This is a genomic window from Kitasatospora sp. NPDC058170 (genome assembly GCF_042883905.1).
Taxonomy (GTDB): domain Bacteria; phylum Actinomycetota; class Actinomycetes; order Streptomycetales; family Streptomycetaceae; genus Kitasatospora.
Genome location: NZ_JBHVUV010000026.1, coordinates 1 through 55182, shown reverse-complemented (window position 1 = coordinate 55182; position 55182 = coordinate 1). Strand labels below are relative to the sequence as shown.

Annotated in this window: 51 protein-coding genes (1 of these 51 only partly in view); 26 read left to right on the top strand and 25 right to left on the bottom strand. The window is 74.1% G+C overall.

The annotated features are described in order from the left end of the window. Positions 1 to 1238, top strand: the 3' portion of a protein-coding gene (locus ACFVVX_RS27380; protein WP_387949287.1) for an MFS transporter. The gene continues 250 nt to the left of window position 1, outside the view; the window shows 1238 of its 1488 coding nt (coding positions 251–1488); its start codon lies off the left edge, out of view; it ends in the stop codon at positions 1236 to 1238. 250 nt (positions 1239 to 1488) lie between these two features. Then, complete coding sequence (gene leuA, locus ACFVVX_RS27375) at positions 1489 to 3267, top strand: 2-isopropylmalate synthase (protein ID WP_387949286.1); 1779 nt, start codon at positions 1489 to 1491, stop codon at positions 3265 to 3267. Here leuA and ACFVVX_RS27370 read toward each other — a convergent pair. The 11 genes from ACFVVX_RS27370 to ACFVVX_RS27320 form a co-directional block, all read right to left on the bottom strand. After that, a complete protein-coding gene (locus tag ACFVVX_RS27370) occupies positions 3212 to 4882 on the bottom strand; it encodes an MFS transporter (RefSeq protein WP_387949285.1) in 1671 nt (556 codons plus the stop codon). The two genes, leuA and ACFVVX_RS27370, sit on opposite strands and share 56 nt — an antisense overlap. Positions 4883 to 4927: 45 nt before the next feature. Then, on the bottom strand, positions 4928 to 6214 hold the full coding sequence (locus tag ACFVVX_RS27365) for a VOC family protein (protein WP_387949284.1): 1287 nt from the start codon (positions 6212 to 6214) through the stop codon (positions 4928 to 4930). Between the two features lie 103 nt (positions 6215 to 6317). Beyond that, positions 6318 to 6626 carry a putative quinol monooxygenase gene (locus tag ACFVVX_RS27360; RefSeq protein ID WP_387949283.1) on the bottom strand — a complete coding sequence of 103 codons (309 nt, stop codon included), beginning with the start codon at positions 6624 to 6626 and terminating at the stop codon, positions 6318 to 6320. A 10-nt stretch (positions 6627 to 6636) separates the two neighbouring features. Next, positions 6637 to 7818, bottom strand: a complete 1182-nt coding sequence (locus ACFVVX_RS27355; protein ID WP_387949282.1) for a hypothetical protein — start codon at positions 7816 to 7818, stop codon at positions 6637 to 6639. Next, positions 7815 to 8303 (bottom strand): VOC family protein, encoded by a 489-nt coding sequence (locus ACFVVX_RS27350; protein WP_387949281.1) that lies wholly within the window; start codon positions 8301 to 8303, stop codon positions 7815 to 7817. The genes ACFVVX_RS27355 and ACFVVX_RS27350 overlap by 4 nt, the downstream gene beginning before the upstream one ends. Continuing rightward, positions 8303 to 9538, bottom strand: a complete 1236-nt coding sequence (locus ACFVVX_RS27345; RefSeq protein ID WP_387949280.1) for a hypothetical protein — start codon at positions 9536 to 9538, stop codon at positions 8303 to 8305. The genes ACFVVX_RS27350 and ACFVVX_RS27345 overlap by 1 nt, the downstream gene beginning before the upstream one ends. A gap of 5 nt (positions 9539 to 9543) precedes the next feature. Continuing rightward, positions 9544 to 10002, bottom strand: a complete 459-nt coding sequence (locus ACFVVX_RS27340; RefSeq protein WP_387949379.1) for a cupin domain-containing protein — start codon at positions 10000 to 10002, stop codon at positions 9544 to 9546. A 63-nt stretch (positions 10003 to 10065) separates the two neighbouring features. Beyond that, entirely contained in the window at positions 10066 to 10965 is a 900-nt protein-coding gene (gene dapA / locus ACFVVX_RS27335) for a 4-hydroxy-tetrahydrodipicolinate synthase (RefSeq protein ID WP_387949279.1), read from the bottom strand. Positions 10966 to 11020: 55 nt separating this feature from the next. Beyond that, the gene (locus ACFVVX_RS27330; protein WP_387949278.1) at positions 11021 to 12199 is read right to left on the bottom strand and encodes a pyridoxal-phosphate-dependent aminotransferase family protein; all 1179 of its coding nucleotides are present in this window, start codon (positions 12197 to 12199) and stop codon (positions 11021 to 11023) included. Positions 12200 to 12633: 434 nt separating this feature from the next. Then, complete coding sequence (locus tag ACFVVX_RS27325) at positions 12634 to 12945, bottom strand: AzlD domain-containing protein (protein WP_387949277.1); 312 nt, start codon at positions 12943 to 12945, stop codon at positions 12634 to 12636. Next, a complete protein-coding gene (locus ACFVVX_RS27320; RefSeq protein WP_387949276.1) occupies positions 12942 to 13778 on the bottom strand; it encodes an AzlC family ABC transporter permease in 837 nt (278 codons plus the stop codon). The genes ACFVVX_RS27325 and ACFVVX_RS27320 overlap by 4 nt, the downstream gene beginning before the upstream one ends. Before the next feature lie 112 nt (positions 13779 to 13890). Here ACFVVX_RS27320 and ACFVVX_RS27315 point away from each other — a divergent pair, with 112 nt between their 5' ends. From ACFVVX_RS27315 to ACFVVX_RS27295, 5 genes are all read left to right on the top strand, one after another. Then, positions 13891 to 14559 carry a class I SAM-dependent methyltransferase gene (locus ACFVVX_RS27315; protein ID WP_387949275.1) on the top strand — a complete coding sequence of 223 codons (669 nt, stop codon included), beginning with the start codon at positions 13891 to 13893 and terminating at the stop codon, positions 14557 to 14559. Positions 14560 to 14621: 62 nt separating this feature from the next. Continuing rightward, positions 14622 to 15659 (top strand): pyridoxal-phosphate dependent enzyme, encoded by a 1038-nt coding sequence (locus tag ACFVVX_RS27310; protein WP_387949274.1) that lies wholly within the window; start codon positions 14622 to 14624, stop codon positions 15657 to 15659. 56 nt (positions 15660 to 15715) lie between these two features. Next, a complete protein-coding gene (locus ACFVVX_RS27305; protein ID WP_387949273.1) occupies positions 15716 to 17467 on the top strand; it encodes a hypothetical protein in 1752 nt (583 codons plus the stop codon). Positions 17468 to 17519: 52 nt separating this feature from the next. Then, on the top strand, positions 17520 to 17990 hold the full coding sequence (locus ACFVVX_RS27300) for a DUF2000 domain-containing protein (RefSeq protein WP_387949272.1): 471 nt from the start codon (positions 17520 to 17522) through the stop codon (positions 17988 to 17990). Positions 17991 to 18122: 132 nt separating this feature from the next. Continuing rightward, positions 18123 to 19151 (top strand): NAD(P)-binding domain-containing protein, encoded by a 1029-nt coding sequence (locus tag ACFVVX_RS27295; protein WP_387949271.1) that lies wholly within the window; start codon positions 18123 to 18125, stop codon positions 19149 to 19151. 149 nt (positions 19152 to 19300) lie between these two features. Here ACFVVX_RS27295 and ACFVVX_RS27290 read toward each other — a convergent pair whose 3' ends face one another. Continuing rightward, a complete protein-coding gene (locus tag ACFVVX_RS27290) occupies positions 19301 to 20683 on the bottom strand; it encodes an MFS transporter (protein ID WP_387949270.1) in 1383 nt (460 codons plus the stop codon). A gap of 101 nt (positions 20684 to 20784) precedes the next feature. Here ACFVVX_RS27290 and ACFVVX_RS27285 point away from each other — a divergent pair, with 101 nt between their 5' ends. From ACFVVX_RS27285 to ACFVVX_RS27270, 4 genes are all read left to right on the top strand, one after another. After that, positions 20785 to 21882 (top strand): DUF5937 family protein, encoded by a 1098-nt coding sequence (locus tag ACFVVX_RS27285; protein ID WP_387949269.1) that lies wholly within the window; start codon positions 20785 to 20787, stop codon positions 21880 to 21882. Positions 21883 to 22030: 148 nt separating this feature from the next. Beyond that, positions 22031 to 22903, top strand: coding sequence for a PhzF family phenazine biosynthesis protein (locus ACFVVX_RS27280; protein ID WP_387949268.1), 873 nt, complete (start codon positions 22031 to 22033; stop codon positions 22901 to 22903). Between the two features lie 186 nt (positions 22904 to 23089). Further along, complete coding sequence (locus ACFVVX_RS27275) at positions 23090 to 24316, top strand: phosphotransferase (RefSeq protein WP_387949267.1); 1227 nt, start codon at positions 23090 to 23092, stop codon at positions 24314 to 24316. A gap of 241 nt (positions 24317 to 24557) precedes the next feature. Then, positions 24558 to 26165: an alpha/beta hydrolase gene (locus ACFVVX_RS27270; RefSeq protein WP_387949266.1), complete on the top strand. Its 1608-nt coding sequence runs from the start codon at positions 24558 to 24560 to the stop codon at positions 26163 to 26165. A 29-nt stretch (positions 26166 to 26194) separates the two neighbouring features. Here ACFVVX_RS27270 and ACFVVX_RS27265 read toward each other — a convergent pair whose 3' ends face one another. The 3 genes from ACFVVX_RS27265 to ACFVVX_RS27255 are packed head-to-tail and all read right to left on the bottom strand — an operon-like array spanning position 26195 to position 28230. Then, a complete protein-coding gene (locus ACFVVX_RS27265) occupies positions 26195 to 26677 on the bottom strand; it encodes a hypothetical protein (RefSeq protein WP_387949265.1) in 483 nt (160 codons plus the stop codon). Positions 26678 to 26719: 42 nt separating this feature from the next. Next, entirely contained in the window at positions 26720 to 27010 is a 291-nt protein-coding gene (locus tag ACFVVX_RS27260) for a ferredoxin (RefSeq protein WP_387949264.1), read from the bottom strand. Beyond that, positions 27007 to 28230: a cytochrome P450 gene (locus ACFVVX_RS27255; RefSeq protein ID WP_387949263.1), complete on the bottom strand. Its 1224-nt coding sequence runs from the start codon at positions 28228 to 28230 to the stop codon at positions 27007 to 27009. The genes ACFVVX_RS27260 and ACFVVX_RS27255 overlap by 4 nt, the downstream gene beginning before the upstream one ends. A 367-nt stretch (positions 28231 to 28597) precedes the next feature. Here ACFVVX_RS27255 and ACFVVX_RS27250 point away from each other — a divergent pair, with 367 nt between their 5' ends. The 4 genes from ACFVVX_RS27250 to ACFVVX_RS27235 all read left to right on the top strand — a co-directional run bounded on the left by ACFVVX_RS27250 (position 28598) and on the right by ACFVVX_RS27235 (position 31094). Further along, positions 28598 to 29683 carry an S-(hydroxymethyl)mycothiol dehydrogenase gene (locus ACFVVX_RS27250; RefSeq protein WP_387949262.1) on the top strand — a complete coding sequence of 362 codons (1086 nt, stop codon included), beginning with the start codon at positions 28598 to 28600 and terminating at the stop codon, positions 29681 to 29683. After that, complete coding sequence (locus ACFVVX_RS27245; RefSeq protein WP_387949261.1) at positions 29680 to 30312, top strand: MBL fold metallo-hydrolase; 633 nt, start codon at positions 29680 to 29682, stop codon at positions 30310 to 30312. Before ACFVVX_RS27250 ends, ACFVVX_RS27245 begins: the two co-directional genes overlap by 4 nt. Positions 30313 to 30375: 63 nt before the next feature. Then, positions 30376 to 30777: a TIGR03618 family F420-dependent PPOX class oxidoreductase gene (locus ACFVVX_RS27240; RefSeq protein WP_387949260.1), complete on the top strand. Its 402-nt coding sequence runs from the start codon at positions 30376 to 30378 to the stop codon at positions 30775 to 30777. Between the two features lie 119 nt (positions 30778 to 30896). After that, positions 30897 to 31094, top strand: coding sequence for a hypothetical protein (locus tag ACFVVX_RS27235; RefSeq protein WP_387949259.1), 198 nt, complete (start codon positions 30897 to 30899; stop codon positions 31092 to 31094). A gap of 126 nt (positions 31095 to 31220) precedes the next feature. Here the strand turns inward: ACFVVX_RS27235 and ACFVVX_RS27230 are convergent, their stop codons facing one another. From ACFVVX_RS27230 to rox, 6 genes are all read right to left on the bottom strand, one after another. Continuing rightward, positions 31221 to 32837 carry a M4 family metallopeptidase gene (locus ACFVVX_RS27230; protein WP_387949258.1) on the bottom strand — a complete coding sequence of 539 codons (1617 nt, stop codon included), beginning with the start codon at positions 32835 to 32837 and terminating at the stop codon, positions 31221 to 31223. Positions 32838 to 33256: 419 nt separating this feature from the next. Further along, the gene (locus tag ACFVVX_RS27225; protein ID WP_387949257.1) at positions 33257 to 34513 is read right to left on the bottom strand and encodes a DUF5685 family protein; all 1257 of its coding nucleotides are present in this window, start codon (positions 34511 to 34513) and stop codon (positions 33257 to 33259) included. 176 nt (positions 34514 to 34689) lie between these two features. Continuing rightward, positions 34690 to 35520, bottom strand: coding sequence for an SDR family oxidoreductase (locus ACFVVX_RS27220; RefSeq protein WP_387949256.1), 831 nt, complete (start codon positions 35518 to 35520; stop codon positions 34690 to 34692). A gap of 233 nt (positions 35521 to 35753) precedes the next feature. Further along, positions 35754 to 36104, bottom strand: coding sequence for a winged helix-turn-helix domain-containing protein (locus ACFVVX_RS27215; protein ID WP_387949255.1), 351 nt, complete (start codon positions 36102 to 36104; stop codon positions 35754 to 35756). Then, the gene (locus ACFVVX_RS27210; protein WP_387949254.1) at positions 36101 to 36841 is read right to left on the bottom strand and encodes a hypothetical protein; all 741 of its coding nucleotides are present in this window, start codon (positions 36839 to 36841) and stop codon (positions 36101 to 36103) included. The genes ACFVVX_RS27215 and ACFVVX_RS27210 overlap by 4 nt, the downstream gene beginning before the upstream one ends. 207 nt (positions 36842 to 37048) lie before the next feature. Continuing rightward, positions 37049 to 38476, bottom strand: a complete 1428-nt coding sequence (gene rox / locus ACFVVX_RS27205) for a rifampin monooxygenase (protein ID WP_387949377.1) — start codon at positions 38474 to 38476, stop codon at positions 37049 to 37051. A 457-nt stretch (positions 38477 to 38933) separates the two neighbouring features. On the opposite strand from rox, the gene ACFVVX_RS27200 reads away from it, so the two are divergent. From ACFVVX_RS27200 to ACFVVX_RS27190, 3 genes are all read left to right on the top strand, one after another. Continuing rightward, a complete protein-coding gene (locus ACFVVX_RS27200; protein WP_387949253.1) occupies positions 38934 to 39497 on the top strand; it encodes a helix-turn-helix domain-containing protein in 564 nt (187 codons plus the stop codon). Further along, a complete protein-coding gene (locus ACFVVX_RS27195) occupies positions 39494 to 41065 on the top strand; it encodes an MFS transporter (protein ID WP_387949252.1) in 1572 nt (523 codons plus the stop codon). Before ACFVVX_RS27200 ends, ACFVVX_RS27195 begins: the two co-directional genes overlap by 4 nt. An 80-nt stretch (positions 41066 to 41145) precedes the next feature. Continuing rightward, positions 41146 to 41847 (top strand): alpha/beta fold hydrolase, encoded by a 702-nt coding sequence (locus tag ACFVVX_RS27190; RefSeq protein ID WP_387949251.1) that lies wholly within the window; start codon positions 41146 to 41148, stop codon positions 41845 to 41847. Between the two features lie 25 nt (positions 41848 to 41872). On the opposite strand, the gene ACFVVX_RS27185 is transcribed toward ACFVVX_RS27190, so the two are convergent. Then, a complete protein-coding gene (locus ACFVVX_RS27185; protein ID WP_387949250.1) occupies positions 41873 to 43336 on the bottom strand; it encodes a DUF2252 domain-containing protein in 1464 nt (487 codons plus the stop codon). Between the two features lie 330 nt (positions 43337 to 43666). Between ACFVVX_RS27185 and ACFVVX_RS27180 the strand changes: the two genes are divergently transcribed. Then, a complete protein-coding gene (locus tag ACFVVX_RS27180; RefSeq protein WP_387949249.1) occupies positions 43667 to 44110 on the top strand; it encodes a DUF2809 domain-containing protein in 444 nt (147 codons plus the stop codon). 45 nt (positions 44111 to 44155) lie between these two features. Continuing rightward, on the top strand, positions 44156 to 44380 hold the full coding sequence (locus ACFVVX_RS27175) for a DUF6059 family protein (protein WP_387949248.1): 225 nt from the start codon (positions 44156 to 44158) through the stop codon (positions 44378 to 44380). A 72-nt stretch (positions 44381 to 44452) separates the two neighbouring features. On the opposite strand, the gene ACFVVX_RS27170 is transcribed toward ACFVVX_RS27175, so the two are convergent. Next, the gene (locus ACFVVX_RS27170) at positions 44453 to 45874 is read right to left on the bottom strand and encodes a cation:proton antiporter (protein ID WP_387949247.1); all 1422 of its coding nucleotides are present in this window, start codon (positions 45872 to 45874) and stop codon (positions 44453 to 44455) included. 84 nt (positions 45875 to 45958) lie between these two features. Next, entirely contained in the window at positions 45959 to 47200 is a 1242-nt protein-coding gene (locus tag ACFVVX_RS27165) for an FAD-dependent monooxygenase (protein WP_387949246.1), read from the bottom strand. 238 nt (positions 47201 to 47438) lie between these two features. Here ACFVVX_RS27165 and ACFVVX_RS27160 point away from each other — a divergent pair, with 238 nt between their 5' ends. From ACFVVX_RS27160 to asnB, 4 genes are all read left to right on the top strand, one after another. Next, positions 47439 to 48719, top strand: coding sequence for a beta-ketoacyl-[acyl-carrier-protein] synthase family protein (locus ACFVVX_RS27160; protein WP_387949245.1), 1281 nt, complete (start codon positions 47439 to 47441; stop codon positions 48717 to 48719). After that, positions 48716 to 49924: a ketosynthase chain-length factor gene (locus ACFVVX_RS27155; RefSeq protein ID WP_387949244.1), complete on the top strand. Its 1209-nt coding sequence runs from the start codon at positions 48716 to 48718 to the stop codon at positions 49922 to 49924. Before ACFVVX_RS27160 ends, ACFVVX_RS27155 begins: the two co-directional genes overlap by 4 nt. 120 nt (positions 49925 to 50044) lie before the next feature. Then, positions 50045 to 50299: an acyl carrier protein gene (locus tag ACFVVX_RS27150; RefSeq protein ID WP_387949243.1), complete on the top strand. Its 255-nt coding sequence runs from the start codon at positions 50045 to 50047 to the stop codon at positions 50297 to 50299. Between the two features lie 2 nt (positions 50300 to 50301). Then, complete coding sequence (gene asnB / locus ACFVVX_RS27145; protein ID WP_387949242.1) at positions 50302 to 52131, top strand: asparagine synthase (glutamine-hydrolyzing); 1830 nt, start codon at positions 50302 to 50304, stop codon at positions 52129 to 52131. Here the strand turns inward: asnB and ACFVVX_RS27140 are convergent. After that, on the bottom strand, positions 52115 to 52612 hold the full coding sequence (locus tag ACFVVX_RS27140; RefSeq protein WP_387949241.1) for a MarR family winged helix-turn-helix transcriptional regulator: 498 nt from the start codon (positions 52610 to 52612) through the stop codon (positions 52115 to 52117). The two genes, asnB and ACFVVX_RS27140, sit on opposite strands and share 17 nt — an antisense overlap. A 270-nt stretch (positions 52613 to 52882) precedes the next feature. Here ACFVVX_RS27140 and tcr3 point away from each other — a divergent pair, with 270 nt between their 5' ends. Together tcr3 and ACFVVX_RS27130 are read left to right on the top strand one after the other, a co-directional pair. Continuing rightward, complete coding sequence (gene tcr3, locus ACFVVX_RS27135; protein WP_387949240.1) at positions 52883 to 54418, top strand: tetracycline efflux MFS transporter Tcr3; 1536 nt, start codon at positions 52883 to 52885, stop codon at positions 54416 to 54418. 117 nt (positions 54419 to 54535) lie between these two features. After that, positions 54536 to 55105: a flavin reductase family protein gene (locus ACFVVX_RS27130; protein WP_387949239.1), complete on the top strand. Its 570-nt coding sequence runs from the start codon at positions 54536 to 54538 to the stop codon at positions 55103 to 55105. Positions 55106 to 55182: the final 77 nt, after the last annotated feature.

Genomic DNA, 55182 nt, shown 5'->3' with positions numbered 1-55182 from the left:
GCCGGGCCGCCGACATCTACGGCCGGCGCCGGCTGTTCCTCGGCGGCGTGGCGCTGTTCACCGCCGCCTCGGTGCTGGCCACGCTCGGCTGGAACCCCGGATCCTTCCTCGCCGCCCGCGCCCTGCAGGGGCTCGGCGCGGCCGTGGTGGTCCCGGTCGGGATGTCGCTGCTCACCACGATCTTCCCCGAGGGTCCCCGGCGCAACCGTGCGCTGGCCGTCAACGGCGCGCTGCTGTCGCTGGGCTACACCGTCGGCATGGTGCTCGGCGGCAGCATGACCGAGGGGCTCGGCTGGCGTTCGACGATGGGTCTGCTGGCCGTCGCCGGGGCCCTGGTGGCGATCGCGGCGATGCGGCTGATCACCGAGCCGGGGAGACCGGAGCGGACCGCCCGGCTGGACCTGCCCGGTGCGATGACCGTCACCGCCGGGCTGCTCGCGCTGATCTACGGCGCCTCCGCCGCCTCCGGGGAGCACCCGGACAAGGTGGTGGTGGCGGGTTCGCTGCTGGTCGGTGTGCTGCTGCTGGCCGCGTTCGTGCTGGTGGAGCGGCGGGCGCCGCAGCCGCTGGTCTCGCTGGCCATGCTGCGGCTGCGCGGGGTGGCGTTCGGCAACCTGGGCGGGCTGACCACCTTCGCGATGATGAGCTCGCTGATCTTCCTGCTCACCCTCTACCTCCAGCAGGTGCTCCACCTGTCGGCGCTCTCCACCGGGCTGTTCTTCGGCGCTCAGGGCATCGTCCTGGTGGCCACCGGGATGGGCGCCTCGCGGCTGATCGGCCGACTCGGGGCGAGGACGGTGCTGACCGGCGGCCTCGCGGTGCAGGCGGTCGGGACCTTCGCCCTGCTCGCACTGGTCCGGGCGGACGGTTCGGCCTGGGTGCCGCTGGCGGCGCTGCTGCTGGCCTCGGTGGGCCACATGTCGGCGGTGGTCTCGTACGGGGTGAACGCGACCGCCGGGCTGCCGGACGACATGCAGGGGCTGGCGGGCGGGCTGATCACCAGCGCGCAGCAGATCGGGATCACCATCGGTACGCCGGTGCTGAGCGCGGTCTCCTCCTACCGGCTGGCCCAACAGCAGGACGCCGGAAAGTCGTTCGAGCTGTCACTGCTGGACGGGGTGCGGCTGGGCACGCTGGTGGACGCGGGCGTGGTGCTGCTGATCGCGCTGCTGGTCGGGTTCGGGCTGGCGGGGCGGCGGGAGGGGCGGGGCGGAGGTCGGGCCGCGAAGCCGAGATGACGGCTTGTCAGCCTGACTGATCGTCAAACAACCGTTCGGTTTGTCCTCATGCTGGATGGCGCGCGCATGGCGGGATCATCGCCGGTATGGTGAGGCGCCATGCGCGATCCCGCCACGCGTCCCTCCACGCGTCCCGCCCTCCTCCTTAGCCGCCGCGACGAGCGCCCGTAACGGTCGGCCGGCTCGTCGCGGTGTGCAGAGGCCTGTGCGGCCGGCCGCAAGACGTGAACAGCCCAGGAGGACGAACCCGATGAACACCGACGCGCAGCAGTACGCCCGGCCCGACTTCCCGCTCCAGCTGCCCTCGGGCATGCCGTTCCAGCGCTACCGCCCGTTCCAGGTGATCGACCTGCCGGACCGCACCTGGCCCGGCAAGGCCATCACCCGGGCCCCGCAGTGGTGCGCGGTGGACCTGCGGGACGGCAACCAGGCGCTGATCGACCCGATGGGACCGGGCCGCAAGCTGCGGATGTTCGAACTGCTGGTCGCCATGGGGTACAAGGAGATCGAGGTGGGCTTCCCGTCCGCCAGCCAGACCGACTTCGACTTCTGCCGCCAGCTGATCGAGCAGGACCTGATCCCGGACGACGTGGCGATCCAGGTGCTCACGCCCTGCCGGACCGAGCTGATCGAGCGGACCTTCGAGGCCGTCCGCGGCGCCGGCCGGGCGATCGTGCACCTCTACAACTCCACCTCCACGCTCCAGCGCCGGGTGGTCTTCGGCATGGATCGCCCGCAGATCGCCGGCATCGCCCTGCACGGCGCCCGGGTCTGTGCGGACCTGGCCGAGCGGATGACCGACACCGGGGTGCGGCTGCAGTACTCGCCGGAGTCCTACAGCGGCACCGAGCTGGAGTTCGCGGTGGAGATCTGCAACGCCGTCAACGAGGTCTGGCAGCCGACCCCGGACCGCCGGACGATCGTCAACCTGCCGGCCACGGTGGAGATGGCCACGCCCAACGTGTACGCGGACTCCATCGAGTGGATGCACCGCAACCTGGCCTTCCGCGACGCGGTGGTGCTCTCCGTCCACCCGCACAACGACCGGGGCACGGCCGTCGCGGCCGCCGAACTCGGCTACCTGGCGGGCGCGGACCGGATCGAGGGCTGCCTGTTCGGCAACGGTGAGCGGACCGGCAACGTCTGCCTGGTGACGCTCGGGCTGAACCTGTTCAGCCAGGGCGTCGACCCGATGATCGACTTCTCGGACATCGACCGGATCCGCGACACCGTCGAGTTCTGCAACCAGCTGCCGGTCCACCAGCGCCACCCCTACGGCGGCTCGCTGGTCTACACCGCCTTCTCCGGCTCGCACCAGGACGCCATCAAGAAGGGCTTCCACCACCTCGGCCAGGATGCCGCCGCGGCCGGTGTCGAGGTCGACCGGGCGACCTGGGCGGTGCCGTACCTGCCGATCGACCCGAAGGACGTCGGCCGCTCCTACGAGGCGGTGATCCGGGTCAACTCGCAGTCCGGCAAGGGCGGCGTGGCCCATCTGATGCGCACCGAGCACCAGTTGGACCTGCCGCGCGGGCTGCAGATCGAGTTCTCCCGGGCGGTGCAGGCGCGCACCGACGAGTCCGGCGGCGAGGTCACCCCGGCGGAGCTCTGGGCGATCTTCGTCGAGGAGTACCTGCCGGCCGGCTCGCCGGAGGCGGGACCGCTGGCGGCCGGTGCCAAGGAGTGGGGCCGGATGGCGCTGCTCGCCCACCGGACCTCGGCCGTGGTGGACGAGAAGGACGCCCTCGTGGTGGACCTGCGGCTGGACGGCGCCGAGCGGCGGCTGGAGGCCGCCGGCAACGGCCCGATCGACGCCTTCGTCGCCGGGCTGGCCGACCTCGGCATCGACGTCCGGGTGCACGACTACGCGGAGCACGCGCTGTCCGCCGGCGGCGACGCGCGGGCGGCCGCCTATGTGGAGTGCGCGGTGGACGGCCGGGCGTTCTGGGGCGTCGGGATCGACTCCAGCATCGTCACCGCCTCGCTGAAGGCCCTGGTGTCGGCCGTGAACCGGGGCTTCCGGGACTGACCGGTCCGACCGCATGGTCCGGGTGCGTCCCCGCCTCCGATCCTGGACCCGACTCCGACTCCGACCCTGACCCCGGCCCCGCCGCCCCGCCCGCGCCCGCCGCGGGACCGGGGGGTCCGGGGTGTGCGGGCGGGGTCGGCCCGGGCCGTGCGGCCAGCGCCTCGTTGACGTCCTCCAGGGTCTGCCCGTTGACCCGCGGCCCGAGCAGGCCGATGTCCAGCGCGATCGCCACCAGGGTCGCGGCCACCACCGCGAACAGCACGTCGGCGCCGGAGCGCTCCAGCAGCGGCACCATCAGGAAGGGCATCGCGGCGGTGGCGATCCGGGAGAGCGAGTAGGTGGCGGCGACGGCCGCGACCCGGTGGGTGGTCGGGAAGATCTCCGCCTGGTAGACGTGGTACCCGTTGGAGAAGACGTTGCTCACGGCGGTGTAGCAGACCCCCGCCGCGATGATCGCCGGCGCGCCGGAGGCGTGGCCGAAGGCGAGGCCCGAAACGGCCATGCCGAGGGCGGCGCCGACGATCAGGAACTTGCGCTCGACGCGCTCGATCAGGGGGATGGAGATCAGCGAGCCGAGCGGGTAGCCGGCGAAGGTCAGCGCGCTGAAGAGCAGCGAACTGACGATCGAGTAGCCCTTGGTGGCGAGCACCAGCGGCGCGATGGTGCCGAAGCCGTAGCCGCCGAAGGCCTGGAGCAGGTGGAACACCGCCATCATCGCGACCCGCTTGCGGTGGACCGGCTCCAGGCGTCTGCGGGCCTCGGCCCGGACCGGCTCGCCGCTCGCCGGTGTGGCCTTCGCCGGTTCGCCGCCCTTCGCGGGAGCCGGGATGCGCGCGCCGGAGCCGGCGGCACCGGCCTCGCTCTTCGGCCGGTCCGGCACCTCGGCGGCGGTACCGGCCCCGGTGACGCCCGCCTCGGCCTCCAGACGGCGCAGCACCTCGTCCGCCTCGGCGGTGCGGCCGACCGAGGCGAGCCAGCGCGGGGACTCCACCAGATGGCGGCGCAGGGCCAGCACGATCAGCCCGCCGGCCGAGCCGATCAGGAACAGCCAGCGCCAGCCGTCCACCCCGAGCGGCTTCAGCGGCACCAGCCAGCGGGCGGTGAGGCCGACGGCGGGCACGCCGAAGAAGGCGACGGTGTACGCCCAGGCCGTCCAGCGGCCGCGGGCCCGGGCCGGGAGCAGGTCGCTCAGGTAGGCGTCCGCCAGTGGCAGCACCGGCCCGATGCCCAGGCCCGCCAGCAGTCGGGCGGCGATCAGTTGGGGCACCCCGTCGGTGAGCGCCCCCACGGCGGAGAACACCGTGTAGACGCAGACCCCCAGCAGCAGCGCCCGCCGCCGTCCGAGCCGGTCGGAGAGCCGGCCGACGGCCAGCACACCGATGAACATGCCGACGAACACGGAGGCCAGCACCGCCGAGACCTCGGTGCGGTCCAGGTGGTACCGCTCCCTCATCACGGCGCCGAGCACGCCGGACATGAAGATCTCGTACATGTCGAAGAACATGGCGAGGCCCACGGTCAGGACCAGCCGGCGGTGCGTACGGGTCAGCGGCAGGCGGTTCATCCGCGCCGCGATCAGGGCGGGCCCGTTCACGGCGGGCGCGTTGACGGCCATGGCTCGATCCTCCGGGGGTGTGGGGCGCGGTCGGGCGGGGGAGGGTCAGCTCTCCTCGGGCTCGGTCCACTTGATCGAGCAGCCGATCGAGGCGCGGTGCGGCTCGGGGACGGCGCGGCCGGCCAGGACGGCGGTGACGGCGGCGCGCATCCGGGCGCCGTCCACGGGTTCGCCGTTGCCGGGGCGGGAGTCGTCGACGGCCCCGCGGTAGGCGAGCCGGAGTTCGGCGTCGTAGAGGAAGAAGTCCGGGGTGCAGGCCGCCCCGTAGGCCCGGGCGACGTCCTGGCCGGCGTCGATCAGGTAGGGGAACGTCCAGCCGGTGCGGCCGAGTTGGGCCTTCAGGCCGATGGCGTCGTCGTCCGGGGCGATGCCGGTGTCGTTGCTGCACACGGCGACCACGGCGATTTGCGGGAACTCCTCGGCGAGCGCGGTGAGCGCGGGCTCGATGTGCCGGACGAACGGGCAGTGGTTGGACAGGAAGGCGACCAGCAGGGCGTCGGCGGGTACCAGGTCGTCGCGCCGGACGGTGCCGCCGGTGACCGAGGGCAGGGCGAAGTCGGGCGCGGGCGTGCCGATGGGCACCATCTGGGAGGAGACGGGCATCGCGGGGCCTCTCGTGCTGAACGGGCGAGGGAGGGACGGGCGAGGGGAGGGGACGGGCGGGCGCGCCCGGGGGAAGCGCGCCCGCCCGAGTCGTGGCGGGGGGGGGCCCGGCCCCGGCCCGGACCCCCCCCCCCGGCGCACACCGCCCCCGCCCCCCCAGGGGGTGGCGCGGGGGGGGGGGGGGGGGGGGGGGGGGGGGCGCCCCGGGGGCCCGCGCGCCCGCCCGTGTCGGGGGGGCGGCTGCCCGGCCGCGGCCGGCCAGCCGCCGTCGGTCAGCAGCAGCGGCCGGCGCCAGTCGGTGTCGCGGGAGTCGTGCACCACCTCGACGTACATCCCGTCCGGGTCGCGGACGAAGAAGTAGTCGACCAGGGTGCGGCCCCGGGCGATCTCGGTGACCTCGCCGATGCCGGCCGCGACGACCGCGGCGCGGGTGGCGGCCAGGTCGTCCACGGTGAAGCCGAAGTGCTTGACCCCGGTCTCCGGCAGGTTGTTGCCGACGGTGAAGACCGGCGGCTCGGTGCCGTCGTCGTTGCGGTAGTGGAACAGCTCCAGCACCCAGCCCTCGTCGAGCTGGAGGTGGGTGATGGTCAGCGACTTGTCGTGCTTGACCCACTCGGCGATCAGCCGGAAGCCGAAGTAGCCGTAGAAGGCCTTGGAGGCCTCCAGGTCGCCGACGGTGATCGCGGTGTGGTGCGGCCGGAAGGTGCCGGCCGGGGCGGGATCGGTCATGGGTGTGCCTTCCGTTCAAGGGGGTTGACGGCCAGAGGGGGACGACGGGACGGCAGGACAGCAGCTCGGGCGAGGCGGCCGGACCGGCCGGACTGCCGCCGGCTCAGCGGGCGAGTCCGGCGGCGGAGTGCAGCACCTCCAGGAACTCGATCCGCGGCGGACCGGTCACGTACGGGACGTGCTCGGCGCCGAACCGCTTGGTCTCGACGTTCGCCCGGTGCTCCAGGAACGCCGCGTGGTCGCGGTAGATCTCGTAGAACACCCGGGCCTGCGGCTCGCCGTCGATCCGGTGGACGGCGTAGCCGACCAGGCCGGGCTCGTGGGCGGCCTCGCCGATCCGCCAGGCCGCCAGTGCGTCGAACCGCTCCTCGTGCCCGGGTCGGACGTCGAAGCGGGCCACCACCGCGTACACCGCCGCGCCCTCAGCCGGCCGTACCGGCGGAGGCCAGCTGAGGGAAGCCGCCCTCGTAGCGCACACCGCGCGCCAACTCGTCCTCGTTGCTGGCGATGCAGGCCTCCAGCGCCACCGTCCAGTCCTCCTTGAGGCCGTTGCGGCGGGCGGTGGCGAGGATCTGCCGCAGCGGGTTGATGTGCGCCTCGGACAGGCCGCGCAGGCTGCCGATCTGATCCGGAGTCACATCCTGCTGGAAGGCGGCGGGCAGCGGGCGGCCGGCCACCTTGAAGTTGAGGATGGTGCGGATGCACTTCTCGCAGCGGCCGCAGTTGGCGTCCTTGCGCTCGCCCTGCCAGCAGACCCGCAGATTGTCCGCGCCCTGCGGCCAGAGCCGCGACAGCCCGTCGACCTTGTCGCTGCGGTCCACGCCGGCCGCGTCGTGGTGGATCCGCAGCCGGCCGCTGGAGAGCATCCCGTCGGTCAGGGGGTTGGAGCCCCACGGCAGCACCAGCGAGCCGTACGGCTCCGAGCTGGCGATCAGCCCGTGCCGGTAGCGGCCGGCGAACAGGCTGAGCACCGAGACCATGCCGGTGCCGAAGGCGTCCTCCCAGTCGTTGAGGTCGCTGTGCCACAGGGAGCGGAAGTTGGTGGCGACCGGGATCAGGTCGACGCCGACCGAGGCCAGCAGCGGCACGCTGCGCCGGTGCAGCGACCAGTACGCCTCGCCGTCGGTGAGGGGGATGTCGAAGCCGTGCACCATCACGGCGGCGGTGAGGTCGAGCGAGGCGCGCCCGGCGCTCTTCTTGGTGTGGCGCACGGTGGTGAAGGCGCTGTCCACCCCGCCGGAGAAGGTCTGGATCGCCGAGCGGTCGTCCGGGGTGTCCGGGTCGGCGACCTCCTGGTCGGCGGAGAGTGCGATCGGGGTGTACCGGTCGGGGCGCCACTGGGCCCAGGCGGCCTGGAACTCCTCCAGGTTCTCCAGCAGGCTTGCCGAGACCGGGCCTTCGGAGTGCAGGCTCTCGCCCCGGCGGATCGACGCGAACAGGGCCGCGAGCAGGAAGGTGTCCGCGGTGTCGGCCAGCCGGTCGGCGAACTCCTCGGGGATGCGGTACCAGAGCCGGTCCGCGGCGCCGCCGTCCGCGCCGGTCACCTGGACGGAGAGCTCCAGGAACCCGTCGGCGGTGGTGCGTTCGATCGGTCCGATCCTCATGCCTGGTCTCCTTCGGGGGTGGTGGCCGGTGCGGGCGGCTGGATGAGTTCGACGATGTTGCCGTCGGGGTCGCGCAGGTACAGGAAGCCGGTGCCGGCCGCGGCGGCGGGCCGGTCGACCACCACCGGGCCCTCGCCGACCACGGGCACCCCGCGGTCGGCCAACTCCTTGGCGGCGGCGGCCAGGTCGGGGACCCGGAAGGCGATGTGCCGCCAGCCGACGGCGTTGGCGGGCGCGCCGGGCGCGGCCGGGTGGACCGCCCGGTACTGGGTGAGCTCCAGCACGACCTCCGCGCCCGGCACCAGCAGGTGCACGGTGACCGCGGTGGCGCCGGGGACGCCGACCCCGGCGGCGAACCGCTCGGAGTCGAGGTCGAGCCGCTTGAGCGTCCGGGCGCCGAAGACGTCCTGGTAGAACGCCTCCAGCCGGTCCAACTGGTCGGTGACCAGGGAGACATGGAGCAAAGCCTGGGTCTGGATCGCCATCACGCCACCGCCCTGGCCAGGCCGCGCGGGCCCGGACCTGTCTCGAACGCCGGGTCCAGCGCGGGTAGTTGCCCGGCCATCCGGGCCCGGCGGCGCTGGTCGAGGAAGCCCAGGAACGCCCGGCCGGCGCCGGAGGGCAGGCCCAGCCGGAAGGAGTCGACCACCCACTCCTGGAGCACGTCCCCGCGGGCGGGCCGGACGCCCGGGGTGGCCGCGCCCGCCGGATCGGCGATCGCGGCGTGGATCAGTTCGGAGTTGCGCAGCACCTCGGCGAGGTCCGCCCGGGTGGTCGGCCGCGGGGCGGTGAGCGCGGTGTGCGCGTCCGAGATCATCGCCAGCATGTTGTCGTCCTCGGTGAACAGGCTCTTCGCCAGCACCGTGTCGCCCTTGCAGAGGAACACCCCGGCCTTGATGTCGGTGAGCTCCTCGCAGATCGGTGCGTAGGTGGCGTGCACGGAGAGCCGCTCGCGGCAGAGCAGGTCCAGGCTGCGGACGACGGTCGGGTGCTGGAGGTTGGAGTAGTGGATGAAGGCGGCGCCGCGTTCGGCCCGTCCGACGATCACGCCCTCGCCGAGCCGCAGCGGCCCGGCCCCGCCCACGGTGTCCTGGTCGAGGTCCTCGACGTGCTCGATCGCCCGGGGTGCGCCGATCAGGTCGGCGCCGATGTACAGCTGGTGCGGCAGCTCCACCTCGTAGACGGTCGGGGAGGAGGTGCCGGAGGCGCCGCGGCCGCGGTGGTTGTCGGCCCGGCGGTCCTTGGAGAAGTCGGTGACGCAGAGCACCGGGTCCAGGTCGTAGCGGTCGATCAGCTCGCGGACGGCCCGGTGCACCCGGGAGTGCAGGTAGTTGCGGACGAGCACGGTGTGCGAGTCGGCGAACACCTCGGCGACCTCGGCCCGCAGCTCGGGCGTGACCAGGAAGGGTTTCTCCAGCAGGAAGCGGCGGTATCCGGCGCGCCACCACCCGATCAGTGCGGGGGCCAGGCTGCGGCTGGGCAGGCAGAGGTCCACCACGGTGTGCTCCGGTGCGGGCAGCGCCGCGCCGGGCCGGTCGGTGGCGATCGGTGGGTTCAGGCCGTCCGCGCGCAGCAGCCGCTCCAGCTCGGCGCCGGGTCGGCCGGTGTGGTCGATGAAGTGGATCCGGCGCAGGTCGAGGCGGCCCGCGCGGGCCAGCCGGGAGTAGGCCCGGTAGTGCAGCGAACCGGCCTTGCCCGCACCGACGATGACGATGTCCACGGGCGCTACCGGGCCTTCGGGGCCGCGGCGTCGGCGGGCGCCCGGTCGGCCGAACCCGTGGCGGCCGCGGTGGTGGCGTCGGTGGTGGCGGCGGTGGCGGGGGCCTGGACGTGGGCGACCGGGCGGTCGTTGTCCGCCGCGCCGACGTGGAAGGCGAGGTAGCGCAGCCGCTCGGTGCCCACCGAGGCGATCCGGTGGGTGGAACCGCGCGGGATGCGGACGCAGTTGTCCGGGACGAGGTCGAACTGCTCACCGTTGAGGTGGAGTCGGGCCTCGCCCGCGATGATGAAGTAGATCTCGTCGGTCTCCGGGTGGTGGTGCAGCTGACCGCCCTTGCCGGGCTCGGCGCTGGCCATCGCGACCCGCACCACCCGGTTCTCGGGCTGCTCCGCCGCGGCGAACAGCAGCGAGCGCACCACGTCCCCGCCGTAGACGGCCTCGGTGATCGCGGCCACGTCGATCATCGGTTCCACAGGCTGATTCCTTTCCCTGGTGAATTGTTCGGGACCACCGGTCGGAGCGGCGGATCAGAGCAGCTCGCAGGCCTTCATGATCGACTCCAGTTCGGGAATCCGCTCGGCCGGCAGCGGGGTCAGCGGAATGCGCGGGTCGCCGACCTCGAAATGGGCGATCGAGAACGCCTTCTTGAGGGCGATCGGATTCGTCGCGAAATAGACGGCGCGGTAGAATTCGGCGAACTTCAGGTAGAGGTCGCGGGCGGTCAGGAAATCTCCGGCGAGCGCCGCCTCGACGATCGACCGGCTCTGCCGGGGCATGACGTTCGCGGCCACCGAGATGTGGCCGTGGCCGCCGAGCAGCAGGGTGGGCAGCGCGGTGAAGTCGTTGCCGGACAGGACGGCGAAGTCGGCGTCCCGGACGAGGTGCAGCACCCGGCGCAGCCGGACGAGGTCCTGGTTGCCCTCCTTGATGCCGGCGATGTTGGGGTGCCGGGCCAGCTCGCTGACCGATTCGGGGGCGATGTCGACGGTGGTCCGGCCGGGCAGGTTGTGCATCAGCAGCGGCACGGAGAGGGCGTCGGCGACGATCCGGTAGTAGGCGACCAGGCCGCGCTCGGTGGGCGGGTCGAGGTAGGGGGTGAAGGCCAGCACCGCGTCGGCGCCGATCCGTTCGGCCTCCTTGGACAGCTCCAGCGTGCGGGCCAGGTTCTCGGTGCCCATGTCGGGGACGACCAGGGCCCGGCCGGCGGCCTGTTCGACCACGATCTCGGTGATCCGGACCTTCTCGCGGTCGGTGAGCGCGGCGGCCTCGCCGGTCACGCCGTTCGGGGCGAGCCGGGTGACGCCGTTGTCGATCTGGAAGTCGACCAGCCTGCGCAGGGTCGGCTCGTCCAGCTCTCCGTCGGCCTTGAAGGGGGTCAGCAGGGTGGTGAACGCGCCGGTGAAACGGCGCGTGCTCTCGCTCAGCATGCGGCTGCTCCAGGGGTGAGGGGGTGAGGAGGTGACGGGCGGAGAGGGGCGGGGTTCAGCGGGCGCCGGCGGCGACCCGGCGGGCGGCGCCGGCGGGGGCCGTCCGCTGCCAGAGCTCGGCGGCCATCGCGGCCGCGGCGCGGCCGGGCTCGTCGGCGAGTCCGCGTTCCAGCAGCAGGAGTTCGAGGGCGGTGAGGACCGGCAGCAGGTCCAGCGGGGCGACGGCGCCGATGTGGCCGACCCGCAGGATGCGGCCCTTGAGCCCGCCCTGACCGGCCGCGATCCGCAGGCCGAACCGTTCCGGCAGCTGCTCGACCAGTCGCTCGGCCCGCCGGTCCTCGGGCAGCAGGGCCACCGAGAGCGCGGCCGCCTGCGGGGCCCGGGGGAAGGGTTCGAGGCCGAGCGCGGTGAGCCCGGCCCGGCAGACCGCGGCGCACCGGGCGTGCCGCTCCCAGACGTTCTCCAGGCCCTCGGCCTCGATCAGGTCGAGGCCGGCGGCGACCGCGAGCAGCGCCGCGACCGGCGGGGTGTTGGGCACCGTGCGGTCGAGCGCGCTCTCCCGCAGGTGCCGGAAGTTCCAGTACGAGTAGCCCAGGGTGGGCCGCACCCGGTGCCAGGCCTGCTTGCCGACCGAGACGAACGCCGCGCCGGGCGGGCTCATCAGGCCCTTGTGCGAGGCCGTCACCGCGAAGTCGACCCCCCAGGCGTCCTGGAGGAACGGCTCCACGCCGATCGTGGTCATCGAGTCCACCACGACCGTCGCCCCGGCCCGGCGGCCGAGTTCGGCGAGCCCGGCCACGTCGTGGGCGACACCGGTGGAGGTCTCGCAGTGGGTGAGGAAGAGGTGCCGCGGCCGGTGGGCGGCCAGTTCGCGGCGGACGGCCTCCGGGTCGAAGGTCGTGCCGTCGGGCACCTCGTGCAGCCGGACCTCGGCCTGGTGGGTCCGGCACAGCTCGGCCCAGCGGCGCCCGTACTTGCCGGCCGCCAGGACCAGCACCCGGTCGCCGGGGGTGACGGTGTTGACCACCACCGCCTCCAGCGCGCCGCTGCCCGAGGAGGGCAGCATCAGTACCTCGCCGGAGGTGCGGAAGAGGCCCCGCAGGCCCTCGTGGATGCGCCCGTAGAGTTCGCGGAACTCCGGCGAGCGGTGGTGCAGGACGGTGGAGACGGAGGCCAGGCGGACGCCGATCGGGATTCGCGCCGGCCCAGGGGTGAACATGTCGATTTCGCGCACGGCTGCTCCCGGTCGATTTCTTCCGGATGGTGCGGATCAGTGCGGACGAGCTCGGTTCGGCCCAGCCCGGTTCGATGGCTGGGGAAATACTCGCGCCGCCGTTTTCAGAATGTCTGCAGAACGGCCCCGGGCGCAAGGCCCTCCGGATATTCGGGGATTACCCGGAATCACGGGGTGCGGGCGTTTTCGGGCAGACCGGATCCCTGCGGCGGCGGCGGGTGGGAGGGTCGTGTTCCGGCCGTTCGGCCGGGTCGGTCGGCACTCCGGGGAGGCGTCGCACGGGGGGACCGGAGTCCCTTTCGCATCTTGCGTCGCCGGGTGCGGCGGGCGCCAGACCCCCTCGGTCGCGTCTCATATGGCGGACATCCAGGCATGATTGACATGGCGTCAGCACCTGACCCACGATGGAGCCGCCGGTGGGGCCCGGCACCAGGTCATCCGGCCAGGTCGAACCAGCGCAGGGCCGCCGTGGTGGCGGCCGCGGAGAGGACGACGACCAGGAAGGGGGCGCGCAGACGCAGGGCGACCCCGGCCGTCAGGAGTCCCGCGACCCGGGCGTCCAGGCCGACCCGGTGGCCGCTGACGAAGGTCTGCACCGCGATCAGCGCCGCCAGCAGGGCGATCGGCATCGCCTGCGAGACCCTGGCCACCGCCGGGTTCTCCAGGACACGGGCCGGCACGAGCAGGCCGGTGACTTTCAGGACCAGGCAGGCCCCGGCGGCGACGGCGATCCAGATCCAGCTCATCGGTGTTCTCCTCGGCCTTCGGGCACGGGGTCGGGCTTGCGGGCGGGGTCGTAGCCGGAGCCGGGGTCGTGGTCGGGGTCCGGGCCGGGGTTCGGGTCCGGTGAGGGTTGTGCTTCGGGTTCGGGTGCGGACGGAGGAGCAGTGCGGATGAGCAGGGCGCCGAGCGAGGTCAGGCCGGCCACCACGACGGGCAGACCGGAGCCCGCGACCAGCGAGGCGCCGACCGCGACCGCACCGGCCGTCAGGAACAGCGTGCGGTCCGCCCCGGTCCGCAGCCGCGGTGCGACCAGGGCCAGGAAGGCGGCCGAGGAGGCCGCGTCCAGGCCCAGCGTCTTCGGGTCGTCCAGCAGCGAGCCGGCCAGCGCGCCGATCAGGGTGGCGAGGTTCCAGCAGGCGAACACCGCGCCCCCGGTGGCCCAGTAGGCGAGCCGGGCCCGGCCGCGCTCGGGCTGGCCGGCCGCCATCGCCGCGCTCTCGTCGCTCAACAGGTGTGCCATCGGCAGCAGTTCGCTGCGGCTGGGGCGCAACTGCCGGGCCAGGCCAACCCCGTAGAACAGGTTCCGGACGCCCAGCAGCGCGGCGGTCGCGCTCGCCGAGGCGCCGGTGCCGCCCGAGGCGAGCACCCCGACCAGCGCCAGCTGGGAGGAGCCGCCGTACAGCAGCAGTGAGAGTGCCTGGGCCTGCCAGACCGTCAGGCCCGCCGCCACGGCGAGCGCTCCGTACGAGAGTCCGTACGCCCCGACCGCCAGCGCGATTCCGGCGGCGGCCCGCAGGATCGCCGGTCTGTCCCGGGCCGGACCGGTGTCGTTGTGCTGTTCGGTCTCCGTCGCCATGGCCGTACCCCGTTTCCGCGCTCGGCCGCTCCGGCTCAGATGTTGAGACGGAGGTTTACATGTCAAGTCGAGTGCATAAGATGCTACACAGATGTCAACTCAAGGAGTCAAGATGACAACTTCAGTGACCTACGGCGAGCTCCAGTACGGCTGGGAGAAGGCCTACCAGGAGCAGAGCGAAGGCCCCCTCTGGCAGGAGGATCCGATCCCGGTCATCCCGGCCGCGGTCGCCGCCCTCAAGGCACGCGAGGTCAAGACGGTCGTCGACCTCGGCTGCGGGGACGGTCGCAACCTCGCAGCCCTCGCCGACGCCGGCTTCACCGCCCTCGGCGTCGACATCGCCCCGACCGGCCTCGCCCACGCCCGGCGCGTCATCAAGCAGCGCTCCTTCCTGCTGCGCGCCGACGCCACCGGGCTCCCGCTGATCGACGGCTCCGTCGACGCCGTCACCTGCTTCGACGTCTTCGGCCAGGTCCAGGACCCGACCGACCTCGTCACCGAGGCCCGGCGCATCGTCACCCCCGGCGGACTCTTCGTCACCAACGCGTTCACCACCCAGGACGGCACCTACGGCGAGGGTGAGGAGATAGCCCGGCACACCTTCGCCTACAAGGACACCCTCTTCCGCTACTACGAGGAGGAGGACATCCGCGGCCTGTTCGAGAAGTGGGAGATCATCGACCTCGACCGGATCTCCTGGGACGACCCGCCGCACGGCGACTTCCGCCCGTACCCGCACACGCACGACAACTGGGTCGTCTACGCCACCCCGCGCGACTGACCGGCCCCCCGCGGACCTGCTGATGAAACGCGGAACCCGCTGATGGAACGCGGAACCTGCTGATGGAACGCGATGGGAGCACACCCGCCATGTTCTTCCGGCAACACCTCGAACGCTTCGAGACCCTGCTGGGCCTCACACCGATCCGGACGGTCACCATCGACGTCCTCGGCCGGCCCCGCAGGATCCACCTCAAGCTGGAGGGGCAGAACCTGACCGGCTCGGTCAAGGGGCGCACCGCGTACGGCCTGGTGCGCGGCCTCGCCGAGGACGGGCTGCTGCGCCCGGGGGTGGAGCTGCTGGAATCCACCTCCGGCAACCTCGGGGTGGCGCTCGCGAGCATGGCCCGGTACCTGGGCGTGGGGTTCTCGGCCGTGGTCGATCCGATGATCACGGCCGAGTGCCGCCAACGGCTCGCCGAGCTGGGCGCGACCGTCATCACGGTCGACCGGCCCGACCCGGCGGGCGGCTACCTGCTCTCCCGCCTCGCCACGGTCCGCGAACTGGTCGCCACCGACGACCGGTACGTGTGGGCCAACCAGTACGAGAACCCGCGCAACCCGGAGATCCACCGCACCATGACCGGCCCCGAGATCCTCGGCCAACTGCCCGAGCCGCCCGACGCGCTGTTCGCGGCGATCTCCACCGGCGGCACCTTCGCCGGGCTCGCGCAGTACTTCCGGGAGCACAGTCCGCGCACCCGCCTGGTGGCCGTGGACATCAACGGCTCGGTCGCGGTCGGTGGACCGCCCGGCACCCGGCACCTGTCCGGGATCGGCGCCAGCCGCCGGTCCTCGTTCCTGGAGCCGGACATGATCGACCAGGTCGCCTACGCGAGCATCGCCGAGGCCGCCTACTACTGCCGGCTCGTCCTGCAGGAGTCCGGCATCCACCTCGGCGGCTCGTCCGGAGCGGTGCTCGCCGCCTGCGTGCGTTACCTGGCGGCCCACCCGGACACGGTCGAGCCGCTGTGCGTCTGCGCGGACGGCGGGGAGAAGTACCAGAGCACCATCTACAACGACGAGTGGCTCGAATCCATCGGCGAACCGGCTGACCTGCCGGGCGTCCACCGGACACGAACGGCCGCCACCGTGCGGTAGACATGGTCTGCGGCCTCCCCGTGGAGGACACCGGACCAGCCGATGAGGAAGCACGAATGCACGAACTGCCCGATATCCAACGAGCGCTGGAGAGCTACGTCCACGGCGGACCGCGCCCGGACCCGGACGGACCGCGCCGCCTGACCGGCGCGCAGCTGCTCCAGTCCGGCGAACACGCCGTGGCGCGCACCCTGCTGCTGGCCGCCCTCTGCGCCCGGCTCGACGGCGGCACGTCGGACGCCGCCGGGCTGGTCGCGGTCGCCCGCAGCTACGAGGAGGGGTCGTTCCTGTACACCGGGCGGATCATCCCGAGGTTCACCGAGATGATCGCCCTGCTGGACCGCGCGGTGGACGAGCGCTGCCCCCGTACGCTCGTCGAGCTGGCGGACCACCTCAGCCAGGGGTGGCCCGCCTACCCCTCCTCGGTCTTCCCGGCCGCACTCGCCCGACTGGCGGCCGAGCTCGGTTTCACGGACGGCGCCGAGCCGTTCGCCACCACCTCCTTCACCCGCTGGAGACGGGGACTGGAGACGGCGGCGGACGGCCGGGCCGACCTCGCCGCGCCCCTGTTCGACGACTCGCTCGCCCGCTACCGCGCGTACCTCTACCACGCCGACGCGGCCTGGCTCTTCACCGACCTGGTCATCGTCCATCTGATGCAGGGTCAGGAGGGCGACGCAGCTGGGGTGTTCCAGGAACAGGGCCGGTACGTGGAGGAGGTGCTCGCCGACTACCCCGTCACCGGGGACGGCCCGCCGGTGTTCCAGCTCGGCGACGTCCAGAGCGGCGACTACAGCACCTTCGTCGAATCCGTCACCCTGCAGCCCACCGCCCTCACCGAGGCCGACCGGGCGATACTGCGCCGGTACGCCCGGGTCAGCGAACTGCTGCTCTCCGCCGCCCGCTACCGCTCCCAGCGGGACTTCGAGGCCGCCCTCGACCTCTTCTCCTTCGGCTGGACCAGCTTCCCCGACTCCCCGTACCCGCACATCTTCCAGCACCTCGCCGACCGGCTGGCCGGCGCGCCCGGCCGCTGGGGCGCCCAACTCACCGGCTACGCCCGCTGGCACCGGATGCTGCGCTCCGGCCGGGTGCGGCCCACCTCGCCCACCCTGATCGACACCGCCGTCGACCTGCACGACCGGCTCGCCCGGGCCGGCCTCACCAAGCAGGCCGACATCGTGCTGCTCGACGCGGCCATCATCCACGCCGAACTCCACGGCACCACCGCCACGGTGGAGTGGATCAGCCGCTACACCCGGGAGCTGCGACCGGAGATCCCCGAACTGCTGCGCACCGCCGTCACCTACCTCCAGCTCAACGGCGAGACCCCCGACACCAGCTCCGAGGGAGCCCAGCGACTGCTCGCCCACTACGCGGGCCTGCGGGAGCTGCACACCGTGCCGGCCCTGGTGGCCGAGCGGGCCGTCCGCCGCAGGGAGAACGCCGTTCAGGTGGAAGTCGCCCTCTACGGACGGCTGTTGTCCATCGAGGGGATCACCGTGTACGAGCAGACCCCGGAGCCGCTGGTCGATATCCTGCAGGTGCTCGGCGAGGAGTTCGCCGGGTCCGTCGCCGAGGGGCGGGAGGTGCCGTTGCTGTCCGCCGCAGAACTGTCCAGCCGCACCGGGCGGACCACCGCCGCGCTCGCCCAGAGCGTGCGTCGCTTCCGCGGCGCCGCACAGGAACGCTTCGGCGCGGCCACCGAGTTCACCCTCGATCCGGACACCGTCATCCAGGGGCGGCCCGGCTACCGCATCAACCCGGTGAGCGTGGAGAGCTTCCACCGCTTCCCGGCCGACCGCTGACCCCCTCCCGTCCCGACCGATTTATCGTCAACCCCCTGAGAAAGGTGCCACCATGACCGAGCTGCCGAGCGGTGTGGTCGAGCCCGACGCCGTCGCCACCGACCACAAGTTCGTCGTCGCCCTCAAGGCCAAGCTGCCGCCGGGCGTCGCCACCAACGCCGCCTCCCACCTGTGCCTCGGCCTGGTCGCCAAGGCCGCCGCCGAACGGCCCGAACTGGTCGCCGACATGTCCTTCCTGACCTTCACCGACGGGGACGGCGGACAGCACACGCCGATCTCCGGGCTCTCGCTGGTCGTCCTGGAGGGCCGGCCCGCCTGGCTGCGCCGACTGCGCGAGGAGGCGCACGCCGCCGGGCTGCTCTGCACCGACTTCACCGGCGAGATGACCGGCGGGGACTACGCCGAGCAGCTGGACCGGATGAAGTCCACCGCGGAGGAGGCCCTCGACTACTACGGCATCGCGCTGTTCGGCCCGCGCGAGCAGGTCGACCCGCTGACCAAGAAGTTCTCGCTGCTGCGCTGAGGACGTTCCTGCCACGGCCGGCGGCTGTTCACCGGTGCCGGCCCGTCGGCCTGCCGCCCGGCAGCCTGGTGCTGACCCGCTGCTCTCCCGCTGTTTTCCTGTTGCTTTCCTGCTGAGTTGAAGGAGCCCAACGTGACCGCCACGCCCGACCGCACGGCCTCCCCTTACCAGCTGACCGTGATACCCCAGGCCGTCGTGGCGGCCGCGCTCGACCGGCTGCTCCCGCAGTCCAAGGCCGTGGTCGAGCACGTCTACATCGAGGCCGCGGAGGGGCGGCTGGTCAACCCCGACAGCCTCTTCCTGCGGCCCGACCCCGACCCCGCCCACCGTGAGCGGATCATCGCCCTGCCCGCCTACGTGCCCGGCGAGAGCTCGGCCATGGGCATCAAGTGGATCTCCAGCTTCCCCGGGAACCTCGACCTCGGGCTGCCCCGGGCGTCGGCGCTGATCGTCCTGAACGACCTGCTCACCGGCTTTCCGACCGCCGTCATCGAGGGCGCCCTGATCAGTGCCCACCGGACGGCCCTCTCGGCTGCGGTCGGCGCCCAGGCGCTCTACGGCGGCGAGCGGCGGGTCGGCCGGCTCGCCGTGATCGGGACGGGCTTCATCGCCGAGACCACGGTCCGCACCATGGCCGCCGACGGCTGGGAGTTCGCCTCGGTCGCCGTCCACGACCTCGACCCGGCCAGGGCCGAGGGCTTCGCGGAGCGGATCGCCGGGCACACCGCCCGGGCCCTGACGGCCGACTCCACCCGCGAGGCGGTCGCCGACGCGGACCTGGTGCTGCTCGCCACCACGGCGGTGCTGCCGCACCTGGCGGACGCGTCCTGGTTCAAGCCGGGCGCGGTGGTGCTCCACATGTCGCTGCGCGACCTCACCGCCGACGCGATGGCCGGGGCCGTGCACGTGGTGGACGAGGTCGGGCACGCGCTGCGCGAGCGGACCTCGCTGGCGCTGGCAGTGGCCGGCGGCCTGGTGGGCAAGGAGGAGGTCCGCAACGTCGGCGACTACCTCCAGGGCCGGGTGAAGCCCGACCGGGAGCGGCTGGCGGTGTACTCGCCGTTCGGGCTCGGCTCGCTGGACATCGCGGTCGCGCGGCTGGTGCTGGACCAGTCGGTGGGGGCGGAGGGGGTCGTGGTGGTCCCCGGGTTCTCGGGCTGAGGCCGGTTGCGCGAGTTGGGGCGGGGCGGGTCCGGAGCGCGGGGCCACTGCCGGTGGCCACGGCCAGGGCCCGCCCCGACGGGCCGCCACGGAACCGGCGGCGCCGTGACGGGCGCGGCCGGGAGGCGGTGCCGTGCCGCCGGGCCGGGTCACCCCTTCGGCGCCATCCGGGTGACCGCTGCCGCGGCGAGCAGGGTGGTTGCGGCGAGCGCCGGCCACAGCACACCCGGCCCGGCGGCCAGCAGCACGGTGAGGGCGGCGGGCGCCAGTGCGCGGCCGACACCCGTCGACAGCTCCCAGCGGGCGATCGCCCGCCCGAGCAGGTGCGGGGGAGCGGTGGCGGCGACCAGGGCCGTGCCCGAACCGGCGTAGAGGATCTCGCCGAGGGTGTAGAGCACCGAGACCGCGGCCACCATGGCCGCTCCCGACGTGCCGCCGACCGCGCCCGCCGCCCAGAAGCCGAGGTAGGAGAGCGCGAGGACACCGCCGGCGGCGGCCAGCACGGTGCGCCGCGAGCGGTCGGCGAGCCGGAGGACGACGGCGAGCTGAAGGGCGATCACCAGCACGGTGTTGCCCACGAACACGCCCGACGACCAGGCCGGTGAGGCGTGCAGCCGGAGGACCAGGAGGGCGGGCAGGGCCACCTCCAGGACGTCGAAGCAGAAGGCGTAGGGGAGGGCGGCCACGCTCAGCAGCGTGATCCGGCGCAGGGGGGCGCCGGCGGCCGGGGCGGTAGTGGCGGCGCGGCCGGGGCCGGCGTCGGGCCTGGCGTCGGAGGAGGCCGGTCCGGGCCGGGCGGCCGTCGTCAGGGGTGCCGCGGTCCCGGACAGCGCGGTGAGGGGAGCCGTGACCCGGAGCGAGTGGACCAGCGCCGCCGCGAGCAGGCAGGCCGCGGCCGTCACCCCGGCGAGGGCCCGGAGCACGTCCTCGCCGCCGGCCACCGCGAAGGTGGCGAGCAGCGCACCCACACCCAGGCCCGCGTTGCGCAGCGTCCGGCCGGCGGCCAGCGCGGCGTCGCGCAGGCGGCCCGCGGTGAGGGTGCTGACCATGGCGGCGTGCGTGGTCGGCCAGCACTGGCCGCCGATGCCGAGCAGGACGGCGGCCGCGGTGAACCCGGCGGGGCCGTCGGCGGCCGGGAGGATCAGGGCGCCGGCCGCCCGCACCAGCAGGGTCGCCGCCGCGGGCAGGCTGCGCGCGCCCCGGTCGATCCAACGGCCGGTCAGGGGCACGGCCACCAGGCCGACGAGCATCCCGGCGGTCATCGCCAGGCCGGTCGTGCCCGGGTCCAGGTGCAGTACGGAGATGCCGTAGAGCAGCAGGAACGGGCGGAGCAGGCCGGTGCCGAGGGCGTCCACCAGCAGGGCGGTGGCGTAGCGGCGGCCGCCGGCGGCGGTGAGCAGTGCGAGCAGGCGGGCGGGGTGGTAGGCGGCCCGGCCGGCCCGGCGGGCGGGGTCGGCGGGGTCGGCGGGGGCGCATGGGCCGGCGGGGTCGGCGGGGTGGTCGTGGACGGGCTTCTGCTGGATCTGGCTCATGGCCGGTACCGTCCGCCCGCGGGCCGCCGCCGGGCACGTCGATTGACGAGTCCCGTCAACCCGGGTCCGGCTCCCGGCGGGCGACTGGCAGGATCGGCGCCGTGAGCCTGACCATCGACATCACCGCCCTGCCCGAGGAGCGTGTCCTCTTCACGCCCTCCCCACTGGCCGAGCTCAGCTCGATGCTGCACGTGCTGGCCGAGCCCGCGCACCACCCCGGCCTGTCCGGCTGGGCGGCGAGCACGGCCGCCTCGATCGCGCCCGAGCTGTCCGAGCGGCTGCTGGAGGCCGAGTTCCTCTGGCGCTCCTCGCGCGCCGACTTCCTCGTCCCCGGCCTGCCCGGGGCGGGCCTGACCGAGGAACTGGACGCCGTCGACCGGATCGACGACGAGCAGTACGTCCGGGCCGCGCTCGTCACGACCTGCGGTTCCTCCCGGCTCTCGCACCGGAGGGCCTCGCCGCTCACCGACCCGGTGGCGCAGGAGCGCGCCCGTGAGCTGGCCCTGGCCCGCGGCCCCCGGCAGGCGGCCTTCGCCGACCGGCTGCTCGCCGACCCGCCGGCCGTCCGGGCGCTGGTCCGGCGGATGCTGGAGGACTGCCGCGAGGCGTTCTTCGCGGACGCCTGGCGGCGGGTGCTGCCCGAGCTCGCGGCCGACGCCCGGCAGAAGAGCGACCTGCGGGTCCGGCACGGTCTGGGCGAGGCGCTGGCGGCGGTCTCGCCGTCGGTCACCCTGGAGGACAGCCCCCACGGACGGCGGTGGATCGTCGTGGACAAGCTGCAGGACAACGCCGCCGATGCGGCGGCCACCGGGGGAGTGACCTTCATCCCGACCGCGTTCGGCCGGCCGCACCTGCTGGTGGTGTCCAGCGCGGGGTGGCGGCCGACCGTGCAGTACCCGGTCGCGCAGGTCGGCGTGCCCGAGCCGGTGTCACTGGCCCTGGTGCAGCAGCGGCTGGAGGCGCTGGCCCACCCCGTCCGGCTGCGGCTCGCCCGGACGATGGCGCGCGGACCGCACACCACCGGCGAGCTGGCGGCCGCCTGGGAACTGAGCGCGCCCGAGGTGTCGCGGCACCTGGCGGTGCTGCGCCGGGCCGGGCTGCTGACCACCCATCGGCGGGGGAGGTACATGCTGTACCAGCTCGACCTGGCGGGCAGCGCCCGGCTCGGCTCGGACCTGCTGGAGGCGGTGCTGCGCTGAGCGGGCGCCCCTGGGGCCACCGCGGTCGACGGGGCCGAGGGGGCGTGTGGACAGTGCGGGGGGCGTGCGGCGGCCGGGGCGCGACGGCTGTGCGGGTCGAGGGCTCGTCTGAGGGAACAGCAGGTGGACGGGTGGTGTTCGACCGGGCATGACCAATGACGAGGTATCCGTGACCCCTTCCCCCGACATCCTGCGCTACGCCGCGTTCGCCACCGACCCCGGAGGTGGGAACCCGGCCGGCGTGGTGCTGGACGCCTCCGGACTGTCCGCCGAGCGGATGCTCGCCATCGCCGCCGAGCTCGGCTACTCGGAGACGGCCTTCCTGATACCGGAGGCTGCCGAGGGCGCCTACACGGTCCGGTACTTCAGCCCGCTGACGGAGGTGCCGTTCTGCGGCCACGCCACCGTGGCCTCCGCCGTCGCGCTCGCCGAGCGCTTCGGCCCCGGCCGGTTCCGCTTCGCCACCCTCGCGGGCGAGGTGCCGATCGAGGTGGACAAGGGCGCGGACGGCGTGCTGCGGGCCACCCTCACCAGTGTCGAGCCGCACGTCGAGGAGGTGGGCGAGGCGGACATCGCGGAGGTGCTGTCCCTGCTCGACTGGTCGCCGCAGGAGCTGGACGCCTCGCTGCCGCCGCGGATCGCCTATGCGGGCGCCCGCCACCTGGTCCTGGCCGCGGCCACCCGCGACCGGTTGGCCCGGCTCGACTACGACTTCGACGGCCTCGCCGCCTACATGACGGCGCGCGACCTGGTCACGCTCCAGCTGGTCTGGCGCGAGAGCGAGCACGTGTTCCATGTCCGGAACCCGTTCCCGGTCGGCGGAGTGGTGGAGGACCCGGCGACGGGGGCGGCGGCGGCCGCCTTCGGCGCGTACCTGCGTGAGCGGGGCGCCGTGGCCGCGCCGGCGGTGCTCACCCTGCACCAGGGGGACGACCTGGGCCGGCCCGGTCTGCTGCGGGTCGAGCTGCGGGAGGAGGACACCCGGGTGCGGGTGTCGGGTGCGGGGGTGGCCATTCCGTAGCCGACGAGGGCTTCGCCAGCCGGTGCAGGCCGGTGCAGGCCGGTGCAGGCCGGTGCGGGCCGGTGCTGGCCGACGTGCGGCGGGCGCCGCCGGGGTGGGGTGCCCCGACGGCGCCCGGCCTGCCCAGGCCGCTGTCCGTCGGAAAACCACTCGCGCAGGCGGGGCCGGATGGGCGACCCTGCCCGCATGCAACGAGCGAGCGAACGGACGGTCAGCGTCCACCTCACCCACGGCGATGACTACCTGGGGCCGCTCGGCCCCTTCGAGGTGGCCGGGGGCTGGTGGTCGTCCGCCGCGCCGGTGGTGGAACGGGTCTCGGCACTGGTCGGGGTCCCGGTGGTGGTGGTCCGGCTGGCCGAGGTGGCGGAGGGCGGCGGCGGCCACGGCGGGCACGTGGTCTACCACGCCGAGGCGTTGGAGCGGCCCGCCGCGCTGGAGCCGCGCCCGCCGCAGGCCGAGACCGCCGCCCTGCTCGGCCCCGCCGAGCGGCGGGCCGGCTGGGCCACGCCGTCCGGACTGCGCGAGGCGCTCGACTGGGCGGAGCAGGCACTGCGGCAGGCGGGCCGCCCGGCGGCCGGCCGGGCCGAGCAGGTCCGCACGTGGAACCTGTCCGGGCTGTTCCGCTTCACCACCCCGAGCGGCGACGCCTGGCTGAAGGCGATCAACCCCGCGTTCAACGCCCGCGAGTCCGAGGTCATCGCCCTGCTCGGCGCGGTCGACCCCACCCTCGTCCCGCCGGTCATCGCCGCCGACCCGGGCATCGGCCGACTGCTGCTCGACCACGTGCCCGGCGAGGACTGCTGGGGCCCGTCCGCCGAGACCGTCGCGGACGTGCTGCCCCGACTGGTCGCCGCCCAGGCGGCGCTCGCCGCCGACGGCCGGGCCGCGGCCGCCGGGCTTCCCGACCGGACCCCGGCCGCCCTGGTCGGCCGGGTGCGCGCCCTGCTCGACCGGCCGGAGACCGCCGCCGAGCTGACCGCCGAGGAGCTCGCCGCCGCCAGGGCCCTCGCCGACCGCCTGCCCGCGCTGGTCGAGGAGCTCGCCGCCTGCGGCCTGCCCGAGACCTTGGTGCACGGCGACTTCCACCCCGGCAACTGGCGCTCCGACGGCCGCAACGCGGTGGTCGTCGACTACGCCGACTCCTGCTTCGGCCACCCGGCCCTGGACGGGCTGCGCCCGCGCCAGTACGTCTCGGAGGAGCGCTGGTCGCAGGTCGCCGAGGTGTGGGTGGAGGCCTGGCGCACGCACGCGCCCGGCTCGGACCCGCAGCGCGCCCTGGAGCTGGTGGAGCCGCTCTACCACCTGTCCTACGCCGTGCGGTACCAGGAGTTCCTGGACCACGTCGAGACCAGCGAGCGCCCGTACCACGAGGGTGACCCGGCCGCCGAGATCCGCGCGGCACTGGCCCGGTGAACCCCCGGCCCGCGACCCGGCGGACCGCAGTCGGGGCCCGGCGGGGCCCGGCGGGGCCCGGGGGGCACAACTCCCGTCCAGGCCCCGGCGTTCGGGTGACCGAGCGTGTACGTCCCTGCTCAACTCGGCTGTCCCCTAGGTGATCTGACGATCAGTAAGACCGGTGGATGAGCCGGCGGGCCCCGACCGCACCCCCCAGGGAGGATGACTCTTCCTTTACCTTCTTCCTAGGGTCTGGTCCATGTTGAGCCGATCACTCAAAGCCCTCTGCGGGACGGTGGTGCTGGCCCTCACGGCCACCCTCGCCTCGGCTGCCCAGGCCCAGGCCGACCCGCCGCCTCCCGCGCCGACCTGGCGGGAATGCCCGCCCGATCCCTACGGAAGCCCCGTCGACCCGCGGCTGCGCTGCACGACGCTGCGCGTGCCGCTGGACTACCGGGCGCCGTCCGGCCGGACCATCGAGGTCGCCGTCTCCCGGCTGGCCACCGCCAAGCCCGCGGTGCGCCGCGGCATCCTGCTGCACAACGGCGGCGGCCCCGGCGGCTTCAGCCTCAACCTCCCGAGCTCCTGGGTTCACATGTACCCCCAGGACGTCCTGGACCGCTACGACCTGGTCAGCTTCGACCCGCGCGGCGTCGGCTACAGCACGCCCGTCACCTGCGGCCGCACCGCGGCCGGCCTCCCCAACGACCTCGTCCTGCCCTTCCCGGCCGCGGACGGGTCGATCGGCGCGAACGTCACCTTCGCCCGCGACCTGGCCCGGGACTGCCGGTCCCACGGCGGCGACGTGCTGCGCCACGTCACGACGGCCAACACCGCGCGGGACATGGACCGGATCCGGGCCGCGCTCGGTGAACGCAAGCTGTCCTACAACGCCGCCTCCTACGGCAGCTACCTGGGCGCCGTGTACACCGAGCTCTTCCCGGACCGCAGCGACCGGATCATCCTCGACTCCAACGTGGACCCGAACGCCGTCTGGCACGATCAGTTCGCGCTCTGGGACGAGGCGACCGAGCTGCGGTTCGGGGACTTCGCGAACTGGGCGGCCGGGCGGGAGCCCGAGCTGCACCTCGGCGCCACCCCCGCGGAGGTCCGGACGAACTTCCTCGCCCTGGCCGCCCGCCTCGACCGCACCCCCGTGACCCACCCGCAGGGGGGCCCGATCAACGGCAACCTGTTCCGCGCGGCCTACCACGGGTTGTCGTACCACACGCTCTACTTCCCCGAGATCGCCGCCTGGTGGCGCTACCTCGACCAGCGCGGCCCGGCCCCCGCGTGGCAGCCCAACCCGGTGGCACCCGGGATACCCGAGGACAACGGGACGGCCTCGCTGTTCGCGGTGACCTGCGGCGACGCCCGCGCGCCGCGCGACATCGGCCACTACCAGCGGGAGGTGACGGCGGACCGGGCCCGGTACCCGGTCCTGGCCGGGATGGGCACCGGCATCTGGCCCTGCGCCTTCTGGCCGGACCCGGTCGAACCGCCGGTGCGGGTCACCGACCGCGGGCCGCGCAACGTCCTGCTCCTGCAGACCGCCCGGGACCCGGCCACCCCGCTCGCGGGCGCCCTCGGCCTGCGCAGGTCGCTCGGCAAGCGGGCCCAGCTGGTCACCGTCGACACCGGCAACCACGGTGCCTACGACCCGTACACCCCGTCCTGTGCCGTCACCGCCGCCAACCGCTTCCTGGTCACCGGGGTGCTGCCCGCCCGCGACCTGACCTGCGAGCCCGACCCCGTCGATCCCCCGGCGGCCGTGCCGCAGCCGCAGCCGCAGCCGCCGGTGTTGGTGCCGGTGCCCGGCCGGGCACCGGCCGGCCCGGCCCTGCTCCGCCCGGCGCCGTTGTCCTGAGCGGCGGACCCCGCGCCGGACGACGGATCCTAGGGTCCGTCGTCCGGCGCGGTGAGGGTGGCCAGGAGGAGGGTGCGGGCCTGCTCCCGGAGGTGTTCGACGGGGAGCCCCTCGCAGACCAGCTCCAGGCCGAGGGCGGTCGCCCGGCTGACCGCGTAGTACGACTGGTAGGCGAGGTACGGGCGGTGGTCGTCGAGCGGGTCCAGGCCGACGGCGAGGGTGGCGAAGTGGGTCCGGCCGTTCTCCGTCCGGGCGAGCTGCCACTCCTGCTCGAAGGGTTCCGGTTCGCGCGGGAGTTCCAGCAGCGCCCGGGCGAACGCGCCGACCTGTTCGGTGTCCTCGAAGGGCAGGGTCTCGGACCGGCCGGGTGCCCCGGCCAGGAACTGCCAGCCGGAGCCGGACCCGCCCGGTGCCCGGCCGACGCCGAAGACCCACTCGCCGTCGGCGTCATCACGCCAGCGGCAGTGCAGCACCAGGTCCATCGCGTGCCCCCTCTCGGTTCGGCGGTCCATGGCCGGGCCCTTCCGCGTGGTGCGGAAGGGCCCGACCCGTCGTCAGGACGACGGCGCGGCCGGCCGGCCGTCACGGGCTCGGCCGTCGTGGGCGGAGTGGACGGCGAGCGCCTCGACCGGACAGAACTCGACGGCCTCGGACAGCTCGTCCGTCGGCTCCTCCCCGGCGTCGCCGCGGAGCGGGTGGGCGAGGCCGTCGGCGCCGAGCTCCAGGGAGCGGGGCGCGGTGAGCACACACATCCCGGAGCCGACGCAGCGGTCCCGGTCCACCCGGACCACCACCAGCGATCCGGACGCCGGGGCCCCCGCGGGCACCGCGTGCTCCGCCGTCACCAGGCGACCTGGAGGGTGTTCGGGCTGCGGGTGAGCAGGCCGCGCCGCCAGTCGATCCCCTCGGGCGGCTCGGTGAGCCGCAGCGAGGGCAGGCGGCGGGCCAGCCGGTGGAGGGCGAGTTCGAGCTCCATCCGGGCCAGCCAGGCGCCCAGGCAGTGGTGCGGCCCCGCCCCGAAGGTGTACATCGGCGCGGCGAGCGGCGAGAACAGTTCGGTGACCAGGTCGCCGGTGAACATCTCCGGGTCGTGGTTGGCGGCACCGGTGTCGGCGGCGACCACGCTGCCCGCCGGGATGACCACGCCGCCGATCTCCACGTCCTCGACGGTGCGCCGCAGCAGACCGGGGAGGACGTCGGAGTCCCCGAGGGGGACGGCGCGCAGCAGCTGCTCGGTGGCCGCGGCCGCGCTCTGCTCGTCCGCCGCGAGCCGGTGCCAGGCCTCGCGGCCGTCGCCGAGCAGGTAGACCAGGGCGTTGCCGAGGGTGGTCATGGTGGTCTCGTGGCCGGCCACCACCAGACCGATGACCAGCGAGACCAGCTGGTGCTCGGTGATGTCGCCGCTCTCCTCGGCGGCCGCGAGCAGGCTGCTGACGAGGTCCTCGCCGGGGGCGGCGCGGCGCTCGGCGATCACCTCGGCACCGAAGGCGGCGAACTCGCCCATCGCCGTGCGGATCGCCTCGGCGGAGTAGGCGGTGGCGGAGAGCGCGTGGTCGCTCCAGTGCGCGAGCCGCTTGCCGTCGAGCCCGTCCAGGCCCATCAGCCGGCTGATCACGGCGACCGGCAGCGGGCGGGTGTAGGCGGAGACGATGTCCACGGGGGAGCCGTGGTCGATCAGCTCGTCCAGCAGGCCCTCGACCACCGAGGCCACCCACGGGCGCCAGCGGGCGATCGCGCGCGGGGTGAACGCCCGCTGCACGGTGCGGCGCAGCCGCTGGTGGTCGGAGCCGTCGAGGTTCAGCAGGCTCTGCGGGTCGTCCATGATGTTGGGGGTGAGCGCGAGCGGCGGCGCGCCCGGGGCGTACAGCGGGGCGCGGCCCAGGCGCGGGTCGGTGAGCACCTGCCGGACGTCGCTGTGCCGGCTGACCAGCCAGACCGGGGTGCCGGTGGGCAGCGCGGCCAGACGCGGCGGGCCGGGTTCGAGGTGGCGCAGGCAGTGCAGCGGGATCAGGGGCGCGTCGGTGGTGCCAGGGCCGGCACCGGTGGCACTGTTCTCGGCGGACATCCGTACTCCAGACTCCAGGCGGTGGGCCGCTCGGGGCGGCCCGGCGGGGGGTGGATCCGGGGAGGTGCGCGGGCGTGGATGCTCGGGGACGGGTCGGGGCCCGATATACGACCGTACGTGGGCGACGGGCGTGCAGTCAGCGGCACTTTGAGCCATCGGCAGGTCGGCTGAGGCACGATGACAGGCGCTCAGTGCCGGGCGCGCGCCCCCCGGTCGGCGGGCACCGGGGGCCGGTGAGGCGGATCACCCGGGCCGTTCGCCGGGCACGGGGCACCCCGGGCGCTAGGCTGCCCGGGTAAGCCGTGGAGCAGGTCGAGCAGGTCACGCCGGTGCTTCAGCAGCACCGGCCGACGGAGGTGGAATTCCGATGTCCCAGCAGGTCAAGGCAGTCATCGCGCGCGCCAAGGGCGCGCCCGTGGAGGTGACGACGATCGTCGTGCCCGACCCGGGGCCCGGCGAGGCGGTGGTGCGGATCCAGGCCTGCGGCGTCTGCCACACCGACCTGCACTATCGCGAGGGCGGCATCAACGACGAGTTCCCGTTCCTGCTGGGCCATGAGGCCTCGGGCATCGTGGAGTCGGTCGGCGCGGGTGTCACCGAGGTCGAGCCGGGGGACTTCGTGGTCCTCAACTGGCGTGCGGTGTGCGGCCAGTGTCGGGCCTGTCGGCGCGGCCGGGCGCAGTACTGCTTCAACACCCACAACGCCAAGCAGAAGATGACGCTGCTGGACGGTACCGAGCTGTCGCCGGCCCTGGGCATCGGCGCGTTCGCCGAGAAGACCCTGGTCGCCGCCGGGCAGTGCACCAAGGTCGACCCGGCCGCCGCGCCGGCCGTGGCCGGACTGCTGGGTTGCGGCGTGATGGCGGGCATCGGCGCCGCGATCAACACCGGCAACGTCGGCCGGGGCGACTCGGTCGCGGTGATCGGCTGCGGCGGGGTCGGCGGCGCGGCCGTGATGGGCTCGCGGCTGGCCGGCGCGGGGACGATCATCGCGGTGGACATCGACGACCGCAAGCTGGAGACCGCCCGTACCCTGGGCGCCACCCACACCGTCAACTCCCGTACCACCGACCCGGTCGAGGCGATCCGGGAGCTGACCGGCGGCCACGGCGCGGACGTGGTGGTCGAGGCGGTCGGCCGCCCGGAGACGTACAAGCAGGCGTTCTACGCGCGCGACCTGGCCGGTACGGTCGTGCTGGTCGGCGTGCCGACCCCGGAGATGACGCTGGAGCTGCCGCTGCTGGACGTGTTCGGCCGCGGCGGTGCGCTGAAGTCCTCCTGGTACGGCGACTGCCTGCCCTCGCGGGACTTCCCGATGCTGATCGACCTCTACCTCCAGGGCCGCCTGGACCTCGGCGCGTTCGTCACCGAGACCATCGAACTCGACGCGGTGGAGCAGGCGTTCGAGCGCATGCACCAGGGCGACGTGCTCCGTTCGGTGGTCGTCCTGTGAGCACCGCACGGATCGACCGGCTCGTCACCGCGGGCACCTTCGAACTCGACGGCGGCAGCTGGGAGGTGGAGAACAACGTCTGGATCGTCGGCGACGACGCCGAGGCCGTGGTGATCGACGCGGCGCACGACGCCGACGCCATCGAGGCCGCGCTCGGCGGGCGCCGACTGCTGGCGATCGTCTCCACCCACGCGCACAACGACCACATCGACGCCGCCCCCGCGCTCGCCGCGCGCACCGGTGCGCCGATCCTGCTGCACCCGGACGACCTGCCGCTGTGGAAGCTCACCCACCCCGAGCGCCTGCCGGACGGCGAACTCGCCGACGGGCAGCGGATCGAGGTGGCCGGCACCGCGCTGACCGTGCTGCACACGCCCGGCCACGCGCCGGGCGCGGTCTGCCTGTACGCGCCGGAGCTCGGCACGGTCTTCACCGGCGACACCCTCTTCCACGGGGGCCCGGGCGCCACCGGCCGGTCGTTCTCGCACTTCCCGACCATCATCGACTCGATCCGCGACCGCCTGCTCTCGCTCCCCCCGGAGACGGTGGTCCGTACCGGTCACGGCGACCCGACCACCATCGCCGCCGAGGCCCCGGCCCTGCCGGACTGGATCGCCCGCGGGCACTGACGCCGCCCGTCCCGCCCGGCCCGGTGCCAACGGCACCGGGCCGGGCGTCGTACGATCGCGGGCATGGCCCATGATCCGCTCGCACTCGACGACGCCTTCCTCGCCTTCTGGCGGGAGCGGCACATCTCCACGCTGACCACCCGGCGGCCGGACGGCTCGCCGCACGTGGTGCCGGTGGGGGTGACGTACCAGGCGGAGGCCGGGATCGCGCGGGTGATCAGCAGCCGGACCAGCCGGAAGGTGCGCAACGTGCTGGCGGCCGGGTCCGAGGGGATGCGGGTGGCAGTCTGCCAGGTGGAGGGCGCGCGCTGGTCGACGCTGGAGGGCGTGGCCGTCGTCCGGGACGCGCCCGGGGCGGTGGCCGATGCGGTGCGGCGGTACACCGAGCGCTACCGGGAGCCGCGGGTGAACCCGGACCGGGTGGTCATCGAGATCACCGTGGACCGGGTGCTCGGCCGGGCATAGCGGCACGGCCGGGTGTAGCGGCATTGTCGGGTGTAGCGGCGCGGTCGGGCGTGGCCGAGGTGTTGAGGGGTGTTGAGGTGTTTATCGGACGTTGATCGCCGGGGCCTAGCGTCGGGGCCATGAACAACGGAACGACCGGGGTGCAGGGCGTGCGGGCACTGCCCGAGGGGCGGATGACGGAGCAGGACGCGGACCGGTTCCGGCTGCTGCTGACCCGCCTGGAGAGTTCGCTGGCGGCGGATCGACGGGTGGCGGGTCAGCGTGCGGCGGAGCGGCGGGCGGTGGCCCCGGCCGGGGCGCAGGGCCGTGATGACTGAGGGGGCGGGCGGCAGACCGGTGCGGGTGCTGCCGTTGTGGCAGCGCGGCCCGGCCGCCGCGCCGTACGGCGCGCACCGGCCCGGGGTGCGGGGGCACACCGGGCCGGTGGTGGAGGGCGGCGAGGGTCAGTTGACCGCGACGGCCGACCAGGCCGCGGCGACCGCGGCGTACTCGGTGCCGCCGGCGCCGTAGAGGTCGGTGGCGGCCTTCAGGGTGGCCGTCCGGGCACCGGCGTAGGTGGTGCCGGAGGTCATGTAGACGGTGAGCGCCCGATACCAGATCTTGCCGAGCTTGTCCCGGCCGATCCCGTCGACGGTCGAGCCGTTGCAGGTCGGGCTGTTGTAGGAGACGCCGTCGACCACCCTGGCGCCGCTGCCCTCGGCGAGCAGGAACGCGAAGTGGTTCGCCACGCCCGAGGAGTAGTGCACGTCGAGGTTGCCGACGCCGGAGCTCCAGCAGTCCGCCGACTTGGTGTCCTTGGAGGGCTGGTCCATGAACCGCAGCGCGGCCTTGCCGAAGCCGGGCTTCACGATCTCCTCGCCGATCAGGTAGTCGCCCGGGTCGGCGGGGTTGGCCGCGTAGAACTCGACCAGGGTGCCGAAGATGTCGGAGGTGGCCTCGTTCAGACCGCCGGACTCGCCGGAGTAGGTGAGCTTGGCGGTGCGCGAGGTGACACCGTGGGACATCTCGTGCCCGGCGACGTCCAGCGAGACCAGCGGGCCGAAGGTCGTCCCGTCGCCGTCGCCGTACGTCATGCAGAAGCAGGTGTCCTGCCAGAAGGCGTTGTTGTAGTTGCTGCCGTAGTGGACGCGGTTGTACGAGCCCTTGCCGTCCCCGGCGATGCCGGTGCGGTTGTGGATGTTCCGGTAGTAGTCCCAGGTGGTGTTGGTGCCGTACTGGGCGTCGACGGCGGCGGTGGCGCGGTCGGCGGTGGTGCCGGTGCCCCAGTGGTTGTCGGTGTCGGTGAAGACCACGGCGGGTGCCCGGCTGAGGCAGATGCTGCCGAGGCAGAGGTCGGTCTTGTTCTGGGCGTCACCGGTGTAGGTGGTGCCCCGGGTGGGGTCCTTGAGCTGGTAGCCGCCGCCGGCCGGCGTGGTCTCCAGCGCGACGGTGCCGCTGTAGAGCGAGGCGCCGTCTCCGGTGGCGGTCTCGATGGCGTCCCAGGCGTCGATCACGGCGCCGGTCGCCGCGTCGGAGAGCACGGTGCGGGCGACCGGATTGCCGAGGTAGTCCGTCCCTGAGGCGGTGGTCCGCCAGGCCAGTCGGGGCCCGCCGTGCAGCGCGTCCACCACCAGCTCGGCGTTCGCCTCGGCCTGTCGGACGGATCCGCCGAGGGCGTGGACGGCCTGCGCGCGGGCCGCGGCGGCCGGGACGGCGGGCCGGGTGGTGGGCACGGCGACGTCCCCGGGGGCGGCGCGGTCGGCGCCCGCGAAGGAGCCGCCGGGGGCGAGGTGGACGACCAGGTCGCCGCCCAGGACGGGCAGGCCGGCGAAGGTCCGGTCGTAGCGGACGTGCCGTGAGCCGTCGGCGTCGGTGACGACGTCCCGGACGGTCCGGCCCTGACCGGGGGTGATGCCCAGTCGGGCGGCGTTGGCGGCCAGCGCGGCGTCGGCCTGGGCGGCCGCGGACGGCGGGCCGGCGGGCGCGGCGAGGGCCGTGCCCGGCAGGGCGACGGCGGTGAAGGTGGAGGCCGCGACGGTGACGGCGATGGCGGCGGCGGTGGTGCGGAGGCTGAGCGGCATCGTGCTCCTCGGTTCTCGGCGAGGCCGCGGCGACGGCGCACGAGGGGTGCACCGTCGAGGGGGCGCGGCGGCGGGACGCGGTGAACGACGGCAGCGGCGAGGGCGGTCGGGGCGCACGTGGCGCGGCGAGGGGGTGGGCGGCGCGGAGGATCGTGCCGCGGATGGCGCTGCGAGTGGCGCTGTGCGGAGAGCTGCCGGGACAGCTGTTTTACATGCTCAGGTCACCCCGCGTCCAGAGCGCGTACGGAAACCGTTCGGCGCGGCTCGTGCGGAGACCGCACGCACGAGCCGCGCCGAACGCCGCCCGGTGGCCGGCTACTTGACGAACCGCACCTCGGGGAAGGCCGCGAGGGGTCGTCCAGCGGCGGGGCGCGGAGGCCGCGCAGGTGCCGGTCGAAGGCGGGACCGGGCGCCGGGGGTCAGCAGTCGCACCCGCAGCCGTCGCACCCGTCGCAGCCGTCACAGCATTCGCAGCAGTCACCACAGCCGTTGCAGCAGTCACAGCAGTTGCCGCAGTCGCCGCAGTTGCTGTCGTGCCGCTCGCAGAAGCCCTCCCGGGGCTCCCGGGAGAACGGGTCGTTGTGGTCGCAGCAGAGCAGCTGGCAGGTGCAGGCCATCAGCGCCCAGGCCGCGCAGCCGGCCAGCAGGTTGCGGTGCGGCGGCCTCGGTGCGCCGGGCGGGGTGAAGCCGGGCCCCTGTGGCACCCAGGGCGGGACCGGGGCTCCTGGGTCGGCCGGCGGTCGGCCGGGGTCGTGCGTCGGCGGGGACTGCGGATCCGCGCCGGTCGCCCGGTGGTCGGCGCAGGTCGCCGCGTGCCCCGGTCGGCCGAAGACCCGCTCGACGGCGCGCTCGGTCTCGTGCGCGAGCAGGGCGTGCACCAGCGCGCGGTCGGTGAGCTCCACCTCGCGCAGGGCGAGGCGGATGCCGTGGACGGCGTCCCGGCAGAGCCGCTCGGCCTCGGTGCGGTCGGTGCCGGTGGCGGTCAGCGGGTTCCAGGCGCCGGTCGCGGCGTCCTCGGCCTGGTCCTCGGCGGCGTCCAGCAGATGGGCGAGTCGGCCGAACAGCCGTCCCGCCTCGGCCAGCGGGGCCGCGTTGCCGGGCCGCCCGGCCAGCACGGCGGTGTGCGCGAACGCCGCCGAGGTGGCGCTCTCGGTGGGCTCGGTGACCAGCAGGACGGAGCCGCCCGGCCGCAGCCCGCGCTCCAGCCCGCCCTGCCGGGACGCCGCGTCGAGCAGGACGGCCGTGTCGAAGCCGACCGCCGAGGCGCTCCCCGCGCTCTTCCGGTCCCAGCGCCTGGTCACCGCGCGGGCCCCGGCCGCGACCGGGCGGCGGGCGAACACGCCGTCCCGGTCCTCGACGTGGTCGCGGATCTTCACCGAGGCGAGCGCCAGCGAGACGGCGGCCGCGAGCCGGGCCCCCTCGCCCTTGGCGACCGAGGCGGTCCGCATCCCGCGCAGCGGGCAGGGCCCGGCGGTGCGGCGCCAGGAGGCGTCGTCGCGGGCGCTCTGCGCCTCGACCAGGACGGAGATGATCAGGCCGTCGTAGTTGGTGGCGGTGCGGGCGAGTTGGCCGTGGTCGTCGCGCAGCGCGAGGCAGAGCCCGCACAGGTGCGCCATCCACGAGGTCTGCAACCGTTCGGAGAGCCGGTGCCTACAGGGCCTGATGATGCCGAACATGATCCCCCTCGCGTGCCCGCGGGCCGCCGATCGGCCCCCCGCCCGCCGGACATCATATGATCACCGCCCCGGGCGCCCGGGAGCTGCGCGGAAACGGCGGACTAGCGCGGGGAAACGGCGGACGAGCGCGGGGAGGCGGCGGACGAGCACCGTGGGCGGGCCGCGCAGCGACCGGGTCACGGCAGGGGCTCCTCCAGCAGGGCGCGGGCGGCGGCCAGTTCGGTGCGGGCCGCCTCCTCGGCGGCCGCGGCGAAGTCGTAGCTGCCCGGGCCGAGCGGGATGCGGATCGGGAGCGGTCCCTCGGTGGCGACGATCCGCAGGACGTGCCGGGCGAAGTCCTCGGCGCGGCCGATCAGGGGGCCTTCCTCCATCGCGTCGAGTTGGCCGCGCATCGCGCCGATGGCCGGGGCGTAGAGCGGCGAGCGGCCGGCGGCGTCGGTGACGGAGGTGCCGTAGGAGGTGGCGAAGCCGCCGGGCTCCAGGGCGGTCACCCGGATGCCGAACGCGGCGGCCTCGGGGGCCAGCGCCTGCGTCATGCCCTCCAGGGCGTGCTTGCCGGTCATGTACGCGGCCAGCCCGGGGAAGGCCATCCGGCCGGCCAGCGAGGAGACGTTGAGTATGTGGCCGCCGCCCTGCGCGCGCATCACCGGCAGGGCGAGCCGGGCCAGCCGCCAGGGACCGACCACCAGGGTCTCCAACTGGTCGCGCAGCTCCTCGTCGCCGACCTCCTCCACCGCGCCGAACAGGCCGTTGCCGGCGTTGTTGACCAGGACGTCCAGCCCGCCGAGGCGGTCCACCGCCGTGACGACGGCCTCCTCGCACTGCCGGGGATCGCGGACGTCCAGGGTGGCCGGCAGGATCCGCCCCGGGTGGTCGTGGAGCAACTGCTCCAGCGCCGCCGGTTTGCGCGCGGTGGCCAGCACGGTGTCACCGGCGGACGCCGCCGCAGCCGCCAGAGCGCGCCCGAGTCCGGACGAACAGCCCGTCACCAGCCACCGTCGTGCCATGTGCTACCCCCGGGTCCCTCGGTCTGTGTTCGGGACACCGTCCCAGAGGACCGTCCCCGCGCCCAGAGCCGGCGGCCCGGCTCCGCCCGGCGCACAGGGGTGCCGGGGGGTGTGCGCCGCATCCGCGCACGCCGTCGGACGTGCCCGTGTCCCGCCCCGGGCCTCCCGTCGGTGCGGGGAGGGGAGGCCGGGGCGGGACGCAGTGGGCTCGGGTGGTTAGGTGCGGGTGGCCGTCATGGCGCGACGTTCTGTTCGATCTGGTGGATGAGGCGCTTGAGTTGGGTGACCTCCTCGCGGAGGGCCTGGTCGCCGGCCGGGGTGAGGGTGATCCAGGTGCGGGGGCGCCGGCCTTCGTAGCCCTTCTCGATCTGGATCAGTCCGGCCTTCTCCAGGACGGTGAGGTGCTGTCCGAGGTTCCCGGCGGTGAGTTCGAGGGTGGTGCGCAGGAACCCGAACTCGACGCGGCGGGCGTGGTGGGCGACGGTGAGGATGCCGAGGCGGACGCGCTGGTGGACGACGTCGTCCAGGCTGTTGACGGGGTGCTGGCCGGCCTGGTCGGCAGCCTGGTCGCTCTGATCGGTCATGACAGGGCGCGGTGGCGGGGCAGTTGGGTCAGGGCGAAGCCGAGCGCGCCGAGCAGCAGGAACACGCCGGGGACGGCCAGACGGGGGAGGCTCGACCAGGGGGAGGTGGCGTCGATCCCCGCCCAGCCGGTGGCGATCGGTGCCAGTTCGATGGTGAGGTAGGCCAGGGCGAAGAGCAGCAGGGCGCGGCTGCGTTCCACCCAGGACAGCACCAGGAGCGGAAGCCCCACGGAGGCGGCCCCTCCGGTGGCCCGTTCGATGAACATCGTCAGTTCTGACGAGGGGTCAAGGTGCAGGCCCCAGAAGTCGATCGGGCCGTAAGGCGTGAGGTGGCGGGTGGCCCAGAAGCCGGTGGCGGCCACCAGGGCGACCAGGACGATCCCGGCGATGACGTACGGCCGGACGGGGGTGCCCACACCGCGGCTGCGGGAGCGGCGGACGTAGAAGACCGCGGTCGCGGTGTAGGCGAGGAGGAGCCCGAGCGTCCAGTAGGCCGGTGAGCCCTGCTTGACGAGGAGGCAGCCGGGGCCGGCCGAGTCGCTGACATCCCGGCAGGCCACGGTCCGGACGCTGAAGGTGAGGCGGTTGGCGACGATGCCGCCCAGCGTGAGCACACCCAGGAGCAGGAGGGGGAACCAGGTGCCGCGCTGGGCGGCGCGGACCCTGCGGGTCAAGTCGCCGAGATTGGCGAGGACTTCGTGAGGGGTGCCCGGCGCGGACACCGTTTCGTCTGTCATGCAGTCAGCTTTGCATCACAGAGTAGTCGTGGCAAGAGATCGACGGAATGACAGTTCGGTCGGTGAACTCCCCTGTCCTGGAGCGGCGTTGCGGAAGGCGTGCGCGTGGTTCGCGGGATCGGGACATCGCCGCAGGTGGTGGGCCCGGCGCGGCCCGGCGCGGCTCGGTGCGGCCCGGCGGGTGCCCGCCGCGCCGCGACCGCGTGCTCAGTCGGAGGCGGCGCCGAACCACGTCGGCAGCCGGTCGAGCAGGTCCTGCTGGTCCTCGCCGACCCACGCCACGTGGCCGTCCGGGCGCAACAGGACCGCGGGGACGTCGAGTTCCTCGCTGACGTCGACGACGTGGTCGACACGGTCCGCCCAGCCGGCCACCGACAGCCGGCCGGTCTGGTCGAGCAGCAGCCCGCGGCCGCCGCGCATCAACTCGTAGAGGCGGCCCTGCTTCAGCTGCACGTCCCGCAGCCGCCGGCCGAGCAGTTCGTGGCCCTCGCCGAAGTCGTAGCGGACCCCGACCGCGGTGATGAGCCCGGTCACGTACCGGTTCACCTCCTCGAAGTCCATCAGGGTGGAGAGCAGCTCCCGCAGCGCGGTCGCGCCCGGATCGGTGCCCAGCAGCACCATCTGCGCACGGGTGTTGTCCAGCACGCGGGCGCCCACCGGGTGCCGTTCGGCGTGGTAGCTGTCCAGCAGCCCCTCCGGCGCCCAGCCGTCGACCGCGGCGGCCAGCTTCCAGCCGAGGTTGAACGCGTCCTGCACACCGAGGTTGAGGCCCTGCCCGCCGGTCGGCGGGTGGATGTGCGCGGCGTCCCCGGCCAGCAGCACCCGGCCGACCCGGTACCGCTCGGCCTGCCGGGTGGCGTCGCCGAACCGGGACAGCCAGCGCGGCGAGTGCACCCCGAAGTCGGTGCCCGCGCAGGACCGCAGCTGCTGCTTGAACTCCTCCAGGGTCGGCGCGGTCGTCCGGTCCTCGGCCACGCCCTCGGCGGGCACGATGATGCGGTACGTCCCGTCCCCGTTGGGAATGGTGCCGAAGCGCAGCTGGGTCCTGCGGACCTCGTCGACGACGGCGGCGACCACCGCCGGGTCCTCGGTCATCTCCATGTCGCCCAGCAGCGTCTCGACCTTGGCGGGCTCTCCGGGGAAGCCGACACCGAGCTCCCTGCGGACCAGGCTTCGGCCGCCGTCGCAGCCGACCAGGTAGCGGGCCTGCAGCCGGGTACCGTCGGCGAGTTCGACGGTCACCCCGTCCTCGTCCTGGCCCAGCCCGACCACCTCGCAGCCGCGCCTGATCTCGGTACCCAGTTCGAGGGCGTGCTCGGTGAGCAGGCGCTCGGTGACCGGCTGCAGGGTGGAGAGGCCGTACGGGTGCGCCGTGTCCAGGAGGTCCGGCCAGGGCTTGACGATGCCGCCGAAGAGCCCGCCGACCTGGAACCTCTCGCTCACCGCGAGGAACCGGTCCAGCAGGCCGCGCTGGTCCATCATCTCGACGCTGCGCGTGTGCAGGCCGCGCCCGCGGGACTGCCCGGTCGGCTCGGCCAGCTTCTCCAGCACGACCACCCGCACGCCGTGCAGCCGCAACTCGCCGGCCAGCATCAGGCCGGTCGGTCCGCCGCCGACCACGATCACGTCAATCATCAGTACGCCCATTCAACGAGATTGGATTTCGACCGGAGCCCGCGCGGTCCGGCGGTACCCGCACCGCACCTCCGCCGCCGGGCCCCGCAACCGCACCGCGGTCCCGCCTGTGGCCGGACGCCCCGGGGCAGCCCGTACGTGCACAAGAGCGGAGGTACCTCGCAAGTCCGTTATTTCCGCAGGTGTCTGGCCTTGGTCGACCATTTTGCGGGACGACCCGGGCCTTGCCGCAAGCCCCCGGGTGCGCTATATGTTGAGAGTGGCAAGGAGAGTGTGACCTCCTTGCCTTTGTCTTTTTCGTGGCACTCCGGCGCCCCGGCACCCCGGCGGGATCCCCGGGCGGCCTGCGGAAGCCGCCGCGGAACGGCCGGAGCAACCGGAACGGCGGACCTGGAGCGGTGCGGAGCCCTCGTCGGGCGCCTCCTGGTGATCCCGTATCTGGGATAGCATCACGAATATGGGAATCGACACGGCCGCCGACGAGCGGCTGGCCACCCGACTTGCCGAGCTCCGCATCGAACGCGGTTGGACGCTGGAGGAGTTGGCCCGGCGGGCGGACGTCAGCCGGTCCACGCTGTCCCGGGTCGAGCGGGCCGAGGTCAGTCCGACCGCCGCCCTGCTCGGACGGCTCTGCGCGGTGTACGGACGCACCATGTCGCGGCTGCTCGCCGAGGTGGAGTCCGCCCCCGCCCGGCTGGTCCGGGCCGGGGAGCAGCGGGTCTGGCGCGACGAGGCCACCGGGTTCGTGCGGCGCTCGGTGTCGCCGCCGCACGGCTCGCTGCGGGCCGAGATCATCGAGGGGCGGTTGCCGCCGGGTGCCGACATCGCCTACGACCGGCCTTCCGTGCCCGGGCTGGAGCACCACATCTGGGTCCTGGAGGGCCGGTTGGAGCTGACCGTCGACGGCGAGCCGCAGCTGCTCGCCGCCGGGGACTGCCTGCGCTTCGTCTGCGGCACCACCCGGTTCCGCAGCCCCGGACCGGGGGACGCCCGGTACGCGCTGGTGGTGGTCGAGCCGTGACCGCCAAGGAGCCGATACCCGCCGAGGGACCTACGCCCGCCGAGGGACCGATACCCGGCAACGGACCGATACCCGGCAAGCCGCCGGTACCCGCCGCGGGGCCGACGCCGCCCGCCGCCCCCGTGCGCTTCGACGCCGCCGGGCGCCGGGTGCTGCTGGTCTGCGTGGCCGGAGGCTTCACCACCCTGCTCGACCAGTCCGTCCTCAACACCTCGATCCCCGCCCTGCGCGAGAGCCTGCACGCCCAGCCCGCCCACCTGCAGTGGATCGTCGCCGGGTACTCGCTCGCCTTCGGCCTGGCACTGATCCCCGGCGGGCGGCTCGGCGACGTCAGGGGCCGCAAGTGGTTCTTCGTCACCGGACTGGCCCTGTTCACCGCGGTCAGCCTGCTCTCCGCGAGCGCCACCGAGCCCTGGGTACTGGTCGCCGCGCGGCTGCTCCAGGGCGCCGGGGCCGGCCTGGTCAACTCCCAGATGATCGGCACCCTCCAGGACGTGTTCAGCGGCCAGCTGCGCGCCCGGGCCCTCGGGATGTACGCCGTCACCGGCGGGCTGGCCTTCGCGCTCGGGCCGCCGATCGGCGGCGCCGTCCTGGCGGCGGTCGGGCCCGAACACGGCTGGCGGCTGACCTTCCTACTCAATGTGCCGTTCGGCCTGGCCACCGTCGCCCTGGCCGCCCGCTACCTGCCGCGCCCTCGCCCCAGCGCCCGGCACGCCGACCTCGACCTGGTCGGCCTGCTGCTGGTCGCCGCGCTGACCCTGACGCTGATGCTGCCCTTCGTCCAGCCGCCCGGCTGGACCGGCTGGCTGGCCTTCACCACCGGCGCCTGCCTGCTGCTCGGCGCGCTCGCCTGGTGGCAGCGCCGCTACGCCCGGGCCGGCGGCCACCCGCTGATCCACCCCGCGCTCACCCGCTCGGCGCCGTACGCACTCGGCACGGCGGTGGCGATGGCCCAGTTCGGCTCGTCCATCGCCGCCGGGCTGGTGCTCACGATGTTCCTCCAGGACGGCCTCGGGCTCTCCCCGATGGGCGCCGCCCTGGTCTCACTGCCCTCGGCGGTGGCGATGGGCGTGGCCTCGGCGCTCGCCTGGCGGGTCGTCCAGCGCTTCGGCCGACGGACCGTGACCGCCGGCATGACCGCCTCCGCCCTGGTGATGCTCGCCGGCGGCCTGGTCGTGCACTGGGCGCCGCCGGCCGCCCTGCCCTGGGTGCTGGCGCTGCTGCAGCTGCTCGGCGGAGCGGCCATCGGCGTGATGGGGGCCACCAACCAGGCCTACGTGCTGCGCCACGCGCCCGCCGAGGCGGCCGGGGTGAGCGGTGCGATCCTGCAGATGGCACAGCGGATCGCGGCGGCGGTCTGCGTCTCCGCACTGTCCGGGCTGTACCTCCGGGCCACCGCGGGCGGGGGCGGGCACCGGGCGGCCTACTCCTGGGCGAGCGCCGTGTGCGCGGCGGTGGCGGGCCTGGCGGTGCTGGCGTCGGTGTACGCGAGCCGGGTGGCGAAGGAGGGGAAACCGCCGGCGGCGGTGGCCGCGCCCGGGCCCTCGGCGGTGGGAGCGGAACGCTGAGACCCCCCGCGGCGGTTCCGGATTGTGCGGCTGGCGAACAGCGTTCCGGGACCGGCCGGTCCGGGCCTACGGTGATCGGCATGACCGATCAGCTGACCGTGGACCTCGGGGAGCTCCGCCTCGCCTACCGCGAGCACGGCAGGGCCGGCGCCCCGCCGCTGCTGCTCCTGCACGCCCTGGGCGAGCGGGGAGCGGACTGGGACGGGGTGCTCCCGCAGCTCGCCCCGCACCACCGGGTGTACGCCCTGGACCTGCGCGGCCACGGTGACAGCGACCGCCCCGCCCGCTACGGCCTCGAACTGATGCGGGACGACGTGGTCGCCTTCCTGGACGCGCTCGGACTGGAGCGGGTGGACGTCGTCGGCCACTCGATGGGCGGCGTGGTCGCCTACCTGCTCGCGCAGTCGCGCCCCGAGCGGGTCGGGCGGCTCGTCCTGGAGGACATCCCGGCGCCCCACCCGCGCCCGGCCACGCCCGTGGCCGACGCCCCCGACGGACCGGTGGACTTCGACTGGGCGGCGGTCGGGCAGATCAAGGCGCAGATCGACACGCCGGAGCCGGCCTGGCTGGAGCGCCTGGCGGACATCGCCGCACCGACCCTGGTGGTGGCCGGCGGACCGGCGAGCCACGTCCCGCAGGACCGGATCGCCGAACTGGCCCGCCGGATCCCGGACTGCCGGGTGGTGACCGTCGAGGCCGGACACCTGGTGCACCACAGCCGGCCGGCGGAGTACGTCGCGGTGGTCGCACCGTTCCTGCACCCCGCCGGCCGGGCGGACTGACCGCCGGGCTGCCCCCCTCAGAACCTCAGACCCCGTGCTCGGCCGGGAGCCGGCCCGCCCGGACGGCCGCGACCAGCTCGGCGTGGTCCGCCTCGGTGCGGTCCGCGTACGCCACCGCGAAGCCGGCGACCGCCTCGTCCAGCTCCTCGTTCTTGCCGCAGTAGCCGCCGAGCAGGCCCGGGTCCGCGGTGTGCGCGTGGGCCCGGGCCAGCAGGGCGCCGGTGATCCGGGCGTAGTCGTCCAGCTGGCCGGGCAGCAGCGCCGCCGGGTCCACGCTGCCCTTGCGGTTGCGGAACTGCCGCACCTGGTAGGGCAGCCCGTCCACGGTGGTCCAGCCCAGCAGGGTGTCGCTGACCACCTGCATGCGCTGCTGGCCGAGCACCACCCGGCGGCCCTCGTGGCTGTCCGGCGCCGTCACCGGGTAGCCCGCGCGGGCCAGGTGCGGCAGCAGGACGGAGGGGCGGGCCTCCTTGACCTGGAGGACCAGCGGCTGCTCCCGGTGGTCGGTCAGCAGGACCACGTAGGAGCGGGTGCCGACGCTGCCGGTGCCGACCACCCGGAACGCCACGTCCTGCACGTGGTAGCGGGAGAGCAGCGGGTGCAGCTCGCCGGCCACCGTGCGCACGTACGGGCCGAGCGCGACCGCCACGGCGGAGGCCGTCGCGTCGGGGACCTCGCTGAGCACCGGCGGCGCGGCGGTGAAGCGCCAGCCGCCGTCCTCGGTGCGGACGGTGGACTTGGCGGCGAACCTGGCACTGGTGTTGCCGAGCGCCTTGGTGCCGACCCTGTTCAGCACCTCGGCCAGGTCGTGCGCCTGGGCGAAGGAGACCAGCTGGTCGTCCGCGACGGCGTTCCAGGCGTCCAGCGCGGGCAGCTTCGCGAGCGCCCGCATCGTGCGGCGGTACGAGCCGGTCGCGTCGTAGGCCGCCTGCCGGGCGGTCGTCTCGTCGGCGCCGACCTCGCGGCCGGCCAGCACCAGGCTGGCGGCGAGCCGCTTGAGGTCCCACTCCCAGGGGCCGGGCACGGTCTCGTCGAAGTCGTTGATGTCCATGACCAGTTGGCCGCGGGCGTCACCGTACAGGCCGAAGTTGGCGGCATGCGCGTCGCCGCAGAGCTGGGCGACTATCCCGGTGGTGGGCGTGGCGGCGAGGTCGGCGGCCATCAGCCCGGCCGAGCCGCGCAGGAACGCGAACGGCGTGGCCGCCATCCGGCCGAGGCGGATCGGCACCAGATCGGCGAGGCGGCCCGCATTGGACGCCTCGATCGCCTCGACGGCGGTCGGGCGGTCGTCGGCGGGGACGAACTCGCCGTGCCGCTCGCGGGGCGTGCGCCCCCGCAGCGCCTTGCCGCGCTCCCGGGCCCGGCCGTCGTGCCGCGGCGCGAACCCCTCCACGGTGAACCGGCGCCCGGCCCTCCGTCCGGTCGCCACCGCGTCCGCCTTGCCCGCCGGCCTGCCGGACCCGTCCACCGCATCGGTCAGCTGCGTCACTGCGCCCGCCCCGTTTCCTCCGTCGTTCCGGCCCGCGCCCCGCGCGGACCAGGCCCCTCGCGGGCCGCGCAGCAGGGTACCTGGCCGCTTCGGTCGACCCGCACGGGGAGGGACGCCGGAGAGGAGGGCGCGGTTCCGCGGTCGGGTACGTCCTAGTGCCGCGTCAGGCAACTTTTGCCCGTCAAGGAGCGGCGTCCGGTGCGTGCTATCGGCGTGCCGGCCGGAAGTCCTCGTACTGGACGTACTTGGGCTTTCGGCCGGTGCGGCGAGAGTGCGTGCCGGGCGTCGCGACGGGGCGAAGGTTGCCTGACGCGGCACTAGAGTGGCCGGGTGGACGATCTTCGGGGGACGGCCGGAACGCGGGTGACCGCGGGCGCGGCGGCGGTGGCGGTGGTGGCGGCCGGGCTCGGGGTGCGGGCGCTGGCGGGCGGGGCGGTGGCCAAGTACGCGGGCGACGGGCTCTACACGGTGCTGCTGTACGCGCTGGTGGTGGCCGTCGCCCCGCGGGTGCGCCCGGTGCGTGCGGGCCTGGTGGCCGCCGCGCTGAGCTGGGCGGTCGAGCTGTTCCAGCTCACCGGGGTGCCCGACGGCCTCGGCCGCCGCAGTACGCTCGCGCGGCTGGTCCTCGGCTCCACCTTCAACCCGCCGGACCTGCTCTGGTACCTGGTCGGCGCGGCGCTCGCCGCCCTGCTGCACACGGCTCTGCTGCGTACGCCCCTGCTGCGCGGCGCCGGGCGGCCGGCGCCGTCCGGGTCGGGCCGTCCTCGGGCTTGAGCGCGCCTGTACGACGGCTCCGAGGCCGCGCGCCACTCTCGACGGATGTACTCACTGCTCGGCTCCTGCCTGCGTTTCCTGCTGCGAGGCCTGATCGTCTCGGGGCAGATCTCGGGGTACGTCCCGCCGGTGCTCCCGCCGTCGCGGAGCGGCCCGGTGCCGGGGCACCCGGAGCGGCTCTGCCCCGAGGTGCCGCTCAGCGCCGTCGAGGTGGGGCTGCGGCGCCAGCTCCGCGGCCTGGCCGACGGGCCGGCGCACCACGAGCCCTGACCGGCCTGCCGCCCCGACCGCCCCGGCCGCTCCGCTCCGCGTGCCCCGGCCCGGGGCACGCGGAGCGAACGGTCAGGCGCCCGCGCCGGACACCGCGCCGGAGGCGGCGGACCGGGCCGAGGCCGAGGCCGGTGCCTCCTCAGGCGTCGCCTCCTCAAGCGGCGGCCCCTCGCGCGGCGGCTCCTCCCTCGGCGGGACGCGTCGCAGCAGCGGCCCGGTCATCAGGGTGGTGACCAGTGCCATCACCACCATGGCGCTGAACATCCGGGTGTCGATGACCCCCAGCCGGTGGCCCACGTTCAGGATCACCAGTTCGGTGAGCCCCCGGGCGTTGAGCAGGATGCCGAGGACGGCGGCATCGCGCCTGGTCGACCCGGTCAGCCGGGCGGCGACGGCGGCGCCGACGAACTTGCCGGTGCAGGCCGTCACCAGCACCGCGGCGACGATGACCAGGCCGTGCAGCCCGAGGCCCGCCAGGTCGACGGACAGGCCGGTGACGGTGAAGAAGGCGGGCAGCAGCAGGAGCCCGGCCTGCTCGATGCGCTCCGGGACCTCCGGTGCGAGGACGTCGATCCGCCGGCGCGGTACCGCCGCCCCGAACATGAAGGCGCCGAAGACGGCGTCCAGGCCGATCGTGCTGGTGACGTAGGCGGTGAGCAGCGTCCCGGTGACGAGGACGGCGTGGATCCACGGGCCGCCGACGGAGCGGCGGCGCTCCGGCGCCAGCAGCCAGCCGAGGCCGGGGCGCACGACGAAGGCGAGGACCAGGACGACCAGGGCCGAGTTCAGCGCCAACCGGCCCAGGGCCCACGGGCTCTGGGACTTCACCACGGCCACCACCACGGCCAGCGCGCACCAGGCGAGGAAGTCCTGGAGGGCGGCGCAGGCCAGCGACATGCTGCCGAGCGGATCCTGCTGCATCCGGCGCTCGGCGATGATCCTGGCGAGGACGGGGAAGGCGGTGATGGACATCGCCGCGCCCAGGAAGAGGGCCGGGCCGAGCCAGTCGTCCGTCGTCAACTGCGAGGCGTCGAACCAGGGCTGGAGCAGCACCGCGAGGCCCAGGCCGAGCGCGAAGGGGAGCGCGACGGAGCTGAGCGAGACCGCGGTCACCTGGCGTCCGGCCCCGCGCAGGTGCCCGATGTCGAACTGGTAGCCGACGATGAACATGAAGAAGACCAGGCCCAGTTGGGAGAGCACCCGAAGGAAGGGCTGGACCTCGGCGGGGAACAGGACGGTGTCCAGGTGCCCGGGGAGCAGCCCGAGCAGGCTGGGGCCCAGGGCGACACCGCCGACGATCTCGCCCATGACGGCCGGCTGGCGCAGCCGGACGGCGAGCCGCCCGCAGACGAAGGCCGTGGCGAGGATGACGGCGAGGGCGACGAGCACCCCGGCCGCCGTCTGCGCCTCGGTCGGACCGGCGGCGAGCAGCTGCGGGTGCGGGCTCACGGGGAGGTACGAATCATGGGGAGGGGAGGCGACCAGTGGGCTCATCGTGTGCGACCTCTTCGTTCGGCGCCCGGTCGGGGGCGGTGGCCGTGCCGGTACGGTCGGTACCGGGTCGGGGGAGGGCGGCGGTCATCGCCCGGCGGCGAGCAGATCGGTCCGGAGCCGGACGGGCGAGGTGCCGAAGGCGATCCGGCGCAGCATCGCGCCGTAGAGCGGTGTCCTGGACAGCAGCGCCGCCGTCCGGGGGCGGACCGTCGAGGAGAGGCGTCCGGTGGAGAGCATCATCCGGCTCTGGACCCGCTGGATCCGGGTGATCCGGTCCACCTCGGGCCGGCGCAGCGCGGTGTAGGCCCGCAGCCGGTCCGCGCCCGCGTCGCCGCTGCGGACCGCCTCGACCAGGACCGGGTGGGCCGCCACGGCGTCCCGGATGGCCAGGTTGATGCCCTGGGCGCCGATCGGGCTGTGGGTGTGGGCGCTGTCGCCGATCAGGACCAGCCCGTCGCGCACCCACTCCTCGGCGCTGCCGGAGAAGACGTCGAGCAGGGAGAGGTCGCCGAAGCCGGTGATCTCGGCGCGGATCCGACCGGCGTACTCCGGTGCGGCGCGGCACAGTTGCTCGACGATGTGGCCGGCGCCCCGGTCGGCCAGTGGCCGGAACCCGCCGTGCGGGAGCGTCCAGCCGAGCTGGACCGAGTCCGACGCCGAGAAGTAGCTGAGGACCGGGTTGCCGCCGGCCCGGAAGACCCGGACGTCCCGCGGTCCCGAGCCGGCCGGGGGCGGTGACCCGCTCAGCCGGAACCAGAGCACGTCCTGGCTGAACAGCTCCTGGCGCCGGTAGCCGATCCCGGCCAGGGTGCGGATCTTGGAGAACCGGCCGTCCGCCGCGACCACGCACCGCGCCCGGACCACCCGGCCGACCGGGTCGGCCCCCCGGGTGGCGACCACGCCGCGTACGGCGCCCGCCTCCTCCACCAGTGCGGTCGCCTTGGTGCCGGCCAGGTACTCGAACCCCTCGTGGCGTTCGCAGGCGGCCAGCAGCTCGGTCAGCAGGTGGCGCTGGGGCAGGCTCAGCAGGCAGTTGTACGGTCCGGGCAGCCGCCGGTAGTCGCCGTTGATGAGGATCCGCCCGTGCTCCTCCAGCAGGAAGCGGTCGTGCTCGACGGCGCCGTGCTCCCGCGCGGGGCCGAGGACGCCCAGTTCGTCCAGCAGCGCCTGGCCGCCGGGTTGGAGGATCTCCCCGCGGTACGTCCGGTCCAGCGAGCGGCTGCGCTCCAGCAGCGTGACCCGGATGCCGGAGCGGACCAGCAGCAGGGCGAGCGTCAGCCCGGCCGGGCCGCCGCCGACCACGCAGATATCGGTGTCGATGTCCATGCGCCCAGACCCTAGGCAGCGGCCCTCAACGGCGGTTCGCGCCGCCGCCCTGCGGTGGCCGCGCCCGCGGTGGCGGCGGCCGCACCGGCCGGCGTCCGCGGGGCAGGTGGACGACGGCTCGAACCCGCCGCGAGGCCGGGAGCCGACGATCTGTACCGGCGGAATTCCCTGCCGTACAGGAGGTCGTCGGGCATGTCGGAGACGGACAGCAGGTCGGAGACGGGCGGGGGGAGCAGCAGTGTCAGGTGACGACGGGCGGCGCCGTGTGGTGGTGACCGGGATGGGGGTGGTGGCGCCCGGCGAGGTCGGCACCAAGGCCTTCTGGGAGCTGCTGACGGCGGGCCGGACCGCGACGCGGACGATCTCGACGTTCGACGCGTCGCCGTTCCGGTCCCGGGTGGCCGCCGAGTGTGAATTCGACCCGGCGGCCAGCGGGCTGACGCAGCGTGAGATCCGGCAGTGGGACCGCACCGCGCAGTTCGCGGTGGTCGCGGCCCGGGAGGCGCTGGCGGACTCGGGCGTGTCGGGTCTCAACGACCCGCTGCGGACCGGGGTGATGGCGGGCACGGCGTGCGGGATGACGATCAGTCTCGACCGCGAGTTCGCGGTGGTGAGCGACGAGGGCCGCAAGCGCCTGGTCGACGACGCGCACGGGGTGCCCTACCTCTACGACTACTTCGTGCCGTCCTCGATGGCGACCGAACTGGCCTGGCTGGTGGAGGCGGAGGGTCCGGTGGGCGTGGTCTCGACCGGGTGCACCTCCGGGATCGACGTGATCGCCCACGCGTGCGACCTGATCCGCGACGGCGAGGCGGACGTGATGCTCGCCGGTGCCTCGGACGCGGCGATCTCCCCGATCACCGTGGCGTGCTTCGACGCGATCAAGGCGACCACGCCGCGCAACGACGAGCCGCAGAGCGCCTCGCGGCCGTTCGACCTGACCCGCAACGGCTTCGCCCTCGGCGAGGGCGCGGCGATGTTCGTCCTGGAGGAGCGCGAGCACGCGCGCCGCCGCGGCGCGCACATCTACGCCGAGGTCACCGGGTACGCGGGGCGCTGCAACTCCTACAGCATGACCGGGCTGCGGCTGGACGGGAACGAGATGGCCGAGGCGATCCGGGTCGCGCTCGACCGCAGCCGGATGAACCCCGAGGACATCGCGTACGTCAACGCGCACGGCTCGGCCACCAAGCAGAACGACCGGCACGAGACGGCCGCGTTCAAGAAGAGCCTGGGCGACCACGCCTACCGGGTGCCGGTCAGCTCGATCAAGTCGATGATCGGGCACTCGCTGGGCGCGGTCTGCGCCCTGGAGTTCGCCGCCAGCGCGCTGGCGATCGAGCACTCGGTGGTGCCGCCCACGGCCAACCTCCACGTGCCCGATCCCGAGTGCGACCTGGACTACGTGCCGCTGGTGGCCAGGGAGCAGCGGGTGTCCACGGTGCTCAGCGTGGCCAGCGGCTTCGGCGGCTTCCAGAGCGCGATCGTGCTGGCGGATCCGGAACGGAGTGGGGCATGAGCAGGGTGGTGGTGACCGGCATCGGCGTCGTGGCGCCGAACGGCTGGGGTGTGGAGGAGTACTGGGAGGCCACGCTGGCCGGCCGCTCGGGCCTCGGTCCGCTCACCCGCTTCGACTCGGCCGGGTACCGGGCCCATGTGGCCGGCGAGGTGAACTTCACGCCGGAGGACCACCTGCCGGGCCGGCTGCTTCCGCAGACCGACCACATGACCAGGCTGGCGCTGGTGGCCGCGCAGGAGGCGCTGGCCGACGCGGGGGCCGACCCGGCGTCGATGCCGGACTTCGCCGCCGGGGTGGTCACGGCCGCCTCGGCGGGCGGGTTCGAGTTCGGGCAGCGCGAGCTGGAGGCGCTGTGGAGCAAGGGCCCGGCCTACGTCAGCGCCTACCAGTCCTTCGCCTGGTTCTACCCGGTCAACACCGGCCAGATCTCGATCCGGCACGGCATGCGGGGCCCGGGCTCGGCGCTGGTGGCCGAGCAGGCGGGCGGGCTGGACGCCCTGGCCAAGGCGCGGCGGCACGTCCGGGAGGACACCGCGCTGATGCTGGCCGGCGGGGTGGACGGCTCGATCTGCCCGTGGTCGTGGCTCTGCCTCACCCGCAGCGGCACGATCAGCGCGGAGCGGGACCCGCGGCGGGCCTTCGTCCCCTTCGACGCCGACGCGTCGGGCGGGATCCCCGGGGAGGGCGGCGCCCTGCTCGTGCTGGAGACCCCGGAACGGGCGGTGGAGCGCGGGCAGCGCCGCCACTACGGCGAGGTCGCGGGCTATGCCGCGACCTTCGACCCGCGGCCCGGCTCCGGGCGCCCCGCCGGACTGCGGCGGGCGATCGACGCGGCCCTGGCCGACGCCGGGGTCGGGCCGGGGGACATCGACGTGGTGTTCGCCGACGCCAGCGGCGTGGCCGAGCGGGACCGCGCGGAGGCCGAGGTGCTGAGTGCGGTGTTCGGACCGCGCGGGGTGCCGGTGACGGTGCCCAAGACGATGACCGGCCGGCTGCTCGCCGGGGGCGCCCCGCTGGACGTGGCGGCGGCGCTGCTGGCCATGCGGGACTCGGTCATCCCGCCCTCCGTCCACATCGACCGGCCGGCCCACGGGGAGCTCGACCTGGTACGGGACCGGCCCCGGCCGGCCCGGCTGGGGAGCGCCCTGGTGCTCGCCCGCGGGCACGGAGGGTTCAACAGCGCGCTCGTGCTGACGAGTTGCTGACGGAGTTGCTGACGAGCCGCCGGCAACCGCAGTGAACGGCAGGCGACCGCAGTGAACGGCCGGCGATCGGAACTGCCGGGCGAAGAAGTGACCGACGATCAACCGAACTGAGGAAACACCATGGCAGAGTTCACCCTTGACGATCTGATCAGCGCGCTGCGCGAGGCGGCGGGCAGCGACGAGGGCGTCGACCTCGACGACATCCTGGACGTGCCCTTCGAGGCCCTGGGCTACGACTCACTGGCGCTGTTCAACACCGTCAACATGATCGAGCGGGACCGGGGCGTCGCCCTTCCGGACGACGTCGTGGTCGAGGCCACCACGCCGCGGCAGCTGCTGGACGCGGTCAACCTCGGCCTCGCCAAGGCGGGTTGAGCGTGTGCGGAATCGTCGGGGCGGTCGACTTCGAGGCCTCCCCCGAGCATCGCCGTGAGCTGCTCCAGGCGATGACGGACACCATGGCCTGCCGGGGACCGGACGCCGAGGGGCTCTGGTTCGGCCCGTGGGTCGGCTTCGGCCACCGGCGGCTGGCGGTGATCGACCCGGCGCACGGGCAGCAGCCGATGACCGCCGACCACGAGGGCCGCAGCGCGTCGATCACCTTCGCCGGGGAGGTCTACAACTTCCGCGAGCTGCGCGCCGAGTTGATCGGGCACGGCCACCGGTTCCGGACGGCGTGCGACACCGAGGTCGTCCTGCGCGGCTACCTGCAGTGGGGCGCCGCACTGGTCGAGCGGCTGAACGGCATGTACGCCTTCGGCATCTGGGACGGGCAGAGCGAGGAACTGCTGCTGGTCCGGGACCGGATGGGCGTCAAGCCGCTCTACTACCACCCGACCCGCGCGGGTGTGCTGTTCGGCTCGGAGCCGAAGGCGATCCTGGCCGACCGGACGGTACCGCGCCGGGTCGGCGCGGAGGGGCTGTGCGAGGCGCTGGACATGGTCAAGACGCCCGAGGCGGCCGTCTTCTCGGGGATGTACGAGGTCCGTCCCGGCCAGTTGGTCAGGGTGGGCCGCGGCGGGGTGCGCCGCCAGACGTACTGGCGGCTGGAGGCTCGCGAGCACACCGACGACCTGCCCGCCACCATCGGGGCCGTCCGGGAGCTGCTGTCCGACACGGTCGCGCGCCAGCTGGTCGCGGACGTGCCGCTGGGCGTCCTGCTCTCCGGCGGCCTCGACTCCTCGGCGGTCACCGCGCTGGCCGCCCGCTCCGGGCCGGTGCGCTCGTTCTCGGTGGACTTCCGGGGGGCGGCCGACGGCTTCGCCCCGGACGCGGTGCGGCAGGCGCCGGACGCGCCGTTCGTCCGCGACCTCGCCCGGCACGTGGGCGCGGACCACCGCGAGATCCTGCTGGACAGCCCGGAGTTGACGGATCCCGCGGTGCGGGCCGCGGTGCTGCGGGCGACCGACCTGCCGCCCGCGTACTGGGGCGACATGTGGCCCTCGCTGTACCTGTTCTTCCGGGCGGTGAAGCAGCACTGCACGGTGGCGCTGTCGGGCGAGGCGGCGGACGAACTGTTCGGCGGCTACCGCTGGTTCCGCAACCCGCTGGCCCTGCGCGCCGCGACCTTCCCCTGGCTCACCTCCGGTTCGGCGCGCTACTTCGGCGGCCGGTCGCTGTTCCAGCAGGGCCTGTTGGACAAGCTCGACCTGGACGGCCACCGGGCCGCCCGGTACTCCGAGGCGCTCGCCGAAGTCCCGGTGCTGCCGGGGGAGTCCGCCGAGGACCGCCGGATGCGCGAGGTCACGTACCTCAACCTGACCCGGTTCGTGCAGACCCTGCTGGACCGCAAGGACCGGATGAGCATGGCGGTCGGCCTGGAGGTCCGGGTGCCGTTCTGCGACCACCGGCTGGTGGAGTACGTGTTCAACGTGCCCTGGGAGATGAAGTCCTTCGACGGGCGGGAGAAGAGCCTGCTGCGGGCGGCCGTCTCCGACCTGCTGCCCCGCTCGGTGGTCGAACGGGTCAAGACCCCGTACCCGGCCACCCAGGACCCGGGCTACGAGGGCGTGCTGCGCGCCGAGCTCGCGGGGCTGCTGCGCGACCGGGACGCGCCGGTGCTGCCGCTGCTGGACCTCGGCCGGGCGCGGTCCCTCGTCGACCGGCCGCTGGGCGCGGTCAGCCGGCCCTACGACCGGGGCAGCCTGGAGCTGGTGCTCTGGCTCAACTCCTGGCTCCGGGAGTACGAGGTCACGCTGGACCTGTGACCCCGGCGGCGCCCGGCCCGTCGGTCACCGACAGGGGCAGCTCGTCCGCCAGGACCGCACGAAGGCCACGCAGCAGCCGCCGCGTGGCCTTCAGGTCGTCCGGGTCCAGGGCCGCGGCCAGGTGCTCCAGCCAGCGCCGCTCGGCCGGCTCCAGCCGGGCGAGCGCGTCGGCTCCCTTGGCGGTCAGCGAGACCAGCGGGGCGCGCCGGTCCGCCGGGTTGGGCGCGGTGCTGACGAGACCGTCCTCGACCAGTTTGACGACGGTCTGCTGGGCGGCCTGCCGGCGCAGCCCGCGCTCGCGTGCCAGGTGGGCGGCGCTCTGCGGGCCCTCCGCCAGCAGGCCGAGGACCTGCCACCGCGCGGAGGTCAGCCCGAACCGGCCGGACAGCGCGTCGCCCGCACGCAGCAGGGCGCCGTTGACGGCGAAGAGTTCGGTGGTGATCTCGCTCAAGGTATCGGCCGCGGGGGAGAGGTCCGTCATGGGGGCAGCCTAATCGCAGCACGCCCCCGCCGTTTCGACAAGAGCTTGTCATTCGCTCGGGATGGCCACTACCCTCAAACTCGACAAGAGCTTGTCGATTTCAGGGGCGCCGCACCCGGCCCGCACCCGTACCCGGCCCACACCCGGCCCTCACCCCGGCCCGGCCCGGTCCGCACCCGCACCCGGGGCCGAACCCAGGCCCGGACCCGGCCGTGCGCGGCCGACCGGCGCCACCGGGCCGACCGACCGACACCGCATGGAGAAACAGGAATGGCTAACCTCGCCTCGCAGACCGACGAGGCCGTCGCCGACGACGACACCGGCCCGGCCGGCTTCACCCACCGCCAGATCATCACGGCGCTCTCCGGACTGCTGCTGGCCGTCCTGCTCGCCGCGCTCGACCAGACCATCGTCTCCACCGCGCTGCGCACCATCGGCGACCAGCTGCACGGACAGACCGTCCAGGCCTGGGTGATCACCGGCTACCTGGTGAGCTCCACGATCGCGATGCCCTTCTACGGCAAGCTCTCCGACATCTACGGCCGCAAGCCGCTCTACCTGGCGGCGATCGTGATCTTCATCGTCGGCTCCGCGGCCTGCGCCGCGGCGAACTCGATGGAGACCCTCGCCGTCGCCCGCGTGGTCCAGGGCTTCGGCGGCGCCGGCCTGATGTCGCTGCCCACCGCCGTGATCGCCGACCTCGCCCCGGTACGGGAGCGCGGCCGCTACTTCTCCTACCTGATGATGGCCTGGGTCGCCGCCAGCGTGCTCGGCCCGCTGGTCGGCGGGCTGTTCGCCGGCGCCGGCGAGATCCTCGGGGTGACCGGCTGGCGCTGGGCCTTTCTGATCAACGTGCCGCTCGGGCTGGTGGCGCTGCTCAGCGTGCGCAAGGCGCTCAACCTGCCGCACCGGCGGACGGACCACCCGATCGACTACTGGGGCGCCCTCTGCCTCGCGCTCACGCTGGTGCCGCTGCTGATCGTCGCCGAGGAGGGCCTCGACTGGGGCTGGGGCTCGGGCCGCGCGCTGGCGCTGTACGCGGTCGCCGCCGTCGGCGCGGTGCTGTTCACGGTGGTGGAGCGGGCCCGCGGGCTGTCCGCGATGGTCCCGCTGCGGCTGTTCCGGCGGGGCGGCATCTCCCTGGCCACCGCCGTCAACTTCACCATCGGCGTCGGCATCTTCGGCACCGTCTCCACCCTGCCGCTCTTCCTCCAGCTGGTGCAGGACCGCAGCGCCACCGTGGCGGGGCTGGTGATCATCCCGGTGATGACCGGGGCGATCCTCTCCCAGATGGTCTGCGCGAAGATCATCAAGAAGTCGAACCGCTACAAGAAGCCCGCGATCGCCGGTCTCGGCTCGATGGCCGGCGCGCTGCTGGGCCTCTCCGCCGCCGGGGCCGACACCCCGCTCTGGGCGGTCGTGCTGCTCGCGGCCTGGCTCGGCCTGGGCATCGGCCTCTCGCAGACCGTCATCACCCTGGCCATCCAGAGCGCGGCGCCCAAGTCCGAGCTGGGCGTGGCCAACGCCGCCTCCGGCCTGTTCCGCCAGCTCGGCGGCACGGCGGGCGCCGCGGTGTTCATGTCGGTGCTGTTCAGCGTCGCCGCGGACCGGATCGGCGGGGCGCTCGACGGCGACGAAGCCGTCCGCCGGGCGCTCTCCGACCCGGACACCACCGGCGGGCTCGCCGCGTCGGCGGTCGACGCCTTCGCCTCGGGCTTCCAGAGCATGTTCCTGGTCGGCGGCGTGATCCTGGCGGCCGGCTTCCTGCTCACCTTCCTCCTGCGGGAGCTGCGCGACGAGGAGTGACCCCGCGCGGGCACCGGCACACGCGTGCCTCCCGCGCGGGCACCGGCACACGACGGCCGCTCGAAGCGCCCCCACGAGCATGGGGACATCCCCAAGACCACCGAGAGTGGAGGACCCATGCCCCCGATACCCCTGCCCGAGGACCTGCTCGCCGACTGCGTCGACGGCCCGACCTTCCTGTCGATCATGGGAGCGCTGCCCACCGGCGTGACCGTCGTGACCACCCTCGGCCCCGGCGGCGAGCCGTACGGGCTGACCTGCTCGGCGGCGTGCAGCGTCTCCAAGACGCCGCCCCTGCTGCTGGTCTGCATCCACCGGGAGAGCCGGGTGCTGCGGGCCATCCTGGACCGCGGCGCGTTCGCGGTGAACGTGCTGCGCGGCGGCGGGGAGGACACCTCCGCGCTGTTCGCCTCGGCCCGCGGCGACCGCTTCGGCGGCGTCGAGTGGGAGCCCAGCCGGCTCGGCGGCCTGCCCACCTTCCCGGGGGACGCCGTCGCCCACGCCGAGTGCCGGGTCGCCTCGGCCCTCGACGCCGGCGACCACACCATCGTGGTCGGCGCCGTGGTGGACGGCGCCGCCCGGCCCGAGGTGCCGAGCCCGCTGATGTACTGGCGCCGCTCCTACGCCCGCTGGCCGGTCGAGGAGGACCCGCGGGCGGTCGCCCTCACCCTGGCCGCCGAGGGCTGAGCGGCAGGCTGACGACAGCGGCGAGGGCCGCGTCACCACAGCGGCGAGGGCCGCGTCCGGGGATCGGCTCCCCGGAC

What these genes read in the sequence shown, in the direction of transcription:
- leuA (WP_387949286.1), top strand. Translation starts at nt 1,489, where the DNA reads ATGAACACCGACGCGCAGCAGTACGCCCGGCCCGACTTCCCGCTCCAG.
- ACFVVX_RS27370 (WP_387949285.1), bottom strand. Translation starts at nt 4,882, where the DNA reads ATGGCCGTCAACGCGCCCGCCGTGAACGGGCCCGCCCTGATCGCGGCG.
- ACFVVX_RS27365 (WP_387949284.1), bottom strand. Translation starts at nt 6,214, where the DNA reads ATGACCGATCCCGCCCCGGCCGGCACCTTCCGGCCGCACCACACCGCG.
- ACFVVX_RS27355 (WP_387949282.1), bottom strand. Translation starts at nt 7,818, where the DNA reads ATGAGGATCGGACCGATCGAACGCACCACCGCCGACGGGTTCCTGGAG.
- ACFVVX_RS27350 (WP_387949281.1), bottom strand. Translation starts at nt 8,303, where the DNA reads ATGGCGATCCAGACCCAGGCTTTGCTCCATGTCTCCCTGGTCACCGAC.
- ACFVVX_RS27340 (WP_387949379.1), bottom strand. Translation starts at nt 10,002, where the DNA reads ATGATCGACGTGGCCGCGATCACCGAGGCCGTCTACGGCGGGGACGTG.
- dapA (WP_387949279.1), bottom strand. Translation starts at nt 10,965, where the DNA reads ATGCTGAGCGAGAGCACGCGCCGTTTCACCGGCGCGTTCACCACCCTG.
- ACFVVX_RS27325 (WP_387949277.1), bottom strand. Translation starts at nt 12,945, where the DNA reads ATGAGCTGGATCTGGATCGCCGTCGCCGCCGGGGCCTGCCTGGTCCTG.
- ACFVVX_RS27320 (WP_387949276.1), bottom strand. Translation starts at nt 13,778, where the DNA reads ATGGCGACGGAGACCGAACAGCACAACGACACCGGTCCGGCCCGGGAC.
- ACFVVX_RS27315 (WP_387949275.1), top strand. Translation starts at nt 13,891, where the DNA reads ATGACAACTTCAGTGACCTACGGCGAGCTCCAGTACGGCTGGGAGAAG.
- ACFVVX_RS27310 (WP_387949274.1), top strand. Translation starts at nt 14,622, where the DNA reads ATGGAACGCGATGGGAGCACACCCGCCATGTTCTTCCGGCAACACCTC.
- ACFVVX_RS27305 (WP_387949273.1), top strand. Translation starts at nt 15,716, where the DNA reads ATGCACGAACTGCCCGATATCCAACGAGCGCTGGAGAGCTACGTCCAC.
- ACFVVX_RS27300 (WP_387949272.1), top strand. Translation starts at nt 17,520, where the DNA reads ATGACCGAGCTGCCGAGCGGTGTGGTCGAGCCCGACGCCGTCGCCACC.
- ACFVVX_RS27290 (WP_387949270.1), bottom strand. Translation starts at nt 20,683, where the DNA reads ATGAGCCAGATCCAGCAGAAGCCCGTCCACGACCACCCCGCCGACCCC.
- ACFVVX_RS27280 (WP_387949268.1), top strand. Translation starts at nt 22,031, where the DNA reads ATGACCAATGACGAGGTATCCGTGACCCCTTCCCCCGACATCCTGCGC.
- ACFVVX_RS27275 (WP_387949267.1), top strand. Translation starts at nt 23,090, where the DNA reads ATGCAACGAGCGAGCGAACGGACGGTCAGCGTCCACCTCACCCACGGC.
- ACFVVX_RS27270 (WP_387949266.1), top strand. Translation starts at nt 24,558, where the DNA reads ATGTTGAGCCGATCACTCAAAGCCCTCTGCGGGACGGTGGTGCTGGCC.
- ACFVVX_RS27265 (WP_387949265.1), bottom strand. Translation starts at nt 26,677, where the DNA reads ATGGACCGCCGAACCGAGAGGGGGCACGCGATGGACCTGGTGCTGCAC.
- ACFVVX_RS27255 (WP_387949263.1), bottom strand. Translation starts at nt 28,230, where the DNA reads ATGTCCGCCGAGAACAGTGCCACCGGTGCCGGCCCTGGCACCACCGAC.
- ACFVVX_RS27250 (WP_387949262.1), top strand. Translation starts at nt 28,598, where the DNA reads ATGTCCCAGCAGGTCAAGGCAGTCATCGCGCGCGCCAAGGGCGCGCCC.
- ACFVVX_RS27240 (WP_387949260.1), top strand. Translation starts at nt 30,376, where the DNA reads ATGGCCCATGATCCGCTCGCACTCGACGACGCCTTCCTCGCCTTCTGG.
- ACFVVX_RS27235 (WP_387949259.1), top strand. Translation starts at nt 30,897, where the DNA reads ATGAACAACGGAACGACCGGGGTGCAGGGCGTGCGGGCACTGCCCGAG.
- ACFVVX_RS27230 (WP_387949258.1), bottom strand. Translation starts at nt 32,837, where the DNA reads ATGCCGCTCAGCCTCCGCACCACCGCCGCCGCCATCGCCGTCACCGTC.
- ACFVVX_RS27225 (WP_387949257.1), bottom strand. Translation starts at nt 34,513, where the DNA reads ATGTTCGGCATCATCAGGCCCTGTAGGCACCGGCTCTCCGAACGGTTG.
- ACFVVX_RS27220 (WP_387949256.1), bottom strand. Translation starts at nt 35,520, where the DNA reads ATGGCACGACGGTGGCTGGTGACGGGCTGTTCGTCCGGACTCGGGCGC.
- ACFVVX_RS27215 (WP_387949255.1), bottom strand. Translation starts at nt 36,104, where the DNA reads ATGACCGATCAGAGCGACCAGGCTGCCGACCAGGCCGGCCAGCACCCC.
- ACFVVX_RS27210 (WP_387949254.1), bottom strand. Translation starts at nt 36,841, where the DNA reads ATGACAGACGAAACGGTGTCCGCGCCGGGCACCCCTCACGAAGTCCTC.
- rox (WP_387949377.1), bottom strand. Translation starts at nt 38,476, where the DNA reads ATGATTGACGTGATCGTGGTCGGCGGCGGACCGACCGGCCTGATGCTG.
- ACFVVX_RS27200 (WP_387949253.1), top strand. Translation starts at nt 38,934, where the DNA reads ATGGGAATCGACACGGCCGCCGACGAGCGGCTGGCCACCCGACTTGCC.
- ACFVVX_RS27190 (WP_387949251.1), top strand. Translation starts at nt 41,146, where the DNA reads ATGACCGATCAGCTGACCGTGGACCTCGGGGAGCTCCGCCTCGCCTAC.
- ACFVVX_RS27175 (WP_387949248.1), top strand. Translation starts at nt 44,156, where the DNA reads ATGTACTCACTGCTCGGCTCCTGCCTGCGTTTCCTGCTGCGAGGCCTG.
- ACFVVX_RS27170 (WP_387949247.1), bottom strand. Translation starts at nt 45,874, where the DNA reads ATGAGCCCACTGGTCGCCTCCCCTCCCCATGATTCGTACCTCCCCGTG.
- ACFVVX_RS27165 (WP_387949246.1), bottom strand. Translation starts at nt 47,200, where the DNA reads ATGGACATCGACACCGATATCTGCGTGGTCGGCGGCGGCCCGGCCGGG.
- ACFVVX_RS27155 (WP_387949244.1), top strand. Translation starts at nt 48,716, where the DNA reads ATGAGCAGGGTGGTGGTGACCGGCATCGGCGTCGTGGCGCCGAACGGC.
- ACFVVX_RS27150 (WP_387949243.1), top strand. Translation starts at nt 50,045, where the DNA reads ATGGCAGAGTTCACCCTTGACGATCTGATCAGCGCGCTGCGCGAGGCG.
- ACFVVX_RS27140 (WP_387949241.1), bottom strand. Translation starts at nt 52,612, where the DNA reads ATGACGGACCTCTCCCCCGCGGCCGATACCTTGAGCGAGATCACCACC.
- tcr3 (WP_387949240.1), top strand. Translation starts at nt 52,883, where the DNA reads ATGGCTAACCTCGCCTCGCAGACCGACGAGGCCGTCGCCGACGACGAC.
- ACFVVX_RS27130 (WP_387949239.1), top strand. Translation starts at nt 54,536, where the DNA reads ATGCCCCCGATACCCCTGCCCGAGGACCTGCTCGCCGACTGCGTCGAC.